The organism is Massilia frigida (genome assembly GCF_011682175.1).
Taxonomy (GTDB): Bacteria; Pseudomonadota; Gammaproteobacteria; order Burkholderiales; family Burkholderiaceae_D; genus Telluria_A; species Telluria_A frigida.
The window spans coordinates 57,672-115,342 of the sequence record NZ_WHJG01000021.1 but is presented as its reverse complement, the minus strand read 5'-3'; the positions used below and the strand labels follow the sequence as shown (position 1 = coordinate 115,342).

15 protein-coding genes (2 of these 15 cut by a window edge) are annotated in these 57,671 nt (G+C 68.9%); 14 read left to right on the top strand and 1 reads right to left on the bottom strand.

All coding sequences use genetic code 11. The features are described 5' to 3' along the window. From F2P44_RS19745 to F2P44_RS19695, 12 genes are all read left to right on the top strand, one after another. Positions 1 to 884, top strand: partial view of an AarF/UbiB family protein gene (locus F2P44_RS19745; protein WP_167088762.1) — the final stretch only. Its footprint begins 967 nt before the window's first position; the window shows 884 of its 1,851 coding nt (coding positions 968–1,851); the start codon falls outside the window, past its left edge; its stop codon occupies positions 882 to 884. Then, positions 881 to 2,641, top strand: a complete 1,761-nt coding sequence (locus F2P44_RS19740) for an ABC1 kinase family protein (RefSeq protein WP_167088761.1) — start codon at positions 881 to 883, stop codon at positions 2,639 to 2,641. The genes F2P44_RS19745 and F2P44_RS19740 overlap by 4 nt, the downstream gene beginning before the upstream one ends. A 282-nt stretch (positions 2,642 to 2,923) precedes the next feature. After that, entirely contained in the window at positions 2,924 to 6,856 is a 3,933-nt protein-coding gene (locus F2P44_RS19735; RefSeq protein ID WP_167088760.1) for a non-ribosomal peptide synthetase, read from the top strand. A gap of 12 nt (positions 6,857 to 6,868) precedes the next feature. Continuing rightward, positions 6,869 to 32,464, top strand: a complete 25,596-nt coding sequence (locus F2P44_RS19730) for an L-histidine N(alpha)-methyltransferase (protein WP_167088759.1) — start codon at positions 6,869 to 6,871, stop codon at positions 32,462 to 32,464. A 7-nt stretch (positions 32,465 to 32,471) separates the two neighbouring features. Next, a complete protein-coding gene (locus F2P44_RS19725; RefSeq protein WP_167088758.1) occupies positions 32,472 to 48,182 on the top strand; it encodes an SDR family NAD(P)-dependent oxidoreductase in 15,711 nt (5,236 codons plus the stop codon). Continuing rightward, positions 48,179 to 49,375, top strand: a complete 1,197-nt coding sequence (locus F2P44_RS19720; RefSeq protein ID WP_167088757.1) for a beta-ketoacyl synthase N-terminal-like domain-containing protein — start codon at positions 48,179 to 48,181, stop codon at positions 49,373 to 49,375. The genes F2P44_RS19725 and F2P44_RS19720 overlap by 4 nt, the downstream gene beginning before the upstream one ends. Next, positions 49,372 to 50,589: a hydroxymethylglutaryl-CoA synthase family protein gene (locus F2P44_RS19715; protein WP_167088756.1), complete on the top strand. Its 1,218-nt coding sequence runs from the start codon at positions 49,372 to 49,374 to the stop codon at positions 50,587 to 50,589. The genes F2P44_RS19720 and F2P44_RS19715 overlap by 4 nt, the downstream gene beginning before the upstream one ends. Next, complete coding sequence (locus F2P44_RS19710; RefSeq protein ID WP_167088755.1) at positions 50,580 to 51,329, top strand: enoyl-CoA hydratase-related protein; 750 nt, start codon at positions 50,580 to 50,582, stop codon at positions 51,327 to 51,329. The genes F2P44_RS19715 and F2P44_RS19710 overlap by 10 nt, the downstream gene beginning before the upstream one ends. Next, a complete protein-coding gene (locus tag F2P44_RS19705) occupies positions 51,326 to 52,072 on the top strand; it encodes a polyketide synthase (RefSeq protein WP_167088754.1) in 747 nt (248 codons plus the stop codon). The genes F2P44_RS19710 and F2P44_RS19705 overlap by 4 nt, the downstream gene beginning before the upstream one ends. Next, positions 52,073 to 52,912, top strand: coding sequence for an ACP S-malonyltransferase (gene fabD / locus F2P44_RS35130; RefSeq protein WP_223165064.1), 840 nt, complete (start codon positions 52,073 to 52,075; stop codon positions 52,910 to 52,912). Further along, positions 52,912 to 54,306, top strand: a complete 1,395-nt coding sequence (locus tag F2P44_RS35125) for a PfaD family polyunsaturated fatty acid/polyketide biosynthesis protein (RefSeq protein WP_223165063.1) — start codon at positions 52,912 to 52,914, stop codon at positions 54,304 to 54,306. Before fabD ends, F2P44_RS35125 begins: the two co-directional genes overlap by 1 nt. Next, complete coding sequence (locus tag F2P44_RS19695) at positions 54,299 to 55,123, top strand: crotonase/enoyl-CoA hydratase family protein (RefSeq protein ID WP_167088753.1); 825 nt, start codon at positions 54,299 to 54,301, stop codon at positions 55,121 to 55,123. The genes F2P44_RS35125 and F2P44_RS19695 overlap by 8 nt, the downstream gene beginning before the upstream one ends. On the opposite strand, the gene F2P44_RS19690 is transcribed toward F2P44_RS19695, so the two are convergent. Next, a complete protein-coding gene (locus F2P44_RS19690) occupies positions 55,110 to 55,838 on the bottom strand; it encodes a thioesterase II family protein (RefSeq protein WP_167088752.1) in 729 nt (242 codons plus the stop codon). The genes F2P44_RS19695 and F2P44_RS19690 overlap by 14 nt on opposite strands. Here F2P44_RS19690 and F2P44_RS19685 point away from each other — a divergent pair. Both F2P44_RS19685 and F2P44_RS19680 read left to right on the top strand, forming a co-directional pair. Next, positions 55,822 to 56,079, top strand: coding sequence for a hypothetical protein (locus F2P44_RS19685; RefSeq protein WP_167088751.1), 258 nt, complete (start codon positions 55,822 to 55,824; stop codon positions 56,077 to 56,079). The two genes, F2P44_RS19690 and F2P44_RS19685, sit on opposite strands and share 17 nt — an antisense overlap. Before the next feature lie 201 nt (positions 56,080 to 56,280). Then, positions 56,281 to 57,671: the 5' portion of a sensor domain-containing diguanylate cyclase gene (locus tag F2P44_RS19680; RefSeq protein WP_167088750.1), read on the top strand. It continues 151 nt past the right edge of the window; the window shows 1,391 of its 1,542 coding nt (coding positions 1–1,391); the start codon lies at positions 56,281 to 56,283; the stop codon falls past the right edge of the window.

Sequence of the window (57,671 nt, the reverse complement as noted above, 5' to 3'; positions counted from 1 at the left end):
TTTTCAACCAGAACATGGTGCCGTCGAATATTCTGTTACTGCGCAACAGCCGCTTCGCCATCCTCAGTTGCGACGCCAGCGCCTCGGTCGACAAGCGTTTCCTCACCATCTTCAACCTGGCCATGGCCGCCTTGGCCAACGAGGCGTACGACAAGTTCGCCGACATGCTGTTCCTGCTGTGCGATTCGCTGCCGGCCAGTAACCTGGCGAACGTGCGTGCCGAGTTGATCCGCACCGTCCGCAATTACGCCGCGCGCGCCGTGCTCGACACCCTCGGCCACGAGGAAAAGTCCTTGTTCGTCCTGACCCGCGACGTCTCCGCCATCCTCGACCGCAACGGCATCGTGCTGGACGCGCAAATGTTCAAGCTGATGGACGCCATGGGCAGCGCCGACGCCCTCGTCGCGCAGTGCTGCCCGCGCATGAACCACCGCACCGAACTGGAACGCTTCGCCAAGAAGGCGGCGGCGCGCCAGATGCGCTCGGTATTCGCCGGCGGCGTCAGGAAGGCCGTGGCCGGCATCGTCGGTCCGATCAGCGAACTGGTGCGCTTTGAAACGGCATCGGTGCGGAAAAAAGCGCAAAACTTCCGCGCGAGCACGGGCAAACTGGCTTATGTCGGGGCAACCCTGGCCAAGTGGGTTGGCCGCGCCGTGCTGACCGGCGGCGTGTATGCGGTCTGGATCTACCTGCACCAGCATCACGCCAGCGTGGTCGCGCCGCTGCGCCATACGGTTGCCGCCGCGCATGCGCAGAACGTCGAACATTTCCCGGTCGGCACATGGATTGCGGTGATCGCCGGCGCCATGCTGGTCTACAGCACCATACGCAGCATTCGCCGCCGCCTCGAACAGGAAGACCGTGTAGTCCGGGGCGCCGCTTGAAAACGCTGGACCCGCGCCTGATCCCATCGACGCTGCTGTCGCGCGGGCAACAGGCGCCAGTGGAGGTGCGGCCCCTTGAAACAGCCTCGCTCGCCAGGACGCTGGGCCTGGTGGCGCGCCTGCTCGGGTGGATTTGCAGCCTCATTCTGTACCGCGTGCGCGGCCGCCCGCTGGGTTTGGCCATGGCGGTGGAAATCCGCTCGATCATCGAGGACATGGGCGGGCTGTGGGTCAAGACCGGCCAGCTGCTGTCGCTGCGCACCGACTTGCTCAGCCCGGAATTCAGCCGCGAACTGTCGCGCTTGCAATATGCGGCTGTCGGCTTCCCCTTTGCCATCGCGCGCCGCTGCATTGAAGACGAGCTCGGGCAGCCGCTGGAAGTGGTGTTCAGCCATTTCGACGAGCATCCCGTGGCCGCCGCCTCGATCTGCCAGGTGCACCGCGCCACCTTGCGCTCGACCGGCCAGAGCGTGGCGGTGAAGGTGCAGCGTCCGGGCATCGACAAGCGCTTTGCGCGTGACCTGTTCCTGTTGCGCATCCTGCTTAAATCCATGCGCTACATGCCGGGCATGGGCTTTTTCACCTGGGATGAAATGCTCTGGGAAACCACCCAGATCTTCCGTGAAGAAGTCGATTACCGCTACGAAGCCTCGAATACCCTGCGCCTGCGCAAGTCGCTGCGCGCGCACAAGGTGTACGTGCCCCAGGTGTTCGATTGCAGCACGCGCCGCTTGCTGGTGCTCGAATGGGTGCCGGGCGTGCTGATGTCGAGCTTTCTGGAAATGGGCCGCGAGGACCCGGAAGCCCTGAACCTGTGGTGCCGGGAGAATCATGTCGACGCGGGCAAGGTCGGAGAAAAGCTGTTCCTGACCTTTTTTCGCCAGTTATTCGAGGACAACCTGTTCCACGGCGACCTGCATCCGGGCAACATCCTGCTCTTGCGCGACAGCCGCCTGGCGTTGATCGACTTCGGCAGTGCCGGCACCAATGACGCCACCTTGCTGGAGTATTACAAGATGTCGATGAAGGGCGTCGGCGAGCAAGATTTTCCGATGGCTGTCGACTATCTGTTCCTGCTGTCGGACCGGTTGCCGCCGATCGATATCGAAGCGGTCAAGGCGAAAGTGGTGCGGACCTACCAGGCCTGGTCCGAACGGGCCGAACATTCCGAGTTGCCCTACTACGAAAAGTCGATCGGCAATATGGGACTCGAAGCGGGCAATGTGCTGATCGAAAACCAGATCGTGCTGAGCTGGTCGTTCATGAAGATCAGCCGCACCTGGGCCACGCTCGATGCCTCGCTGGCGGCGCTGCTGCCCGAGGTCAATTACATGAAACTCGTGTCGACATACTTCAAGGGCGCCCAAAAGCGCGCCGTCGGCCATCTGTGCGAACGCGGCGTGCTCACCCTGGTGGAAAAAATGCACGCCGCCAGCGCGGAAGCGCAAATGCAGCTTGAAGAAATGGGAAGCAAGATGTTCCGTTTGCGCGCCCAGATGTCCAGGGGCGAATACTTTGTCGACAAAATAGTCGGTCTGGTAACCCGTACTGCGCAAGTCATCACGGCCGCCGTCCTGTTCGCCTTTGGCGTGATCGAATACGAATTCGAATACGCGGGCAACGCGACGATGGCGCACCTGATCGATGTCATTCCCGACGTCGTCCATGAGAACCGCGCTTTTACCCTGGCCGCGCTGGCGCTGCTGATGTATTGCGGGTCGCGCCTGCGCGCCGCCCTGAGAGGGCCGGGCAGGTGAGCGGGGCAGTCCACGGCGCCGCTGCGCAGCCAGGGTTGTTTAATCATCTTAATTGTTGTTTACGTAACTTGTTTTTTGAGCCATAGTCCGCTTAGGAGTCGTTGACAAGGCGCATCACTACGGCGACGCACGCCACCCGTATCGGAACATGGATGAGAACACATTAACTCAAGGGGATTGCATGCACTTGGAGGAAATCGTGAACGTCGAAACGAGGAATGAATGGCTTGTTCGAGCAGGTGCCGCCATCAAGCTGCGCGCCGCTCCGCAAGGGATGGGCGGGTGAGCGGGGCCGCCCCCGACCCGGCCGTCCACGACGACGCCATCCAGGCAGGCTTCCCTGCACTGACCGAACTGCAGCTGGCCTATCTGGTTGGCCCCGAACTGCCTGAACTGGGCGGCACCGGGTGCTGGCTGTGCTGGGAGCTGGAGCGCCCCGAATGGGACCTGGCGCGCCTGGAAGCCGCCTGGAATACGCTGATCGCCCGTCACGAGAACCTGCGCACCGTGTTCGACGGCGCCGGCCAGCATGTGCTGGCCACGGTGCCGCACTACGCGGTCGATTGCCTCGACCTGCGCGGCACGGGCGCGGTGCCAGCGACGCAGCAACTGGAGCGCCTGCGCGCGCAGATGTTCGACACGCGCAGCGATCCGGCGCGCTGGCCGCTGTTCCGGGTTACGGCGGCGCGTACCGATGCCGGCATGCGGCTCTGGCTCGGCTTCGACATGATCATGATCGACGCCGCCAGCATCTTTCGCCTGCTGGGCGAACTGGGGCGGCTCCACGACGATCCGCTCACGCCGCTGGCACCGTTGGCGGGGCATTACCGCGATGTCTTCGCCGCGCGCCACCTGGAAAAACTGCGGCGCCACCATGCGTGCGCAGGCTACTGGAGCGCGCGGCTCGACGATTTCCCACGTGCGCCCGAGTTGCCAGTCAACCCCGTGGTGCCGCCCTGCGGGCGTTTCGTGCGCCATGAGCAGCGCCTCGATGGCGCGCAATGGAAAGCGTTCCAGGGCCACGCCGCCGCGCGCGGGCTGGGACGCGTGCCGGCCATCGTCGCCGTCTTCGCCCAGGTGCTGGCGCGCTGGGCGACGCAGCCGCGTTTCGCGCTCAACCTCACCGTCGGCAAGCACCTGGCCGACGCCATTCCGGACGGCGTGCTGGGTGAATTCAGCAGCAATGTGCTGCTTGCGGTCGACTGCGACCGATCCGCGCCGTTGGCCGCCGGGGCGGGCGCCATCGCCGCCCAACTGGCCAGCGACCTGGCCCATGCCGACATGAGCGGCATCGCGTTCGCCGCGCAACTGGGGCAGCGCCACGGCGTGCGCGCGCTCATGCCGGTGGTCTTTACCAGCCTGCTGCACCGGCACGCCACCGGTTCCCCGCTGGGACGCTTCGTCACCGGCATGACGCGCACCCCGCAAGTGGCGCTGGACTGCCAGATCATGGACGACGAAGGGCGCCTGTACCTGAGCTGGGACGTGCGCGAGGATTATTTTCCCGACGGCCTGGCCGAGGCCATGTTCGAGACCTGGACCGCGGCGATTGGACAACTGGCCGCCAGCGACGCCGCCTGGGACGCACCGCTGTCGCTGCCGCTGCCGGCCGCCCAGCGCGAGCGGCGCACCCAGGCCAACGCCAGCGCCACGCCATGGCCGGCGCAGACGCTGCACGGCCGCGTGCTTGAACAGGCCGCCCTCACGCCCGAGCGCATCGCGCTGATCGCCCCGGACGCCACGCTCAGCTACCGCGAGCTGGCCGTGCGCGCCGCCGGCCTTGCGCACGCATTGCGCCAGGCCGGCGCGCAAGCCAATGAACTGGTGGCGGTCGCGCTGCCGCGCGGCTGGGCCCAGGTGGTGGCGGTACTGGGCGTGCAGATGGCGGGCGCCGCCTACTTGCCGATCGACCATGCGGCCCCGCCGGCCCGCGTCGCCGAACTGCTGCGCCTTGGCCGCTGCCGTCACGCGGTGGCGGCCGACGACGTGGCACTGCTTGACGGCGTGCAGCGCATCGCCGCCGCGCCGGAGCCGACGTCACCCATGGATTACGACCCCGGACCGGCCACGCCGGACGACCTGGCGTATGTGATCTTCACCTCCGGCTCGACCGGCACGCCCAAGGGGGTGATGATCCGCCACAGCGCCGCCGCCAACACCGTGCGCGACATCAATGAGCGCTATCAGGTCGGTGCCCTGGACCGGGTACTTGGCCTGTCCGCGCTCAACTTCGACCTGTCGGTCTGGGACATCTTCGGCACCCTGTCGGCCGGCGGCGCGCTGGTGATCCCGCAGGCCGACGGCCTGCTCGATCCGGCCTACCTGAAAGAGCTGGTCAACACGCACCGGGTCACGCTGTGGAATTCGGTGCCCAGCCACCTGCACATGCTGACCCAGGACAGCGCCGGGCTGCACCTGCCCACCCTGCGCCTGGGCATGCTCAGCGGAGACTGGATACCGCTCAGCCTGCCGGGCAGGGTGTCCTTTCCCCTGGTCAGCCTTGGCGGCGCCACCGAAGCGTCGATCTGGTCGATCGCTTACCCCATCGGGGACGTGTCGCCGGCCTGGAAGAGTATTCCTTATGGCAAGCCGTTGGCCAACCAGCGCTTCCACGTGCTCGACGAACGCATGGACGATTGCCCGGACGGCGTGGTCGGCCAGTTGTACATCGGCGGGGTCGGGCTGGCCGACGGCTACTGGGGCAGCCCGGAACTGACCGCCGCCAGTTTCGTGCACCATCCGGCCACGGGCGAGCGCCTGTACCGCAGCGGCGATTGGGGGCGCTATTACGCTGACGGGAATATCGAATTCCTGGGGCGCACCGATGGCCAGGTCAAGATTTCCGGGCACCGGGTGGAACTGGGCGAAGTCGAGGTGGCGCTTGAGCGCTGCCCCGGCGTGAGCGGTTCGGTGGCGCTGACCTTCACCGACGCCCATGGCCAGCAGCGCCTGGCGGCATTCATCACCGGCGCGGCCGGCGTGGGCGAGGTACGCGAGCGGCTCAAGGCCACGCTGCCGGCCTACATGGTGCCATCGCGCCTGCTCTCGCTGGACACGCTGCCGCTGACGGCCAACGGCAAAATCGACCGCAAGCTGCTCGCCGCGCGCGCCGGCGCCGCCCCGGTCCACAGCGTGGCCGACACCGCGCCGCCCCGGCCCGCGCTCGAACGCCTGTTCGGAGCCGACTCGCTGGTGGCTGCGGGCGCGGCGCGGCGCGCGCTGGTGGCACCGGGCGCCGGCCTGCGTGCCGACCTGGCTGGTGCCGCCGCGATCGCACTGCCATGCGCGCCGACGGCGCCGCCGTTGCGATCAGTGCGCGACTTCGCCGGCGCCGTCACGCTGGCGCAACTGGCCGCGCTGCTGGGCGGCCTGGGCGCCAGCGAGGCCGGCGCGCGCCTGCAGCGCCGCTATCCGTCGGCGGGCGACAGCTACAGCGTGCAAACCTATGTGCAGCTTGGCGCGGCGGCCGGCGAACTGGCCGCCGGCATGTACTACTACCACCCGGCGCGCAACGCGCTGCTGTTTATCGGGCCGGGCGAGGGCGTCGATTCCGGTTGCCAGGTGCCGGCCAACCAGCGCATGGCGGGGGAGGCGGCGTTCACCGTGTTCTTCTTCGCCCGGCTCGATGCCCTGCGCGCGCTATATGGCGACATGGCCGAGCCGTTCGCCTGGATGGAAGCGGGCCACATGGCGCAGATCTTGCGCCAGTCGGCCGCCGAACTGGGACTGGGCCTGTGCCTGGTGGGCGCCTACGACGCCGCCCCGGTGCTGGCCGCGCTCGGGCTGGACCCGCACAGCGTGGCGCTGGCGGCAATGCTCGGTGGCGTGCCGGCCACCCTGGCGCAGGCATTGCCTGCGCCCGACCCGGTCGCCCCTGCCGGCACCGGTGGCGAGCTGGCGGGGCAGATCGCCGCCATCTGGCGCGACCTGCTTGGCCTCGCATCGGTCGGTCACGATGAGCGCTTCAACGAAGTGGGCGGCACCTCGTTTTCGATGATCGCCCTGCGCCGCGAACTTGCCGCGCGCCTCGGCGTGCACGTGTCGATCACCGACCTGTTTCGATATACAACGATTTCCCAGCTCGTCGCCCATCTCGGCGAGCGCGCGGGAACCGCCGTGGCGGCAGCGCCAGTGCCGGCGCCGCCATCCGACGGCAGCGACGACGCCCTGAGCGCCAAGCGGCAACTGCGACGCGCCTTGCGCCGCGCCTCATAGAAAGCATTTTCCATGACATCGAAAAACGACATCGCCATCATCGCCGTTGCCTGCCGCCTGCCGGGCGCCGTCAATCCGGACGCTTACTGGCGCAACCTGTGCGATGGCGTCGAATCGGTGCGCCAGGTCGACCACGCCACCTTGCGCCAGTGGGGCGTGCCCGAAGCCGATCTGGCGCAGCCCGGCTTCGTCGGCGCCGGCGGCGTGCTCGATGACGTCGACATGTTCGATCCCGGCTTCTTCAACATCATTCCGCGCCACGCAGAAATGCTCGATCCCCAGCAACGCCTGCTGCTTGAATGCGGCTGGGAAGTGCTCGAAAGCGCCGGCTACGATCCCAAGGGCGTGCCCGGCGCGACCGGCGTCTACGTGGCGGTCGCGCGCAGCGGCTTCCGCCAGGCCGAACCGCGCACGCCGATCGAACGCATGGTGGCCTACACCTCGGAAGAGAAAGACTACGCCGCGTCGCGCCTGTCGTACAAACTCAATCTGACCGGGCCCAGCGTGACGGTGCAGACCGCCAGTTCCAGCTCGCTGGTGGCGGTGCACATGGCTTGCCAGAGCCTGCTGCATGGCGAGTGCGACCTGGCCATCGCCGGCGGCGCCTGCGTGGTGCTGCCGCAGGCCGGCTACGTGTACGACCCGGCCATGATGTTTTCACCGGACGGCCACTGCCGCGCCTTCGATGCCGGTGCGCGCGGCACGGTGCAGGGCAGCGGTGCCGGCCTGGTTGCCCTCAAGTGCCTGGAAGACGCGCTGGCCGACGGCGACCCGGTACTGGCCGTGATCAAGGGTTCGGCCGTCAACAACGACGGCGCCGACAAGGCCGACTTCATGGCGCCGAGCAGCCAGGGCCAGATGCGGGTGATCCGCGAAGCGCTGCTGCTGGCCGGCGTGACGCCGGGTAGCATCGGCTATATCGAAGCGCACGGCACCGGCACCGCCCTGGGCGACCCGATCGAAGTGGACGGACTGGCGCGCGGCTATGCCGGGGCGGCCCCCGGCTCGTGCGTGATTGGCTCGGTCAAGACCAATATCGGGCACCTGCATACAGCCGCAGGCATCGCCGGCTTGATCAAGGCAACGCTGATGCTGCGGCACCGTAAAATGCCGCCGACCCTGCATTATCGCCAACCCAATCCTGCAATCGATTTCAACAGCACGCCGTTCCGGGTCGGCACCACGCTCACCGACTGGGAGCAGGGCGCCGGTCCGCGCCGGGCCGCAGTCAGCGCGTTCGGCTTCGGCGGCACGAATGCCCATGTCATACTGGAAGAAGCGCCGCTGCGCGCCCCGAGCCCGGCCAGCGCCGGCGCGCTGCCGCTGCGCCTGTCCGCGCGCAGCCAGGCCGCCGTCGATGCCAGCGCCAGGCAGTTGGCGGCGTTTCTGCGCGCCCATCCGGACACGCCGCTGGTCGACGTGGCCCATACGCTGGCGCATGGACGCAGCCGCTTTGCGGTCAGCGCCACGGTGGTGGCGCACTCGCTCGACGAGGCGGTGCGCAAGCTCGACGCGCTCGACTTCACCGACACCGACCTGACGGCCGACGGCGGACAACGCATCGCCTTGCCGACCTATCCCTTCGAGCGCACCCGCTGCTGGCCCGAGGCCCCGGCCGGTTCGCTCGACGACTATGCGCGCCACGCCGTGCACAACGCGCTGCGCCAGGATGGCCGGCTCGACGTTTCGCTATGGCGCCCGCTCGAACAACAGCGCCCGCTGTGCGACGCGCTGGTGCGCATGCTCGCGCGCGGCGCACCGGTGGCGTGTGCGCCGCCGCCATCGGTCTGGGTGGCGCTGATCGACCTGTGCGCCGCGCGCCTGCTCGACGTCATCGAAGGGCGCGTCACCGGGCGCGATGTGCTGTTCCCGCACGGCTCCACCGCACTGGTCGACCCGATTTACCGCGATGCGCCTGAAACGAGCGCCATCAACGACACCATCGCCGCGCGCGTTGTCGCACTGGCCGCCGCGCGCCCCGCGCCGCTGCGCATCCTCGAAGTGGGCGCCGGCACCGGCGCCACCGCCGAATGCGTGCTGGCGGCGCTGGCGGCGGCGGGGCAGAACTGCGACTACTGCTTCACCGACGTGTCGGCGTCGCTGCTGGCCAAGAGCCGCGAGCGGCTTGCGGCGCGCTATCCGCAGGTGCGCTTCGTCCTGCTCGACCTGGACCAGCCGCCGCCACGCCGCGAGCCGGCCGACGTGGTGATCGGCGCCCATGTGCTGCACGTGGTCCGCGACTTGCGGCGCGCCCTCGCGTGGCTCGACGCGGGCGTGCTGCTGATCGCCGAAACGACCCAGGTCAACGATTACCTGACCATCACCTTCGGCCTGCTCGATGGCTGGTGGCGCGCCGCCGACGGCCTGCGCCTGCCGGACAGCCCGCTGCTGTCGCCGGCCGGCTGGAACGCCGTGCTGGGCGAGTGCGGCTACGCGCCGCGCCAGCTCGCCAACGGCCTGTTCGAAGCGGCCAGGCTGGCACAGGCCGCTGGCGTCGCCAACGCCGCCGGTACGCAGGATGACGTCGTGGCGCGCATTTGCGCCAGTACCGCCGCCGTGCTCGGGGTGGCATCGGTGTCGGCGCAGCGCACCTTTTCCGAGGCCGGGGTCGACTCGCTGGTCTCGTCCACCCTGGCCATCGAGCTGTCCGAAGCGCTCGGCGTGACCGTGCAGGCGACCGACTTCTACAACCATCCCACTGCGGCGGCGCTGGCGCGCCATCTGAACCTGGCCGCCGCTGGTCCGGCCGCTGCGCCGGCGGCGGCGCCACTGTCCGGCGACAGCATCGCGGTGGTTGGCATGGCCGGGCGCTTTCCCGGCGCGCCCGATCTGGAGGCATTCTGGGCGCTGCTGGCCGAAGGGCGCGACAGCGTGCGCGAACTGGTGCCGGGGCGTTTCGGCGCGGCGCTGGAGCAGCGCGACTGCTTCGATTCGGAGTTTTTCAACTTCACCCCGCTCGAAGCGGCGCAGATGGATCCGCAGCAGCGCCTCTTTCTCGAAGCGGCCTGGCATGCGATCGAGGAGGCGGGCTACGATCCGGCCACGCTCAAGGGCAGCGCGACCGGGGTGTTCGCTGGCGTGCAGCCGAACCAGTACGGCGGCGATGACGCGACCAGCCTGTCGATGATCGGCAATTCGCTGGCGATCCTGCCGGCGCGCGTGTCCTACCATCTCGACCTGAAAGGCCCGACCCTGGCCGTCGACACGGCCTGTTCCTCGTCGCTGGTGGCGATTCACCTGGCTTGCCAGAGCATCCACGCCGGCGAATGCGCGATGGCGCTTGCCGGCGGGGTGTCGGTGTCGCTGTTCGACGAGCGCAGCACGCGCTTTTTCGCCGATAGCGGCATGGCCTCGGCCAACGGCAAATGCCGTACCTTCGACGGCGCCGCCGACGGCTTCGTGCCGGGCGAAGGGGTAGGGGTGCTGCTGCTCAAGCCGCTCGCGCGCGCCCTGGCCGACGGCGACAGTATTCACGCGGTCATTCGCGGAAGCGGTACCAACCAGGATGGCCGCTCGAACGGCATCACCGCGCCCAGCGGCCCGGCCCAGACCGCGCTCGAAGTGGGGGTGTACCAGCGCTGCGGGGTCGATCCGTCCTCGATCCAGTATGTCGAGGCGCATGGCACCGGCACCCGCCTGGGCGACCCGATCGAAGTGCAGGCGCTGAGCGCGGCGTTTCGCCAGTTCACCGACCGCAGCCGGTTTTGCGCGATCGGCTCGGTCAAGACCAACATTGGCCACCTGCTCACCGGCGCTGGCGCGGCCGGCTTCATCAAGCTGCTGCTGGCCCTGCGCCACCGCAGTATTCCGCCGTCGCTGCACTTCGACGCGCCCAACCCGCTGATCGATTTCGAGCACAGTCCATTTTTCGTCAACAGTGCGCTGCTGCCGTGGGCCGGTGCGCCGCGCCGCGCCGCCCTGAGCGCTTTTGGCTTCAGCGGCACCAATGCGCACTTCGTCATCGAGGAAGGCCCCGTTGCGCCGCCGGCCCCGCCGGGCGGGGAACCGTGGCAGCTCATCGTGCTGTCGGCGTTGAGCGCAGCGGCGCTGCAACGCAAGATCGCCCAGATGCAGGGCTGGCAAAGCGATGCCGCGCTGGCCGATATCGCCTTCACGCTGGCAGTCGGACGCACCCATTTCGAACACCGCGCCGCGTTCGTGGCGCGCGACCACGCCGATCTGGCCGCGCAACTTGGCGGCGCCGCCATGCCGTCGGACGCGCCGTCCGAGCTGGTCGCGCTGGCCCGCCGCTACGTCGCCGGCGAGAACATCGACTGGTCGGCGCTGAATGCGCAGCAGGCACGGCGCCGTGTGGCGCTGCCGCTGTACCCGTTCGCGCGCGAGCGCCACTGGCGCGCCGCTTCGCCAGCCGGCGCCGCGCAAGGCCAGACCCACGCGCACGACTGGAACGGCGACGAATGGTTCTTCGCCCAGCATGTCATCGATGGTGAACGCGTGCTCCCGGCAGTCATGTACCTCGAATTGGCGCGCCAGGCCAGCGGCGCCGGCGCCTTGCACGACGTCAGCTGGCAGCGCGCCCTGGTGGCCGGCGCCGCACCGTTGCGGGTCGAGGTCGAGATCGCGGGTGACCGCTTCGTGATGCGCAGCGGGGCCCAGGTGTTGTGCGAAGGCGGCTTCGGCGCGGCCCCGGCCACGCCCGCCCGGGTCGATCTGGATGCCATTGCCCGGCGCTGCACCGGCCGCATCGACGCCGACGCGTTTTACGGCGCGCTCGCGGCAGCCGGCTTTGCGTACGGCGACGCGTTCCGTGGCTTGGTCGGCGCCGTCAGCAACGAGCGCGAAGTGCTGGCCGAAATCGCCCCGCGCAGCGGCGAACTGGCCCCCACGTCGCTGGAGGCGGGCTTGCAGGCGTTGGCGGCCATCGGTGGCGCGGTCGGCGCCGACCTGCCGCTGCCGTTCGCGCTGGCCAAGATCAGCTGGCACGGCGCGGGCGTTCCGCGCTGGGTCCATGCCGAACTGACGGCGCCCGACAGCTATAGCCTGAATTTACTGGACCAGCATGGCGACGTGCTGCTGGCAGTGCGCCACTACTGTGTGCGCGTAACCGAAACCGTGCTGGCGGCGCCGTGCTGGCAGGCGGGCGAGGCCCCGGCCGCCGCGCCGGTGCGTGCATCGCTGTACATCTTGTGCGACGTGCACGCGCAATCGCCGTCCGACGCGCCGGCCGTGCGCCACGCGGCGCAGTGGCGCGACACCTTTCAATACAGCTGGGAGTTTCCATTCGATGACGATGCCAGCTTTGAACGCTTGCTGAGCGAATTCGACCTGCGCCATCTGCCGCTTGAGCGGGTGGTGATCGTGCCCGGTGGCGACGGCTTGCGCAATTTGCAGGCGCTGCTCGGCGCGGCCAGGAGCCTGATGCGGGCCGGCCGCAGCGTGGAGCTGGTGGTCGAGGCGAGCGAGGACGTGCCTGCGCAAACCGCCCTGGCTGCGGCGGTGCGCACGATCGCGCTGGAAAGCGCGCGCCTGCGGCCCATCTTCCGCCTGGGCGGGCGCGAACTGGCGCTGCAACTGCCGGCTGTGGACAGCGCTCCGAAGGCGGCGGTGCTGCGCCACGGCGGGGTGTATCTGATCAGTGGTGGCGCCGGCGCGGTCGGCATGCATCTGGCGCGGTCACTGGCGCGCGAGTACCAGGCCAAGGTCGTGCTGATCGGGCGCAGCGCCCGCGAGGCCGGCGACTACACCTATATCCAGGCCGATGTGACCGATGCCGCCCAGGTGCGCGCGGCCATCGCCCAGGTGATACAGCAATTCGGCCGCATTGACGGCATCGTCCACGCGGCCGGGGTGATTCGCGACGTGCTGCTGGTCAACCACGACCCTGCATCGTGCGCACAGGTGTGGCAAACCAAGGTGGCCGGCGCCATCAACCTGGACGAAGCGACCAGCCACCTGCCGCTCGACTGGTTCCTGTGCGGTTCCTCGATCGCCGCCTTGTACGGCCACGCGGGGCAGGCCGCCTACGCTGCGGCGAATGGCTTCCTGGACGCCTTCGCCCAGGCCCGTGAAGCGCTGCGCGCCGCCGGCCGACGCCAGGGACGCAGCGTCTCGGTGGCGTGGCCGATCTGGCAGCACGGCGGCATGGCCGGCGCGCTGGCGGCCGATCCGCTGCACGTGGCCATGGCACCGGCGCGCGCCGTTGCCGCCACCTGGCGCGCACTGGCCGCCGGACCGGTCAACGTCGCCATCTTGCATCGGCGCCGCGCGCCGGCCATGCCAGCCACGCCGGCCCCGCCGGCAGCCGAGGCGCCGGCGGCGCTGCTCGACTGGCTGCGCGCGCTGTTCGCCACCGAACTGCAACTGCCCGCCGAGCGGGTCCAGCCCGACACGCCGTTCGAACGCTTCGGGCTCGACTCGGTGCTGGTGGTGCAGATCAACCGCGCGCTGGAGCGCCGCTTCGGCACGCTGCCCAAAACCCTGCTGTTCGAATACCGCAACCTGCGTGAAGTGGCCAGCTACCTGGCCCCGAAAGCGGCGCCCGTCAGCGACCACTCCGAACCCGCCACGGCGCCCCCGGCATCGTCGGCGGTGGCCGTCATCGGCATCGCGGGGCGCTTCCCCGGCGCCGACGACCTGGCCGCGCTGTGGCGCAACCTGAGCGAGGGGCGCGACAGCATCGTCGAGATTCCGGCCGAGCGCTGGCCGCTGTCCGGTTTTTACGACGAGCGCAAACAGCCCGGCTACAGCTACGCCAAATGGGGCGGCTTCCTGTCCGATATCGACTGCTTCGACCCCTTGTTTTTCCAAATCGCTCCGGTCGACGCCGAGGCCATGGACCCGCAGGAGCGGCTGTTCCTCGAAAGCGCCTGGCATGCGCTGGAAAACGCCGGCTACACGCCGGCCCGGCTGGGCGCTCGCACCGCCGTTTTTGCAGGTGTCATGTACGGCGAATACCAGCTGCTGGCCGCCACCGCCCGCGCCGAGGGCCGCTTCCTGCCCGCCTACTCGCCGTACTGGTCGATTCCGAACCGCGTGTCATACACGATGAACTTGCGCGGCCCGAGCATGGCGGTCGACACGGCCTGCTCGTCGTCCCTGAGCGCCATTCACCTTGCCTGCGAGAGCCTGCGGCGGGGCGAATGCGAGGCCGCGCTGGCCGGGGCGGTCAACCTGAACCTGCATCCGCAAAAATATCTTGGCCTGAGCCACGGCCAGTTTGCCTCGACGGACGGGCGCTGCCGCAGCTTCGGCGCCGGCGGCGATGGCTACGTGCCGGGCGAGGGCGTGGGCGTGGTGGTCCTGAAGATGCTCGACAAGGCGATCGCCGATGGTGACCACATTCACGGCGTGATCCGCGCCTGCGCCGTCAACCACGGCGCCCGCACCAACGGCTACACGGTGCCCAGCCCCGCGCTACAGGGCGAATTGATCGCCAGCGCGATGCGCAGCGCCGGCGTGGCGCCGGACAGCATCGGCTACATCGAGGCGCACGGCACTGGTACCGCGCTGGGCGACCCGATTGAGCTGGCCGGCCTAGCCAGCGCGTTCGCGGGCACGCGCCGCCAGCGCCTGCTCGGCTCCATCAAATCGAATATCGGCCATCTGGAAGCCGCATCCGGCATCGCGTCCCTCGCAAAGGTCTTACTACAAATGAAACATGGAAAAATCGCACCGACCCTGCATGCGGCCGAACCGAATCCGGCGCTCGACCTTGATGGCGCCGGCGTGCGCCTGGCGCAAACGCTGACCGACTGGGATGACGCCCCGCGCCGCGCCGGCATCAGTTCCTTCGGCGCCGGCGGCGCCAACGCCCACCTGATCGTCGAAGAGCATGTGGCCGTGCCGCGCGCCGCCACGGCCGTCGAGCCGCACCTGTTCGTGCTGTCGGCGCGCACTGAGGAACGGTTGCGCGTCTACAGCGGCGTGCTGGCCGACGCGCTGCGCCAGTCCGAGGCCGCGCCGGCCGATGTGGCCTTTACCCTGGCCGCCGGGCGCGAGCCGCTGCCGTGGCGCCTGGCGCTGAACGCGTCCACCCTGGCCGAGCTGGTCGAACGGCTCGATCGCGGCGACTACACCGTGGCCAAGGCACCCTGGGAAGCGCTCGACCGGGCGCAGGCCGCAGGCGGCCGCACGCTGGACGAACTGGCCGCCGAATGGCTGGCCGGCGCAACGCTGCCGCAACCGCGCCAGGGCCGCGTGACACCGCTGCCGGGCTATCCGTTCGAGCGCAAGCGCATCTGGGCCGAGCCGCTGCCCGTATCGGCGGCGGCGCCGGCGCGCGAGGCGACCCAATGCAGTATCGGCGCGGACGACATATTGATACGCGAGCACCGGCCGCAGGGCAGGGGCGTGCTGCCGGCGTCTGCGTACCTGCAACTGGTGCTGGCGGCACACGGCTGCACGCGCGGCACCTTCCGCGATGTGGTCTGGCTGCAGCCTTTGGTGGTCGACGGCGCGGCGCGTGAGCTGCACATCAGCTTTGCCGATGCCGCCTTCAAGGTCCACTGCGACGACGTGCTGTATTGCAGCGGTTCGTTCGAGCCGGCGCCGGGTGTGCCAGGCGCCAGCGTTCCTCCGGCCGCCGCCGCGCATGTTCAGGAGCGCCTTAGCCACCAGCAGATCTATGCCCGCTTCGACGCGCTCGGCATGCATTACGGGCCCTCATTCCGTCTGTTGCAGGCGCTCCAGGTTGGCGCCGATCAGGTTTGGGCGACGCTGAGCGCCGGCGGCGCGCTGGCCCAAGTGCTTGACGCGGCATGGCAGGCGGCGCTGCCGCTGGCCGACAGCGTCGCGGCGGCACCGTTCGCAGCCGACCGGATCGACGTGTGCGGGGCCACCGGGCAGGCCGCCACGGTCCATGTGCGCAAGAGCGATTTTGGCTTCGACGTGACGGTCATGGACGCCGGCGGCGCCACGCTGGCGCGGGTGGAGGCATTGGCGGTTCGCCCGCTGCCGGCCGCGCAGCCTGTCGATACGCTGCAGCCGGTGTGGCGCCCGGAGACGGCGCCGGCCAGGAGCGCACGCGCCGGCACGGTGGGGATCGTCCACTCCGAGCATGCGCGCGAACTGGCGCAAGCGCTGGCGCGGCGCTTGCCCGGTGCGCGGGTGTTGTCTTGCGCCGATGCGGCGCATGCCCCGCTCGATAACCTGGCAGGGTTATTCTTCCTCGGTTCCGTACAGCCCGAGGGCGTTTCGCTCGAGCGCGCGGAACGCGATGGCGTGTACACGCTGCTGCAACTGGCGCGGCGCTGGCGCGGGCCGCTGCTGGTTGTCACCAACGGCGTGTTTGCGGTGCTGGGCGGGGATCGCCCGCAACCCTGGTCGGCCGCCACCAGCGGCCTGGCCAGGACCATCGGCAATGAGATGGGCGTGGCGGTGGGCGTGCTGGACTTGCCGCTGGCGTTCGAGCCGGAAGCGGCGGCGGCGGCCATTGCTGCCGAGGCGGAAGGCGAGGGCCTGGAAGTGGCCTGGCGCGCCGGACGGCGCTACCGCCGCCATCTGCGCGCCGTGCGGCTCGACGCGCCGGCCGCGCTGCCGCTGCGCGAGAACGGCGTGTACGTGATCGCCGGCGGCGCCGGCGGCCTGGGGATGACCACTGCGCGCTGGCTGGCCGGCAGCGGGCGCGCCCGCATCGCCCTGCTGGGACGTAGCGCGGCGCAGGAGCGCCAGGTCGAGGAACTGCGTGCGCTGGGGGCCGAGGTGATGTACTGTAGCGCCGCGCTGGAGCAGCGCGACCAGGTGCGCGCCGCGTTCGAGCAGGTACGCAGCGCCTGGGGCCCAATCAACGGCGTCATTCATTCGGCGCTGGTGCTGGCCGATACCAGCATCGCCCAGATGACCGAGGCGCGCTTTGCCACGGCGCTGCAACCGAAGTCGCTGGGGACTATCCATCTGGCCGACGCGGTGGGCACCGACACGCTCGACTTTTTCCTGTTCTATTCCTCGGCCAACTCGTTTTCAGCCAATGCCGGACAATCGAACTACGTGGCCGGCTGCACCTTCAAGGATGCCTATGCCGAGTGGCTGCGCTGCGAGCGTGGCTGGAATGCGCGCGTCATCAACTGGGGTTACTGGGGCGAGACCGGGAGCGTGGCGAACCAGGTGGTGCGCGAGCGCCTGGAGCGGGTCGGCATCCTGTCCATCACCCCGGCCGAAGGCATGGACGCGCTGCGCCGCACACTCGGCTCGCCGCTGGCCCAGGTAGTCGCCATCAAGGCTACCCCGCAAGCGCTGCTGCGCCTGCACATGCTGCCCGACGTGACAGCGGCCATCGCCCGCCCGGGCGCCGTGACACTGATTCCCGCCGCGCCGCTAGCGCCGGATGCCGCCGCGCGCCGTCTGGTGACCGGCTTCGCGCAGCTTGAACGCTATGCGCACGCCGCCCTGAAGACGCTGACCCTGCCGGTCCAGGTGGTGGCGCGCCACCAGCGGCTGGCGGCGGCACTGAGCATGTGGCAAGGCCAGAGCGCCATGCCGGCGCGGCAGCGCGCCGATCTGGAACGGGAATACCCGGAACTGACACCCTACGTGCGCCTGCTCGACGTGTCCCTTGCCAGCTACGGCGAGGTGCTGGCTGGACGCAAGGATGCGATGGAAGTCCTGTTCCCCGGCGGTACGCTCGACCTGGTCGAGCCGATCTACCAGGGCAATGCGCTGACCGGCTACTACAACGGCGTGCTGGCCGGTGTGGCCGCCGATCTGGTGCGCCGCGCCTCAGGGCCGGTGCGCATCATCGAAATCGGTGGCGGCACCGGTGGCACCACCGAGGCGGTCTTGCGGGCGCTGGCGGCAACCGGCAAGCCGGTCGACTACCTGTTTACCGATGTGTCGCCGGTATTCCTGCGGCGCGGCCAGCAGCGCTGGCAGGAAGCGTATCCGTTCGTGCGTTTCCGCCTGCTCGATATCGACACGCTGGACCCGTCGATCGTCGAGGCGGACGGCGGCGCCGACATCGTCATCGCCGCCAACGTGCTGCATGCAACCGCTGACTTGCGCACCGCGCTCACCAACGCCAAGCGCCTGCAGTCGCGCGGCGGCGTGCTGCTGCTGAACGAAATCAGCAGCTTGCAGATGTTCGCTACGCTCACCTTCGGCATGACGCCGGGCTGGTGGCTGTTCAAGGATGCCGGCGAACGGCTGGATCACGGCCCGGCGGCCGCTCCATCGAGCTGGCTGCGTTTGCTGGACGAATGCGGCTACCGTCAGGGCGCTGTGCTGTGCACCGAAACGTCTATCCAGGCCGTCATTGCCGCCGTCAGCGACGGGCAGATCGAAAGGGGCGGCCCGGCCACGCCCGCCATGCCCGCGCGGGTGGCGCCGGCGAGCGCCCGGACCAGCGCCGCCGTGGCGCCGTCCGGCGCCGTCGACTGGCTCAAGTCGGTGTTCGCCGAGGTGCTCAAGCTGAGCGTGGCCGATATCGAAGCGGGCGAACCGTTCGACCGCTATGGTCTCGATTCGCTCGCCGCGCTCGAAATCATCGAACGCATCGAGGAGCGTACCGGCCGCCTGTCGAAAACGCTGCTCTTCGAATTTAACACCATCGCCCGGCTGGAGCAGCACCTCGGCGCCAGGCTGGCGCAGGGCGATAGCACCACGCCGAACGCGCAAGCCAGCGCCGCCGAAGGCGCCGCGACCAGCGCGGCCGACACCGACGCGATCGCCATTGTCGGCCTGGCCGGACGTTATCCGGGCGCCCCCACGATCGAGGCGTTTGCCGGCTTGCTGGCCGAAGGGCGCAGTGCGATCGGCTCCCTTCCAGCCGGCCGTTGGGACAGCGCCGCCCATTACGACCAGCGCCCCGGCACGCCCGGGCGCAGCTACAGCCGAAGCGGCGGCTATCTCGACGATATTCGCGGTTTCGACGCCGCGCTGTTCCATCTCAGTCCACGCGAAGCGCGCCTGATCGATCCGCAGGAACGCCTGTTCCTCGAAACCGTCTGGCACTGCCTCGAAGACGCCGGCCAGTCGGCCGACACGCTCAATGCGCGTGGACCGGTGGGCGTGTTCGCCGGCGTGATGTACGCGGCCTACCAGTGGAATGCCACGGAGGCGTGGGCGCGCGGCGCCAGCGCCGCCACGGCCGGCTCGGCCCACTGGTCGGTGGCCAACCGCTCGTCCTTCTATTTCGGTTTCACCGGCCCGAGCCTGGCCATCGACAGTGCCTGCTCGTCGTCCCTATCCGCGATCCACCTGGCCTGCCAGGCGATTCGCAATGGCGATTGCAGCGCCGCCATCGCCGGCGGCGTCAACCTGATCACCCACCCGCTGCACGATATCCAGCTGAGCGAAATGCAGATGCTCTCGCCAACCGGGTCCTCGGCGCCGTTCGGCCAGGATGCCGATGGCTTCGTGGCTGGCGAAGGCGTGGGCGCGGTGCTGCTGCGCCGTCTGGACGACGCCCTGCGCGACGGCGACCGGATTCATGGCGTCATTCGCGCCAGTGCGCTCAACGCCAGCGGGCGTACCGCCGGCTACACCGTTCCCGACCCGGCCGCACAGGGCGCCGTGGTGGCGCAGGCCATGCAGCGCGCCGGCGTGAGCGGGGCCGATATCAGCTACGTCGAGGCGCACGGCACCGGCACCCGTCTGGGCGACCCGATCGAAATCGGCGGCCTGCAAAAAGCCTTTGGCGGCGCCGCCCCTGGTGCCTGCGCAATCGGCTCGGTGAAGTTCAATATCGGCCACTGCGAGTCGGCGGCCGGCATCGCGGCGCTGACCAAGGTGCTGCTGCAGATGCGTCATCGCACCATTTACGCCGGCGCCGCCGCGCGTGCGCTCAATCCACACATCGACTTCGCCAATTCGGCCTTCAGCGTCGCGCGCGATGCCACGCCGTGGCGCGCCGCGCACCCGATTGCCGGAATCAGTTCGTTCGGCGCCGGGGGCGCGAATGCGCACATGGTGGTCGAGGCGGCGCCGCAGCGGACGCCATCTGCCGCCGCCGACGCCGGACCCCAGCTGATCGTGGTGTCGGCCAAGACGCCGGAAACGCTGCGCCGCGTTCTGGAGCGGCTCCATACCGCCCTGGCCGACGCGCCGGTGCTGGCCGATCTGGCCTACACGCTGCAAACCGGCCGCGCCGCGCTCGAATACCGCTGGGCCACGGTGGTGTCGACGCTGGCGCAACTGGGCAGCCAGATCGCGCACGGCGACGCCGTCAGCCAGGGCCGGGCGCGCCGCGAAGGCACCGTCGCCAACACCAGCGACCTGCATGCGCTTGCCGGCGAGTGGTGCGCGGGAGCCCAGGTCGACTGGGAGCGCCTGCATCCGCAGCCGCGCCGCCGCCTCGCATTGCCGCTCTATCCGTTCGACCGCAAGCCGTACTGGCTGGACGACGGCGCGCCCGTGCCGGCCGCGAATGCGGCGGCAAGCTACTACGACCAGACCGTGGTGGCGCCCGACCTGCGCTTCAAGGAGCAATATCTGTCGCTGGCGCCGTTCGACAGCGTGGTGCCGGGCTTTTCCTGGACCGAAGCGTTTTTCGCGCCGGAGCGCAACCAGGCCGGCTACGACCGCATGCTCGAAGCGCAGCGCGAACTGCGCCGCCGGCTGTTTCGGTCGGTCGATTTCGCCAGCCTGCGCCGGGTGCTCGACATCGGCTGCGGGGTCGGTACTGACTTGATCATGCTGGCGCTGCGCTATCCGCATCTGGAACTGGTCGGGTTCACCGTCTCGTTCGAGCAGGCCAGGGTAGGCGCCGCGCGCGCCCTCGATGCCGGCGTCGGCGCGCGGGTCACCATTCTGCATCGCGACAGCAGTTGCGACGCCTTCCCCGGTGTGTTCGACCTGGCGTTCGGTGTCGAAGTGGCGCACCACATCGACAACAAGGATGGCTTGCTGAGCAACCTGACGGCGCACCTGTCGCCATCAGGACGCATCGTGCTGGCCGACTGCGTTTCGGCGTCGAGTGCCGTGAACTCGCGCCAGACCGGGTCTTACACGCTCGACGCCGAACGCTATGCGCAGCTGTTCGAGCGCCATCGGATCGGCATAGACAGCTGCATGGACCTGTCCGCGCAGGTGGGTAACTTCCTGGTCGACCCGCACCTGCACGCGACGCTGCGGCAGGCCGATTCGGCCCTGGTGGCCGAGGTTCATGGGGCGTGGGATAACTTCGGCGAAGCGCTGCGCACCGGTTTGATGCGCTACGTGCTGGTCGAGGCACGGCTGGCGGCGGACGGACCGGGGCTGGCCGGCGCCAACCTGGCCGCGCTCGGGGCGGCGCCGCCACGGGCTGTGGCAGCGGCACCAGCGGCTGAAACGGTCGAAGCGAGCGTGCGCCGTCACGCCGCCGCCACGCTCGGCGCGGTAGCGGGCGAACTCGATATCGATGCCAGCTTTTCCGAACTGGGAGTCGATTCGCTCAGCGGCCTGCGCCTGCTCGATGCGCTCAACCAGCAGTACGCGATGAGCATGGCGGCCGACGTTATTTACGATCACAGTACCATCCGCGACCTGGCGCGCCATATCGCGGCGCGCGCGCCGGCGCCCGCGCCTGTCGCCAGCGCCGTGCCGGCAGCGGTGAACGCGCCGGCCACGCGCCAGGTGGCCGTGGTCGGCATGTCGGTACGCTTCGCCGGTGCCGCCAACGCCGACGCCCTGTGGGACCTGCTGCGCGTGGGCGCCGACGCCATCGGCGAAGTCCCCGCCACGCGCTGGGATAGTGCCGCCCTGTGGTCGAGCGACCCTGAACGCTCCGACCGCACCTACGGCAAGTGGGGCGGCTTCCTGGACCAGCACGACTGCTTCGATCCGCTGTTCTTCCGGATTTCGCCGCGCGAGGCCGAGTTGATGGACCCGCAGCACCGCATCTTCCTGGAGCAGTGCTGGAAGGCCATCGAGGATGCAGGCTTTGCTCCATCGGCCGTGCAAGGGCGGCGCTGCGGCGTTTACGCGGGAGTGCTCGGCAACGAGTACGACGGCTTGATCAGCGCCAGCGGCGCCGCCGCCGACGTCTACCAGATGCTGGGCAACGCGCCGTCGATCCTGGCCGCGCGCATCGCCTATATTCTCGACCTGCGCGGGCCGGCCCTGAGCATCGATACCGCCTGCTCGTCGTCGCTGGTGGCGATCGACTTGGCCTGCAAGGCGATTGCGCAGGGCGACATCGACATGGCGCTGGCTGGCGGCGTCACGCTGCACCTGACGGAAAAACCGTATCTGCTGATGTCGCGCGCCGGCATGCTCTCGCCGCGCGGCATGTGCAGCGCCTTCGATGCCGATGCCGACGGCATCGTCCCCGGCGAAGGCGCCGGGGTAGTGCTGCTCAAGGCGCTGGACCAGGCACTGGCCGACGGCGACCATATTTATGGCGTCATCGCGGCGTCCGGCACCAACCAGGATGGACGCACCAACGGCATCACGGCGCCCAGTGCCGCGTCGCAGGCCGAACTGCTCGCCGAAGTGCTTGGCAATGGCCAGATCGATCCGGCCAGCATCGACGTCATCGAGGGCCATGGCACCGGTACGTCCCTGGGCGACCCGATCGAGGCGGCCTCCCTGACCCAGGTGTTTGGCGGCCTGCCGGCGGCCAGTTGCGCGCTGGCGTCGGTCAAGTCATCGATCGGCCATACCGCCGCCGCCGCCGGCGTGGCCGGGCTGGCAAAACTGCTGTTATGCCTGGAGCATGGCGAAATTCCGCCTTCGGCCCACTTTGCCCGGATTAATCCGCGCATCCGCCTCGATGGCACGCCGTTCTATATCCCGACCGGTGTGCGCGCCTGGCCGGGCCAGCCTCAGCGGCGCCGTCGCGCTGTCCTGAGCGCGTTCGGCTTTAGCGGCACCAATGCCCATCTGGTGCTGGAGGAAGCGCCGCCGGTCGCACGGCCGGCGCAGGCCGCGCGCCCGTGGCTGGTCTGCCTGTCGGCACGTACCGCCGAAGCGTTGTCCGCCATGCGCGTCAATCTGGCGGCGGCCCTGCGCCGTCGTCCGGGCCTGCGCCTGGGCGATGTCAGCTTTACGCTTGCCACGGGGCGGCGCCAGTTCGAGCACCGCGCTGCCTTCGTCGCCGACAGCGTGGCTGGTGCCGTCGACCAGCTTCTCGCCGTGCAGGCCGATGGCGCCGGGGCGGGAGCGCTGGAACAGCAGCGCCTCCAATACCTCGACGGCGGTGAACTCGACATCGCGGCGCTGTTCGCCGGTGAACAGGTGCGGCGCGTGCCGTTGCCGACGTATCCGTTTGCGCGCGAGCGCTACTGGTGCACGCCCGCACCGGTGGTGGCCGCGCCCCTGCTGTTTGTGCCGCATTTGGAGCATCGCGCGCACCAAGACGCGGCTGCGGCGCCGTCCCTGGCGCGGGTGGTATTCGGCGACGATGCGCGCGCTGCGGTGCGGGTGGTTCCTGGCTGGAGCTACGGCTGGAAGGATGACGCGACGCTGTCGATCCGGCCACTGGAGCAGGGCGACTATGTGCGCATGCTGGAAGACCTTAAGGAGCGCGCCATCGGGCCATGCGAATTTTGCTGGCACTGGTCGGACGGCGAGGCTCCGCGTGATGGCGCTGAACTGGCCCAGCGCGGTCCGGTGGCGCTGTTGCTGCTGGCGCAAGCGCTGGCTCGGGGGACGGCAAAAACGCTGGCGCCGATCAGCGTCCGCGTAAGTGCCGGCGAGCCGGCGTTTGCCGCGCTCGACGCGCTCGCCACATCGCTGCGCCAGGCCGATCGGCGCCTGGCGTTGACCGTCGCCCTGCACGATGAGCAGGGCAGGCCGGTGGAGCGCCAGGTGCGCGAGGTTAGCCCGGCGTCCTCCGATATCGCTTTCCCGCACAACGGGGTACTGGTCATCAGCGGCGGCATGGGCGGCGTGGGCATGGCACTGGCGCGCCATTTCGCGCGGCGCCACGGCGCCCGCCTGGCCCTGCTGGGAAGGCGTCCTGCCGATCCGGCGCTGCTGCGCGAGCTGACCGGGCTTGGCGCCGAGGTCGAGTACCACCAGGTCGATGTGAGCAACGAGGCCGCGCTTGGCGTCGTGCTGGGGCAGGTACGTGCGCGCTTCGGCCGCATCGACGGCATCTTGCATGCGGCCGGCACCATGGGCAGCGGGACGCTGGCCGGACGCAGCGCCGCCGCCATGCGCGAGGTGTTGGCCGCCAAGGTGGACGGAACCATGCTGCTGGACCGGCTTACCCGCGCCGACCGCCCCGCGCTGTTCGTGCTGTTTTCGTCGCTGGCCTCGACCGTCGGCGATTTCGGCCATGGCGATTATGCCTACGCCAATCGCTTCCAGAGCGACTACGCGGCGCGCAGCGATGGCCGCATCGTCGCCATCGAATGGCCCTTGCTCGCCTGTGGCGGGATTGCTTTTCCCGCGCAGGGCCTGGCCCTGTTCGAGCAGGCCAGCGGCGTGCGCGCCCTGAGCGCCGACGCCATGCTGCAAGCCATGGGCAGCGCACTGTCGCTGGGCGTGCCGGTGGTGCTGGTCGCCAGCGGCGCGCCCGAACGCCTGCGCGCGCACCTGCTGTCGCAGGCCCCGGCGGCGGTGCCATCCGCGCCGCGCGCGGCCGCCGCTCCGTCCGCAGCGCCGCTGGCCGAGGTGATACGCGATGAAATGGCCGCCTTGCTGCGCATGGACCCGGCCCAGATCCGCTCCTCGCTCAGCTTCCACGAGTACGGCTTCGACTCCATCTCGCTCAAGGAACTGGCCGCGCGCCTGACCGAACGCCTGGGAACCGTGGTGACGCCGGCGATCTTCTTTTCGCAAAATACCCCGGCTGCGTTGGCCGAACACCTCGCGCCGCTGGCCGCAACGCCGGCAGCGGCAGCGCCGGCCGCCCCCGACGCGCGTCCCGACGACGCCATCGCCATCATCGGCATGCACGCGCAGTTGCCGGGAGCCCCCGACATTGCCACATTCTGGCGTCATCTCGACGCCGGGACCGACCTGGTACGCGCCATTCCGGCCGAGCGGGCCGCACTCGGCGGCCATCTGCCGGACGCGGGTTTCATCGATGGGGTCGACCGCTTCGACGCGGCCTTCTTCCAGATCGCCCCGAGCGAAGCAGCGCTGATGGATCCCCAGCAGCGCCTGTTCCTCCAAAGCGCATGGAACGCGCTGGAGGATGCCGCCATCGCGCCGCTGTCGTGCGGCGGCACCCGCACCGGCGTGTTCGTCGGCGTGCAGGCCAACGACTATGCCTCGCTGATCGATGCCAGCGAGCCCCAGGCTGCCACCGGCACCGCGCACGCGATGATTGCCAACCGCCTGTCCTACCTGCTCGACCTGAGGGGACCGAGCGAAGCGCTCGATACCGCCTGTTCGAGCGCGCTGGTGGCCTTGCACCGGGCCGTGCAAAGCCTGCGCAGCGGCGAATGCGAGCTGGCCATCGCCGGCGGCGTCAACCTGCTGCTGGCGCCAGCCACCGGCGCGGCCGTGGCGGCCATGGGCGTGCTCGCCGCCGACAGCCGCTGCAAGGTATTCGCGCAGGGCGCCGATGGCTATGTGCGCGGCGAAGGCGTGGGCACGGTCGTACTCAAGCCGCTCGCGCGTGCCCTGGCCGATGGCGATCCGGTCCGCGCGATCGTGCTTGGCACCGGGGTGGCGCACGGCGGCCGTTCGAGTTCCCTGACTGCTCCGAGTTCCCAGTCCCAGGCCACGCTGCTGGCCGACGTCTGGGAGCGCGCCGGCGTGCTGCCGGAGGCGCTGACCTATATCGAAGCCCACGGCACCGGCACCGAACTGGGCGACCCGGTCGAAGCCGAGGGCATGGCCGCCGCCTTCCGCGAGCTTGCGCGGCGTCAGGCGCGCACGCTCCCGGCGCAGGCCTTCTGTGGCATCGGCTCGCTCAAGTCGAATATCGGCCATCTGGAGCCGGCCAGCGGCATTGCCAGCGTGATCAAGGTGGTGCTGGCGATGGAACACGGCGTCCTTCCCAAAAGCCTGCATTGCGAAACGCTCAATCCGCACCTGCGCCTGGACGGCGGCGTGCTGGAAGTGGTGCGCGAGCGGCGTCTGTGGGAGCCTGGCGCGGACGGTGCGCCGCTGACGGCCGGCGTGAGCAGTTTCGGCTTTGGCGGCGTCAATGCGCATGTGCTGTTGCGCGCCGCGCCGCCGGCTACGGCGCCGGCGCCGTCCAGCGGGGCGGCGCAGCTGTTCCCGGTGTCGGCACGCAGTGCCGCCGCCCTTGGCCGCAGCGTCGCCGCCTTGCTTGACGTGGAGGCACCGCTGGCATGGATCGCCGCGACCCTGCAGGGTGGCCGTGATTGTTTCGAGCACCGGCTGGTGGTCATCGCCGCCTCGATCGACGAGCTGCACCAGGGCTTGCGCGACTGGCGCAGCGGAACCTTCAACGATCGTCTTTACACCGGCGTGGCGCCGGTGCGCGCGCTACGCGAATTGTCTGCCTGCGAGCGTGTGCCTGTCAGCGGCGACCTGCGCAAGCTGGCGCAACGCTGGGTTGCCGGCGAACCGATTGCATTTAGTACCTCTGGAGTCCGCATGCATTTACCTGTTTATCCGTTCGCCACCGATTCGCACTGGCACGGCCAGCCGGCGCCGCGCGCCACGCTGGCGCTGTCGGCGCACGACTGGCACCTGCGCGACCATCTGCTGGGCGGCAAGCCGACCCTGTCGGCAGCGGCGCAACTGGCCATCGTGCATGCCAGCGCGCCAGGACGGCGTATCACGTCGGTGGAGTGGCGCCGGGCGCTCCAGGTGGACGATCACGCCACCATCGAAGTGCGCCGCAGCGGCGAGGGCTTCGAGCTGGTGAGCGATGCTGGCATCCATGCGGCCGGCACCTTTGCGCCGCCATGCGCCGCGCCGCTACGGCGGGTGCCCGGCGCACCCGCGCAGCGCATGGACGCGCACGATTTTTACCAGCACTGCGCCGCCGCCGGCATCGCGTACGGCAGCAGCTATCGCATGCTGCGGACAATCGCCTTTGACCAGGCAGAGGCCATCGGAACGCTGGAACCATCGGCGCCGAGCGAATGGGCCGCACATCCGGCGCTGCTGGACGCGGCGTTTCAAACCGCGGCGCTGCTGATCGATGGCCAGGGCGCGGTACTGGTGCCGTTTGCGCTGGCCTCCCTGGATATTTTTGCCGACCTTGGCGCGGCCACGCACACGCATGTCCGGCGCAGCGGGACTGGGTTCGACCTGGCGCTGCTGGACGCGAACGGTGAGGTGCTGGCCGAGATGCGCGGCTTCGAGCCACGCGCCGTGACCCCGGCGGTGGCGGCGCCACTGCAGTATTTCGAGCCGGTCTGGGAGGACGCACCGGCGCCATCCGCCGCCGCGCCATCCGGCCGCACCCTGATCGTGCGCCAGATGGCCGACGCAGGCCTGGGTGCACAAATCCGCAGCGCGCTGCCGGGCGAGTGCGTCGAGGCGGTCATGGGACGCAGTTTCCGCGCCATCGGCAGCGGCGTCCATGAGATTGCCAGTGCCGCCGACTGCGCCGCCCTGGGCGCGTTCGATACGCTGTATTACGTGTGCGCGTTCGGAACTGCGGATGCGGACCTGGGCGTCATCGACGGTGCGATCGAATCGGAACTGATGCCGTTTTTTGCGCTTGCGCGCAGCGGCATTGCCACCCGCGCGGTGCGGGTGATCGCGCCGGCGGGCGGAAGCTGCGTGCTCGGTGCTTTCGCGCCGCTGTGCCGCTCGCTGGCCGTGGAGATTCCCGGCATGGCGTTTTGCACCATTGAAGTCGAGGCGGCCGGGGCGCCCGATGCCGCCGCGCGCATCGTCGGCGAAAGCGGGGCCGATGTGCACCATGTGGTGCACGGGCGCGACGGTACGCGCCGCGTCGCCGCGCTGCGCGCGAGCGCGCTGGCGCCGGTGCAACCGGTGCCGCTGCGTAAAGGTGGGGTGTACCTGATCGTTGGCGGCGCCGGCGGGCTGGGTGCCACGTTTGCGCGCCACCTTGCGCAGCATTGGCAAGCCCGCCTCATTCTGACCGGCCGCCGCGAAGCCGATGCCGCGATCGATGCGCTGCTCGCGGAACTCGCCCGCGCCGGCGGCCAGGCCATCTACCGCGCGGTCGATGCGGCCGATGGCGCCGCTATGCACGCCCTGGTGGAGGAAGTCGAGGGCCTGTGGGCCGGTATCAACGGGGTCATTCATTCGGCCATCGTGCTGGCCAATGCGCCGATCCAGACCATGAGCGACAGCGCGATCGCCACGGCCCTGCGGCCCAAGGCGCAAGGCACCGGCGCGGTGCTGGCGGCGGTGGGCGACCAGCCGCTCGACTTCGTCGCCGTCTTTTCGTCGGCGATTTCGTTCAGCGGTGGCGCCGGCCAGGGCAATTACGCGGCGGCGTGCGGCATCCAGGATGCACTGGCCGCGCGCTGGCGTACCGCCTTCGCCTGTCCGGTAGTGACGATGCATTGGGGTTACTGGGGTGACGTCGGCATCGTGGCGTCGGCGCAGGCGCGCCGCCAGGCGCTGCGGCGCGGCGCCGAGTCGATTGGCGCGGACGAAGGTGTCGCCGCGTTTCTGCGCATTCTCGCGGCCGGGGTCAGCGCGGCCGTGCCGATCAAGCTGTCGGCGCCGCCCGACGGCACCACGGCGACGCCGCCAGCCGCACCCGTTGCCGGCGGTGCCGGCGACCAGCGCTTGCCATTCCTGCGCCGCATCGTGGCCGAGGTGCTGCGCCTCGATTCCGCCCAGGTGCAGCCGGAGCAGGCCCACGAAACGCTGGGCATCGATTCGGTGGTGATGATGCAGATCACAGCGCGCCTGGAGCAGGAACTCGGACCCTTGTCCAAGACGCTGTTCTTCGAAACGCGCAACCTGGCGCAACTGGCGCTCAAATTGCCGGCGCCGGCCGCCGCGCCGGTGCCGGTGCCGATGCCCGAGCAGACGGATGTGCGCGCCATACCGGCCGACGATGCCATCGCCATCATCGGCATGAGCGGGCGCTTCCCCGGCGCGCCCGATGCCGACGCCTTGTGGGAGACGCTCAGCAAGGGCGTCGACAGCATCACGGAGGTCAATCGCTGGGAGCACGACGCCTTTTTCGACACCGGCGCGGCGCGCGACAAGACCTACAGCCGCTGGGGCGGTTTTATCGACGGCGTGGATAATTTCGATGCGCAGTTCTTCGGCATTTCGGCCCGCGAAGCGAACGCGATGGATCCGCAGGAGCGCCTGTTCCTGGAAACCGTCTGGGCCACGTTTGAGGATGCGGGCCACACCCGCGCCGCGCTGGCCGGCCAGCAGGTCGGGGTGTTTGCCGGTGTCATGCACGGCAACTACCAGCTGTTCAGCGCCGGCCAGTGGGACGGTGGCCAGCCCGCCGGCGCCAACTCGCCGTATTGGTCGATCGCCAACCGGGTGTCCTTCCAGATGGATTTTCACGGCCCGAGCATGGCGGTGGACACGGCCTGCTCCTCGGCCCTGTCGGCCGTGCACCTGGCCTGCGAAAGCATCCGCCGTGGCGAGTGCAGCATGGCCGTGGCAGGGGCGGTGAGCCTGTTGCTGCACCCGCGTCAATACGTCGTGCTCAGTCAGATGAAGATGCTCTCGCGCGGAGCGCATTGCAGTCCTTTCGGCAGCGGCGCCGATGGCCTGGTGGTGGGCGAGGGCGTCGGCGCGGTGCTTCTGCGCCCCATGGCCGACGCGCTGCGCGATGGCGACCGTATCCTCGGCGTGATTCGCTCCAGCGCGATGAATTCGGGCGGGCGCACCAGCGGCTTTACGGTACCCAATCCGCAAGCCCAGGCCGACCTGATCGCCACCGCCATCGCCCGCGCAGGTGTCCCGGCGGAGAGCATCACTTACCTGGAGGCGCATGGTACCGGCACCGCACTGGGCGACCCGGTCGAGCTGTCGGGACTGACCCAGGCGTTTCGCCGCTTCACCGGCCAGAGCGGGTTTTGCGCGCTCGGATCGGTCAAGTCGAACGTCGGTCACCTGGAAGCGGCGGCGGGCATGGTGGCGCTGCACAAGGTGCTGCTGCAACTGCGCGAGCGGACCATTGCCCCTAGCCTGCACTGCACCCCGCACAATCCCGCCCTGGCGCTGGAACAGTCGCCGTTCCATCTCGCTACCCGCGCGCATCCGTGGACCAGCAATGGGGCGCCGCGCCGCGCGGGCATCAGTTCGTTCGGCGCGGGCGGCACCAATGTCCACCTGATTGTCGAAGAACACGTGGACACGCGCGCCGCCCCGCGTGCCGGCATGCTGGACATCGTGCCGCTGTCGGCTCGTACAAGCGAGCGTTTGCAGGCGCTGTGCGCCGAACTGGCGCTGTTCATCGAGCGCCATCCGGCCATCGAACTGGGCGACCTGGCGCTTACCCTGGAGACCGGTCGCGAGCCGATGGCCGTACGCACAGCCTTTGCAGCGGCCAGCAGCGCAGCATTGCTGGCGCAGTTGCGCGGCGGCGCCACCGAGCCGGCCGACCCACTTGCTGCGCAGCTGGTGCAGGCTTGGCGCGACGGCGAGCGGGTCGACTGGAGCGCCTGGCGCGCCGCGCGCGGCGGGCGCCGCATCGCCTTGCCGACCTATCCGTTCGAGCGCACCCGCCACTGGATCGCCGAGCCGGCGCGCGCGCGCGCCGCGCCAGGAACTTCCCATGCCCGTCATTTCAGTGGCGACGAATGGTTCTTCGCCGGGCACCAGGTGGACGGCAGGCGCGTCATGCCCGCCAGCGCGCAGCTGGCCGAAGTGCTGGCGCTCGCGCCCGTCGCGCTGGCCAACATCGTCTGGCTGGCGCCCGTGGTGGCAGCGGAGCAGGGCGTCACGATCGAGATCAGTTTCGACGCGGACGGCGCATTCCAGGTACGGGCCGACGGCAACGTTTGCAGCCGTGGCAGGACCGGTGGCGCAGTCCTGGCCCCGCGCACGCTGCCGATCGAGCAGATTCGCGCGCGCTGCCAGCCGCGCATGACGCACGAGGGCATCTATACGGCCTCGCGCAGCGCCGGGATTTTCTACGGCGAGCGCCTGCGCAAGCTGCAATCGCTGTCGGTGGGACCGAACGAGGTGCTCGCCGAACTGCGCCCCGGAGGTGACTTTATCAGCACGGTCGATTGCGCCATGCAGGCCCTGATGGGCTTCCTGATCGACGCACCGGACGCCCAGGCCAAGCTGCCGTATGCGGTCGGCACGCTGTCCGGCACGACCGAGCTGGCCGGCGCCGCCTGGATTCACCTCGACGGCGCCAACATCGCCATCGCCGACAGCGCGGGCCGCGTGTTGCTGGCCCTGGACGGCGTGGAACTGAGGGCGATGCGCCAACCCGCGCGCGCCGCCGTGGCCGAACCGGACGACGAGCAGGCGTTCCAGTCGCTGGAGCGCTACGCGGCGGTGCGGGTGCGCCAGGTACTCGAATCGATGGGTTGGCGCGCCGCTGGCGGCGTCGCCGCGCCGGACCTGCCGGGCGTGGTGGCGCGCTATCGGCCGTTGCTGACGGCGCTGGAGGCCATGGTGCTGCGTACCGGCGACGCCATCGCCGACGAGCCGGTTCACCCTGCGCTGGCGGCCCACCGCACGCTGCTGGCGCGCTGCCTGGATGCCTATCCGGCGATCCTGCGCGGGGGCGCCGCGCCGACCGAGGCATTCTTCCCGCAAGGTAGCACGGATTTGATGGAACGGGTCTACCGCGGTTCGCCCAAGGCCGACGAGTTCCATGCGGCGCTGGCGGGGGCCGTTTGCCAGCACGTGCAGGCCGCACACGTCGGCGCACGCCCCGTGAGGGTACTGGAAATAGGCGCCGGCACCGGTGGCGCCAGTGCCGAGCTGCTCAAGCGACTGGCCGCGCTGGGGTTGGGCGTGGAGTACGTCTACACCGATATCTCGCCAGCCTTCCTGGCGCATGGCGAGCGCGTATTCGGCGCAAGCTATCCCTTTGTCCGTTTCGCGCTGCTCGATATCGAACGCGAACCGCAGACCCAGGGTTTCGAGCTGGCTTCGTTCGACATCGTCCTGGCTGCCAATTGCCTTCACGCGTGCAAGCAGATCGCGCGCACCGTGCGCCATGCGGCATCGCTGCTTGCGCCGCAAGGGCTGTTACTGGTCAATGAGATGAGCGCGGTGAGCGATTTCGCCACCGTCACGTTTGGTCTGCTCGATGGCTGGTGGCTGGCCGAAGACCCGCACGCGCGCCTGCCCGATACGCCGTTGCTGTCGCAGCAGCAGTGGTTGCATGTGTTCGAGGGCGCGGGGCTCGATGCGCGCCTGGTGCACGGCGGCGGCGCACAGAGCGTGCTTGCGGCCGGGAAGCGCGCGGTGCAAGCTGCGGCACCGGTAGCGCAGCCGCCCGCGCCGGCAGCGGCGGCCCTGTCGCTCGACGCAGTCACCGAGGTGGTGGCCGAAGCCGTGGCCGGGGTTTTCGAAATGTCGGTCGAGCAGGTACGTAACGGCGGCGTGATGTCGTTCTCCGATTTCGGCGCCGATTCGATCCTCAGCGCCGAGCTGGTACAGCGCATCAACGACAGGTTGTCGCTGGCACTTCAAACGACGGTAATTTTCAACTATCCCACACTGTCGCAACTGGCCAGGCATGTACACGAATCGATGCCGGCCGCCGTGACGGCGCCCATTGATACGCCCCGTTTGGCGCCGGTCCACGTGGCCCCGGTTGCGCAAGCGACCGCCGACAGCGACGAAGCATTGCGCAAGGTACTCGAACAGCTCGAGTCAGGCGCGGTTGATTATGAGGCCGCGCTGGCGGCCGTGGACCACCATCCGATCTGGAATTGAGGCAGACATGACTACATTTAAAGAAACCGTCCTGCGCATGGTGGCGCGCAAGGAACTGAGCGCCGCGCAGGCCATGAACCTGATCGGCAACGTGCACGCCTCCGCCTCCGCCACGGCTCCGGCACCGGCACCGGCGGGGCGCCAGCCGGTGGCCATCATCGGCATGTCGGGCCGCTTCCCCGGCGCGAACGACGCCGAAGCGTACTGGCAAAACCTGCGCAGTGGCGTTTCCAGCGTGGGACCGATCCCGCCGTCGCGCTGGGACCTCGCGCAGCTGTACGAGGCCGATCCTCAGACGCGCGGCAAGGATTTCTGCCAGCGCGGCGGCCTGGTCGACGGCATCGATGAATTCGACTGTGCGTTCTTCAACATCTCCGCTAAGGAAGCGCAACTGATCGACCCGCAACAGCGCCTGTTCCTGGAAGAGGCCAGCGGCGCGCTGGAACACGCCGGCATGACGTCAGCCAGGCTCGATGGCGTGCGCTGCGGCGTTTTCGCGGGCGTAGCCGGCGGCGACTTCATTCACCAAATATCCGATGAAGGCATCAAGCCCGACGCCTACGCTTTCATGGGCAACGCCAGTTCGATCCTGGCGGCGCGCATTTCCTACCACCTGAACCTGAAAGGCCCCAGCGTGGCCATCGATACGGCCTGTTCGTCGTCGCTGGTGGCAATTCACCTGGCCTGCGAGAGCCTGGCCCTTGGCACCAGCGACCTGGCGTTGGCCGGCGGCGTGTGCGTGCTGAACACGCCCAATTTCTACATGGCGGGCTCCAAGGCGGGAATGCTGTCGAAGAAGGGCGCCTGCAGCACTTTCGACCGCAGTGCCGATGGTTTCGTCCCGGCCGAAGGCGTGGGCGTGATCGTGCTCAAGCCGCTCGACCTGGCGCTGGCCGATGGCGACAATATCCTGTGCGTCATCGAAGGCTCGGCGATCAACCAGGATGGCCGCACCAACGGCATCACGGCGCCGAGCGCGCCATCGCAAACGGCCCTGGCGCTCGAAGTGTACGAGAAGTTTGGCATCGACCCGGCGACGATCGGGTATGTCGAGGCGCACGGCACCGGTACCGCGCTGGGCGACCCGATCGAAATCGAAGCGCTCACCGCGGCGTTTCGCAAATTTACCGCTGCCCGTGGCTTTTGCGCCATCGGTTCGTCGAAAACAAACATCGGGCACGCGATGAGCGCCAGCGGCATGGCCGGCATGATCAAGGTGCTCAAGGCGCTGGAGGCGGCCGAGCTGCCGCCGTCGCTCAATTTCGAGCATGAGAACCCGGCCATCGGTTTCGCCGCGACGCCGTTCCACGTCAATACAACGCTCGCGCCCTGGCCCACGACCGCCGGCGCGCCGCGTCGCGCGGCAATCAGTTCGTTCGGCTTTAGCGGCACCAACGCGCACCTGGTCATCGCCCAGGCACCGGCACGCGCGCGCGCCGAGGCACGCCACCAGACGCTGCCGTTTGTGGTGTCGGCCAAAACCCGTACGGCACTGGAGCACAATTGCCTTGCGCTGGCGCGTTGGCTCGAACAGCGGCCCGAGGCACCCCTCGATTCGGTGAGCTGGACCTTGCTCACCGGGCGCGATCATCATGCGCACCGAGTGGTTCTGCACGCGGCCACCCGCGCGGCGCTGATCGATTTGCTGCGCGCGCCCATCGGCGGCACCGATGCCGCGCTGCCACGCGCCGACGAGCAGTTCGGCACCCAGACGCCGCCGCGCATCGGCCTGCCGACCTACTGCTTCGAACGCCGCAAGCACGCGCTGGGCGTGTCGACCAAGCCCAAACTGACGAGCGCACCGCATCCGCTGCTGGACCACGCGGGGGCGGATGGCTTTCACAGCCTGTGGGACGCCAGCCTGCCATTCGTGCGCGACCATCGGGTTCTCGGCCGCCACATCGTGCCCGGCGCCTGTTTTCTGGAACTGGCGCTGGCCGCCACTGGCGCACGCGCGCTCGCCGACGTAGTCTTGCGCAGCCCGCTGCACATCGATGCGCAGGCCGCCGGCGTCGAACTGCGCCTGCAACCCGATGGCGCCTTTTCCATCCTCGGCGCGGGCGTCACGGTCGCCAGCGGCCGGACCGTGGCCGCGAGCGGCGCACCGGGGGCGGCGCTTGATCTGGACAAGTGGCTCAACGGCGCCGGCGTCGATGTCGATGCGCTGCTTGCGCGCTTCGACAGCGCCGGCGTCGTGCTGGGGCCTTACTGCCGCGGCTTGCAGCGGCTCTGGCTGGGCGAGGGCGAGGCCCTGGCCCAGTTGCAGCTGGCGCCGGGAGAAGCGCGCAGCATCGGCTACTACACGCTGCACCCCACGCTGGTCGATGGCGCCTTCCAGGCGGCCATGGCGTTGCTGGCGCAAACCTCGCAAGCGGTGCTGGTGCCCGCGTCGATCGGCGCGGTCGCGGTACATTCGCCCCTTCCGGCCATCTGCTACGCGCACGTACGCCTGACCGGCGCGCGCAGTTTCGAGATGACGCTTGTCGATGAAGCCGGCGCGGTGCTGGCTAGCTTGACCCAATTCGGCGTGGCGGAGCTGCACCCGGCACCCGCGCCGCAGCGCTCTGGCGAGCCGGCCTTGCGCTACTACCGGCCGGAATGGATCGCCGCCCCGGCGCCAGCGGGCGACGCGACTGTGCCTGGCTTGACGCTGCTGGTGCGCGCGCCCGACGTGATCTTCGATGCGGCGCCCGCCGGGCAGCTGCTTGACGTGGTCCTGGGTGAGCACAGCATGTCGGTCGGACCCGGGCAGTGGCAGGTGGATGCGACGCTGCCGGCGGCCTTTGCGCAATTGGTGGCGCAGCTCAAACCGATCGAACGGGTTATTTTCCTCGGTGGACGCGCGGACCCGCAGCGCGACCTGGTCGGCTTGCTGCACCTGCTGCAAGCCTTGCCGCAGGATGGCGCGCGAGCTTTGCCGGTGGTTGTGTGCGCGCCGCCGCAGGGCGCCGCGCTGCTGGGGTTTGCGCAGACGGTTTCGCGCGAGGAGCCGCACCTGCGGGTGTGCGCAATGGAGTCGGATGATCCGGGCGCGGCGTGGAACGAAGCGCCGGCCACCCAAGCCGGCGAGGTGCTGGCCGTGCGCGCCGGCCAGCGCTACCGCCGCACGCTGATTGAGCATGTGCCGGCGGCGCACGCGGCCAGCCGCCTGCGGCGCGGCGGCGTGTACCTGATCGCTGGCGGCGCCGGCGGCATCGGCCTGGTGCTGGCCCGCTACCTGGCCAGCCAGTACGACGCGCGCGTGGTGCTGGTGGGACGACGTGCCCTGACGCTGGCGCTGCCCGAGGCGATTGTCTATCGCCAGGCCGACATCACCGACGCGGAGGCGCTGGCCGCCATCGTCGCCGACACCCGGGCGCGCTGCGGCGCGATCAATGGCGTGTTCCATGCAGCGATGGTGCTGCGTGACGTGCGCATGAAAAACATGGATGCCGCCACGCTGCGGGCGGTGCTGGCACCAAAGCTGGCCGGCAGCACCAATCTGGCGCTACTGTTCGCCGGACAGGCGCTCGACTTCATGGCTTTTTTTTCGTCGGCCAATTCGTTCTTCGGCAACGCTGGCCAGGCCAACTACGCGGCCGCGTCGATGGCGCAGGATGCCATCGCCCTCGATCTGCGGGAGCGCGCTTCGTTTCCGGTACGGGGCGTCAACTGGGGATTCTGGGGCGACGTCGGCGCGGTGGCCACGCCGCTGCATCGCCAGCGCGCGCTCGAACACGGGATCGGCGCAATCGGCGTGGAGGAGGGCCTGGCCGCGCTGGAAGCGTGTCTGTCCAGCGACCAGCCGCAGCTGATGCCGATGAAGGTCGATCCTGCCACGCTGGCGCGCATGGGCCTCCTGGTGCCGACCGGGGACGACGATATTGCGGCCGCCTTTGCCGCGGTCGAAAACCATGGACGCGCCGCGCTGCGCCGCTTTTTCGGCCCCGACGGCCGTCTCAATCTGAAGGTGGCGCCCAAGTATGCACGCTTAGGCGCGGCGCTGGAAGCCATGGCGGCAAAGCCGGTCGAAGCGCACGGCGGGCCGATCACGGGCTGGGGCGCACCGTTCGCCACGCTGATCGACCAGTGCCTGGCGCACTACCCGGCCGTGCTGGCGGGCGAGAAAAACCCGGCCGAAGTGCTGTTCCCGGGCGGCTCGACCGAGTTGGTGGCGCCGCTGTACCGCGACAATCCGATCGTCGACCGCTATAACGGGCGCGTGGTGGAGGCACTGCTCTCGCGGGTCCGGGAAATCCTGGCACAACGCGAGCGTGTTCGCATTTTCGAGGTGGGCGCCGGTACCGGTGGCACCACGCGGGCGGTGCTGGCGGCACTGGCAGCCGATGCCGGCCGGGTCGATTTTGTCTTCAGCGATCTGTCCGCCGGCCTGGTTCACAAGGCCAAGACGGAGCTCGGGCCGCAGTATCCGTTTGCCCGCTTCACCACCTACGACGTCGAACGCGCGCCTTCAACCCAGGGCATCGACGAGAACAGCTTCGACCTGGCGCTGGCCTCGAATGTGCTGCACGCGACGCGCAACATCGGCAGCAGTCTGCGCAATGTGCGCAGCCTGCTGCGCGAGGGCGGCGAACTGCTGCTCAACGAAAGCATCCAGGTGTTCGATTTCTCGACCCTCACTTTCGGCCTGACCGACGGCTGGTGGCTGTACGACGACGTCGCGGCGCGCCTGCCGCATTCGCCCCTGCTCGACGAGGCTCGCTGGCGCGCCGCGCTGGCGGAGTGTTTCGGCCGGGTGGAACTGGCTCGGGCCGAGCCTGACGCGCCCCAGGCGGTGTTTATCGCCACCGCGCGCGCGCCTGAAAGCCGCTTGGCGCCAGCGCCGGTTGCGGTCAGCGCGCCCGTGCAGCCTGTCGCCGCCGTTGCGCCGGCCAGCGCCGACGTGGCGCAGTTCGAGCGCGTGATCGCACGCCATCTGGCGGCGGTACTGTGCGTGGGCGCCGCCGATATCGATCCGGAGCGCCGTTTCTCCGAGCTGGGTGTTGATTCCATTTCCGGGCTCGACCTCGTCAAGCGCGTCAACGCCAGTTGTGCGACCGACCTGACGGTCACCGTGCTGTATGACTACAGCAACGTCAAACAACTGGCGCGGCATATCGCCGCCGCCGCGCCGGCTGCTATTGTTCCGGCGAGTGCGGAGCCGGCGCGCGCGTCCGCCGCCATCGCCGTGGTTGGCCTGGCGGGACGCTTTCCCGGCGCGCGCAATGCCGACGCGTTCTGGCGCGATCTGCGCGACGGCGTTTGCCGCACCGGCGAAGTCCCGGCCGAACGCTGGGACGTCAACAGCTACTACGACGCCGACCCGTCCAAACCGGGCAAGAGTCCGTGCAAGTGGGGCGGTTTTCTCGACGATATCGATAAATTCGACCCGGCCTTTTTCCACATGTCGGGCGCCGAGGCGGAGTTCACCGATCCGCAGCAGCGGCTGTTCATCGAAGAAGCGTGGCACGCGCTGGAAGACGCCGGCTACTCTCCCTCATGGCTCGACGACAGGCGCTGCGGCGTGTTCGTCGGCGCCGGGGCGGGCGACTATATTCACCAGATGGACCCGCAAAACCTCCAGCCGCAGGCCTTCCTGGGCAACGGGGTCTCCATGCTGGCCGCACGCATTTCGTATTTCCTCAACCTGCGCGGGCCTGCGCTGTCGGTCGACACGGCCTGCTCGTCGTCGCTGCTGGCGGTGCACCTGGCGTGCCAGAGTATCCGCAGCGGGGAGTGCGACATGGCGCTCGCCGGCGGCGTTTTCGTCAGCACCACGCCAAGCTTTCATCACCTGACCGGCCGCCTCGGCATGCTCACGCCGAACGGCCTTTGCCGCGCCTTCGACGACGGCGCCGACGGCTTCGTTCCCGGCGAAGCGGTGGGCGCCGTGGTATTGCGTCCGCTGGATGCGGCGCTACGCGATGGTGACTATATATATGGTGTGATAGCCGCATCCGGGGCCAACCAGGATGGACACAGCAACGGCATCACCGCACCAAGCGCGCGCTCGCAGGCCGAGCTGGAGACCGAGGTGTACCAGCGCGCCGGAATCGACCCGCGCAGCATCGGCTACGTGGAAGCGCACGGCACCGGTACCCGGGTGGGCGATCCGCTTGAGATTGAAGGCTTGACGCGCGCCTTCCGGCACTCGACCCAGGACCGCCAGTTCTGCGCCATCGGCTCGGCCAAGACCAACATCGGCCACGCCGGCCCGGCCGCCGGCATCGCCGGATTGATCAAGGTATTGCTGGCGATGCGGCACGGCGAAATTCCTCCATCGCTGCATTTCGAGCGCGCCAACGGCGCCATCGACTTTGCCAACAGTCCGTTTTTCGTCGCAACCGCGCGTCAGGCCTGGCCGGCCGCGCCGCTGCGGGCCGCCGTGAGCGCGTTTGGCCTGAGCGGCACCAATGTGCATGTGGTGATCGAGCAGGCGCCGGCCCGCGCGCCGCTGCCGGCGCGCAGCAGCGATGCGTCCCTGCTGGTCGTCTCGGCCATGAGCGAGAGCGCGCTGCGCGAGCAGGTGGAACAGATGCAAGCCTGGCTGGCCGGCGAAGGCCAGCGTCACGATCCGCACGATATCGCTTACACGCTCGGGGCCTGCCGCAAGCACCACGCCCATCGCGCCGTGCTGGGCGCCCCGGCCAACCATGCGCTGGCCGCGCGCTACCTGGCCGGCGAGCAGCTCGACTGGGAGTCGCTGTACCCGGCGGCGGCGCACCGCCGCGTGCCGCTGCCCGGCTATCCGTTCAGCCGCGAGCGCTATTGGGTCGATTCGGCGCCCGCTACCAAACCTGCGGCGCTTGAGCGCGTGCACGTCTTTGGCCGGCGCTGGATCGCGCAGGAGGGCACACCGGCGGCGCCGCCAGCGTCGCTGTGCCTGATCGGCGGCAGCGACGCCGACCTGACGCGGCTTGGCGCGCTGCTGGCCGTGCCGGTCGGGCGCGACTGGCATTCGGCGAGCGCGATCGCCATGATGCCCGGCTGCTTCGATCGCCTCGACACGTATCTGGAAGTGGCACGCGCTGCGCCACAGGCCCGGCGCGTCCTGGTACTGCACCGCGACGGCGAGCATGCCGCCGTAGCCAGCGCGGCGCTGCATCACTCGCTGCGGACGGTGCATCCGCATATGCTGTGGCAAACCCTGGAGGTTGACGGCGATGCGCTGGCGGCCATCGCCCGTGAACTGCAAACCGGCGTCGATGGCGCCGAGCTGCGTCATGTCGACGGCGCGCGCTCGCTGCACGCGGTCGTGCCCATGACCCTGCCGCGCGGCGAAGCGCCGCTGCGCCGTGACGGCGTGTGGTGGATCACCGGCGGGGCGGGTCGCATCGGCATGCAGGTAGCACGCTGGCTGGTCGATCAGTGCAATGCGCGCGTGATCGTCACCAGCCGCCATGCGCCGCCGGAAACGCCGGGACGCAATATCGAATTCATCGGCGCCGACGTCACCGACCGCGCCGCGATGCAGCAGGTATTCGATGCGATCCGGCTGCGCCACGGTGCTGTGCATGGGATCGTGCACGCCGCCGGCGCCATCGAACCAGCGTTGTTGACCGACAAAAGCGCGCTGGGCGCAGTACTGGCGCCGAAAATCGAGGGTGCCCGCATTCTCGACGAACTCACGCGCGACACGCCACTCGACGCTTTTGTGATGTTTTCATCGCTGTCGGCTTTGATCGGCGATTTCGGCCAGTGCGATTACGCCAGTGCTAACCGCTACCTGGAGTCGTTTGCCGAATGGCGGGCGCTGCGCCGTCCCGGGCGCAGCGTGGCGATCCACTGGCCGCTCTGGGCCGATGGCGGCATGGGGCTGGCCGGTAGCGACCAGGAACGCTATGTCGCCAGCAGCGGCTTCGACCTGCTGCGCAGCGACAGCGCCTTGCGCCTCCTGGGGCAAGCGCTGGCCCCGGGGGCGCCGGTGCTCGCCGTGGCATGCGGCGACATCGGGCGCATCGAGGCGGCGCTGGCGCCACGCCAGGCTGCTGCCATGCCGGCCTTGCAGGTCGACGCCGGGATCGATGCGCTCGAACAGATCGTACTTCAGTGTACGGCGCGCATTGTGCGCTTGCCGGCCGAAAAACTCACGCGCGCGTCGCGCTTCTCGGAGGTGGGTCTGGATTCACTGAATATGAAGGACCTGGCTTCGGCGCTGGGGCAGGAACTCGGCGTGCCGATCCTGCCGACGGCGTTTTTCCAGCACCAGAGCGTGGCCGCCCTGGCCGCGCATCTGGAGCCTTCGTGGGCCGCCGCACGCACCGCGGCCACGCCGCCGGCGCAGCCTGCGCTTGAACCCGCGCCGGCCGCCAAGCGCGCTGCCGGTAAGCCCGAGCCGGTGGCGGTGGTCGGCATCAGCGGCTGCTTCCCGCAGTCGGCCGATATCGCCGCGCTGTGGGAACACCTGGCTGCCGGCGACGACTGCGTGACCGAAGTGCCGGCGCAACGCTGGGACTGGCGCGCCTACCACGCCAGCACGGGGCGCGCACATGACAAGTCGGTATCGCGCTGGGGCGGCTTCATGCCGGACATCGGCCACTTCGACAGCGCATTTTTCGGCATGTCGCCGCGCGAAGCGGTGTTCATGGATCCCCAGCACCGGCTGTTCCTGCAGCATGCCTGGTCGGCGCTGGAGGATGCCGGGATTCGCCCGTCCACACTGGCCGGACAGGCGGTGGGGGTGTGGGCGGGAGCGCAGCCCAACGAATACATGCGTCTCATCGGCGACGCCGGCGAGGCCAGGGCGCAGGCCGCCCTCGGCAATACCCAGACCATGCTGGCCAACCGGGTGTCGTACTGGTTCGACCTGCGTGGCCCGAGCCAGACCGTGGACACGGCCTGTTCCAGCTCGCTGGTGGCGGTGCACCGTGCGGTGCAGTCGCTCCAGCAGGGCGAATGCGAACTGGCGCTCGCCGGCGCGGTGAGCGCGATCCTGTCGCCCGATACCTACGTGCTGGCCTCCCAACTGGGCATGCTCTCGGCGGACGGGCGCTGCAAAACCTTCGACAGCGCGGCCAATGGTTATGTGAAGGGCGAAGGCGTGGGCGTGCTGGTGCTGAAAACCCTGGCGCGGGCGCAAGCTGACGGCGACCATGTCTACGGCATCATTCGCGCCAGCGCCGAGGGACATGGCGGCAAGGCCAGCTCGCTCACCGCGCCCAACCCGCAGGCGCAGGCGGAACTGGTGTTCAGTGCCTGGAAGCGCGCCGGCGTGCCGATCGACAGTGTCAGCTATGTCGAAGCGCATGGCACCGGCACCGAGTTGGGCGATCCGCTCGAAGTCGAAGCGCTCACCACCGCGTTTCATGCGCTGGCGCGCGAGCAGGGTGTTACGCTTGCGCCAGGCGCGTGCGGACTCGGTTCGATCAAATCGAATATCGGCCACCTCGAACCGGCCGCCGGCGTCGCTGGCATGATCAAGGTGCTGATGGCGATGCGGCACCGGCGCTTGCCGGCGACCCTGCATGTCAAGCAGGTCAACCCCTACCTGAAACTGGACGGCTCGCCATTCCGCCTGATGACCGAAGGCAGCGACTGGAGCGGCACCGTGCTGCGCGCCGGTGTGAGCGCATTTGGCTTTGGTGGCTCGAACGCCCATGTGGCGCTCGAATCGGTGCCGCCGGTGCCGGTCGAAGCGGGGGCCGATTTCGCGGCCGCCGTGCCGCTGTCGGCCAAGACCGCCGCCGCCTTGCGCGCCACCGTGGTGCGGCTGTGCGAGCACCTCGAAAAGGCGCCAGTCCGCTGGCGCGACCTGGTATTCACGCTGCAGAACGGGCGTGAACAGTTCGAGCACCGGATCACGCTGCAAGCCAGTTCCACCATGGACCTGCTGAACCAGTGCCGCGCATGGCTGGGCGGGGCGGGCCTGGCGGCGCACGCCGACCTGCCTCCGATCTCCCACGGCAGGCGCATATCGCTGCCCACGTATCCATTCGAGCGCAAACACGTCTGGTTCGACCAGGGACACCAGCGGCCTTCCGTGCCGGCTGCTGAAACGGCCGCACCCGTCGAGACCATCGCGATCAGCGCAGCTCCGGCGGCCGCCGTGCCGGCCGGCCCCGGCCCGCTGGAGGAGGTGCGTGCCATCCTGGCCGAGCTGCTGTACCTGGAGCCGCAGGAGATCGCCGGCGATGCCCGCTTCGTCGACCTGGGGCTCGATTCGATCCTGTCGGTCGAATTTGCCAAGAAGCTGCAGGACCGCTTCAGCATCGACCTGCGCGCGAGCCGCCTGTACGACCATTCGAGCGTGGCGGAACTGGCCGCCCATATCGGTATCCCGGGCGTGCCTGATCCGCAGCCGGTGACGCCCGTGCCACCGCCGGCTCCGGCGCCCGCCGTACCTTCCCGCAGCCTCGATGATATCCGTGCCATGCTCGCGGAGCTGCTTTACCTTGAGCGCGACGACATCGCCGACGACGCACCCTTCGTCGAACTGGGACTCGATTCGATCCTGGCCGTCGAATTTGCCAAGAAGCTGCAAGACCGCTTCAGCATCGACCTGCGCGCCACGCGCCTGTACGATTATTCGCGGCTGAGTGAACTTGCCGGCTGGGTCGACAGCATGACGGCGGCAGCGCCGCTCCCCGCCGCCGCCGCGCCGCAAGTGGCCGCCGTGCCCACGCCGGAGGTGCGCCCGACCGACATTGCCATCGTCGGCATGGCGGGGCGCTTCCCCGGCGCCGACAACCTGGACGCGTTCTGGCGCAATCTCGCGGCGGGTGTCGATTCGGTCACCGACGTGCCGCGCGAACGCTGGTCGGTGGACGAGCTGTATCCGCACAAGACCTACTGCCGCAAAGGTGGCTTTATCGATGGCGTCGACCAGTTCGATCCCTTGTTCTTCAAGATCTCGCCGCAGGAAGCCGAGTGGATGGACCCGCAGCAGCGCCTGTTCCTGGAACAGGCATGGCTTGCCCTGGAAGACGCCGGCATGCCTGACAGTGCGCTCTCGGGCATGCGCTGCGCGGTGTTCGCCGGGGCCGGGCAGGGCGACTACTTCCGCCTGATGGACCCCGATTCCGAGGCTGGCGCGCAGTTCGGCATGGGTAATGTGAGTTCCATTCTCGCCGCCCGCCTGGCCTACTTCCTGAACCTGAAGGGGCCTGCCGTGTCGCTCGACACGGCATGTTCGTCGTCGCTCGTGGCGACCCATCTGGCCGCGCAGGCGCTGGTCAACGGCGAATGCGACCTGGCGCTGGCCGGCGGCGTGTCGTTGATGATCACGCCGCAGATGCACCTGTTGACGTGCCAGACGCGCATGCTCTCACCCGAAGGACACTGCAAGACTTTCGACACCGGCGCCAATGGCTTCGTGCCGGGAGAGGGAGTCGGCGTGGTGGTCCTCAAGCGCCTGGGCGATGCGCTGGCGCAGGGTGACCGGGTCTACGCCGTCATTCGCGGCAGCGGCATCAACCAGGATGGCCGCACCAATGGCATGACGGCGCCCAGCGCGCTGTCGCAAACCGCGCTGGCCATGAGCGTGTATGAGCGCTACGGCATCGATCCGTCGACCATTACCTGTGCCGAAGCGCATGGCACCGGCACCCAGCTGGGCGACCCCATCGAAGTCGATGCGCTCACCGATGCGTTCCGCAACTACACGGCAAACCGGCAGTTCTGCGCTATCGGCAGCGTCAAGACCAATATCGGACACCTGTTGCCGGCTTCCGGTGTAGCAGGGCTGATCAAGAGCGTCCTGATGCTGCGGGCGCGCAAGCTGGCCCCGACGCTGCATTGCCAGAACGAGAACGAGAAGATCGACTTCGCGACTTCTCCGTTCTATGTGAACCAGGTCTTGCGCGACTGGGTGCCGCCGGCCGGCGTGGCGCGCCGCGTTGCCGTGAGCAGCTTCGGTTTCAGCGGCACCAATGCACACCTGGTGCTGGAAGAGTGGCCGGTCCCGCCGGCGACGCCAACGCCGGCCGGACCGCTTAGTTTCGTGGTCTCGGCGCGCACGCCGCAGGCACTGCGGCGCAGCTGCGCCGCCCTGGCCGACTGGCTGGAGGATGGCGGCAGCGATGTGGCACTGGCCGACACTGCCCATACCCTGGCGCAGCGGCGCACGCGCCACACGCACCAGCGCGTGGTCAATGCCGCCGATCGCGCCGCCCTGATCGTGGCGCTGCGCGCCAGCGGCGCCGCGAGCGACACGATGCTCGCGCCAGGCGCCGGCCAGGTGGTGTCGCTGCCGGCCTATCCGTTCGAGCGCAGGCGCTTCTGGGTCCCGGAAAAAGCGGTGCATCCGCTGATCGACAGCTTGGAGCACAGTTTTTCCACGGCCACCGCGCGCAAGCAGTTCAGCGCGCACCACGAACTGCTGGCGCAGCACGTCATCGCCGGCACCCCGACCCTGCCGGGGGCGACCTATGTCGAGATCGCACTGGCCTGTGCGGCGCGGCTGCTCACGCCGGGTGCGCGCATCATCGCGCTGCGCAAGGTGGTCTGGACGCGGCCATTCGTCGCGCCGGCCGAGGCCACGAATATGCGCTTCCGGCCCGACGCCGACGACATTGTCTTCGACAGTGAATATTGCCGTGGCCGGGTAGTCGTGATCGACCGGCCCGCCGCCCGCCGTATCGACTTGCAGCTCGACCACGCGGAAGAATTCAGCGGCGAAGCGGTGTACGCCGCCTTCCACAGCCTGGGCCTGGAATATGGCGGCGCCTTGCGCGGAATTACCTCGCTGCGGCGCGACCGCCAGCGGGTCATCGCGCGCCTGGAAGTGCCGGCCGACTTTGCGCGCTACACGCTCGACCCGCGCGTGCTCGACGCGGCGTTGCAGACGCCAATCGGCTTCGCACTGGGCCAGGACAGCGCGGCCGACGCCATGCTGCCCTACCTGCTCGACAGCCTGATTCAGCATGGGCCGCTGGTGCCGGGCTGCCTTGCCATCGCCACGCTGCGCCAGGGCGAGGCACCCAGCTTCGACATTGCCATCGTCACGCCGGAGGGCGAATTGCTGGTCGAGATCAGCGGTTTCAGCTCGCTGCCGCCGCGCCGCGACGCCGGCGCCGACGCCGCCTCCTACTTCGGCCCGCAGTGGCGCGCCGCCGCGGCGCCGCCGGCACGCGCCGCGACAGCCGGGCATACCCTGGTCCTGCACGCCGGGATCGAGCTTGGCCTTGGCGCGCACCTCGCCGGGGCAGGGCCGGTCACCGAGGTCTTGCTCGGTTCAAGCTGGCGCCCCGGCGCGGAGGGAGTAAGCCCGCTCGAAATCGATCACCGTTCGCTGTCCCACTGGTCGCAACTGGCCGCCGCGCTGCCCGACCTGGGCCGGGTGGTCTTCATGGCCGGACTGGCCGGCGAGCCGCTCACCGAGGGCGTGGCGCTCGACCAGTTCCAGGACATGGCCACGCTGTCGCTGGTGCGCTTTGTCCGTGCCTGGGTGCTGGCCGAACGCATGCTGCCCGAACTGGTGGTGCTCACCAACGGCATCTACCGGGTGCTCGACGGCGACGCGATCATGCCGCAGGCGGCCGCCCTGGCCGGCCTGGCCGGTGTGCTCGGCAAGGAGTTTCCCGCTGTTGGCGTGGCCCACCTGGATCTGCCGGGACAGGACGGCCCGACCGGCGCGGCGGTGGCGGCTCTCGTGAACGAGGCTGCTCCCGGCAGCGCCGCCTGGCGCGCCGGCCAGTATTACGCCCAGCATCTCGACCCGCTGGCGCTGAAAGCGGCCGGTCAGCCGGCGTTCCGCCGCGCCGGCGTGTATGTGATCGTCGGCGGTGGCGGTGGCATCGGCGGTGCGCTGGCGCGCCACCTGGCGCAAGTCCATCAGGCGCGCATCGCCCTGGTCGGGCGGCGCCCGGCCGATGCGGCCATCGACGCCAGCATCGCCGCCATCACGGCGGCCGGAGGCGAAGCGATCTACCTGCGCGCGGACCTGGGCGACCTGGCCGCGCTGGAACAGGCGCGCGACGCCGCATTGGCGCGCTGGGGCGTGGTGCACGGGGTGATTCACTCGGCGCTGGCCCTGCAGGACCAGACCCTGGCGCGCCTGGACGACGATGCCTTCAGCGCCACCCTGCGCGCCAAGGGGCGCGGCACCTGCATGCTGGCGCAGGCGTTCGATGCCGTGGCGCTCGACTGGCTGCTGGTGTTTTCGTCGACCATTTCGTTCACCCGCAACGCGGGCCAGGCCAGTTACACGGCCGCCAGCACGCTGCAGGACGCCACTGCGGCGGCGCTGGCGCTGCGCCGGCGCTGGCCGGTGAAGATCATCAACTGGGGTTTCTGGGGTGATGTGGGCGTGGTCGCGACCGACCGCCATCGCGCGCTGGCGCGCCGCCACGGCGTCGGTTCGGTCACGCTGGCCGACGCGGTCGAGGCGATCGAACGGATCGTCGCCTCGCACCAGCAACAGGTGGCGGTGATCCGCCTGCTCGCGCCGCAGCCTGAGGCGGCGCCGGCACCGGCAGTGGCGCCGCCCGCGCAGGCGGCGCTCGGTGGCGCCGACCTGGACGCGGTGCGCGCGGTCGTCGCCGGCGTGCTGCGCACGCTCGACGACGAACTCGATAATGACGCCCCGTTCGACGTGTATGGCGTCGATTCGCTGGTCGCCATCGATATCCTGCACAAGCTCGAACCGCGTTTCGGCGCCTTGCCGGCCACGCTGCTGCATCGGTATAACAGCATCGCGCTGCTGGCCGCCGAACTGTCGGCGCGCGGCGCCCGCGCGCCGGCCGCGCCACGGCAGGCGCCGGCCAGTTCGATCGCCATCAATGGCGCCGGTGCCGGGCCGCGCAGCTTCTGGGTCCACAGCGTGCTCGGTGAAACCGACTGGGTCACGCGCCTGGGCGTGCACTTGCCGGCCTCGTGGCCGCTGCATGCGCTGCGCGCACCCGCGTGCGACTCCGGTGAAACGCCGTTCGCCACGCTCGAAGCGATGGCCAGCGCCTATCTGGCGGAAGTGCGGCGCATCCAGCCGCGCGGTCCGTACATCCTGGGCGGCTACTCGTTCGGCGGCGCGGTCGCCTTCGAGATGGGGCGCCAACTGGTGCAGGCCGGAGAGCAGGTCAGGGCGCTGATCCTGCTCGACGCCTTTGCCCCCGGTTCGGCCGCGCTGGCCTCGCTGCGCGCCGCTTCGTGGGATGGCTTCCTCAACACCGTGGTCGGCGCGCTGCTCGAACGCACGCGCGACGTGCGCCTGTCCGAACGCGAGCTGGCCGCGCTCACCGCACCCCTGCTGGCAACGGCGAACCAGTGCGCGCCCTTGCTCGATCATTACAACCCGGAACCCTGTGCCATGCATACCATCATGATCCGCAATCGCCACAGTTTCATCGGACCCGATAGTCCGCTCGGCCTGGCGGCGGTCAAAATCGACGACGACCAGCCCGATCACGGCTGGAGCACCTGGCTGGGCGAGGCGCCGCAGATCGCGGCGATCGATACCGACCACTTTTGCCTTGGGCTGGAACCGGCCATCGGCGCGGTGGCGCAGCAGGTCATCGGCTTCATCGAGCCGCAGGCGCAGGCGGTGTTCAGCAAGGTGCGCGAACATGTGCGGCGCATCTTGCCACACGTCGACGGCGCGCGCATCACCATGGGCGCCAGCCTGCACGAGCTGGGCGCCAATTCGCTGGACCGGGTGGAAGTGGCGATCTGCACGATGGAGGACTTGCAGCTGACGTTCGCGCCGACCGAACTGGCCGGGGTGCAGGACATCGCCTCATTGGTCGAGGTATTTTTGATACACCTGCGCCGGCGTGCCGGCGCGGTGCTGGTGGAGGGGCAGGCATGAAGGTGATTGTGACAGGCATGGGGTTCCAGGGCGCGCTGGCGCCCGACGTGGCGCTCTTCGGCGCGGCACTGCGCAGCGGGCAGGGCGTGTTCGGCTGGACCCGGCTGGCGCGCTCGGGGCGCAGTTTTCCGGCCGCGCTGTACCAGGGCGACGTCGCGCCGCTTGACGAGCGCGCACGCCAGGTCTTGCGCGGCCGTCCGGCGGCGCTGCAGGCCAGTTGCGCCGCCGCGCTCGAAGCGCTGCAATCGGGGCGCTGGAGCGGCCCCGATTGCGCCATCGTGGTGGCGGGCAGTAATCTGCACCAGGCGCAATTTGCCGATGCCTACGAACGCTTCATGGAACGCCCGGCGTACGTCAATCCGCGCTACGCCGCCAGTTTCCTCGACAGCACGGTGGTGGCGGCGGTGAGCGAGATCGCCGGCCTGGGCGGGATCGGGTTTACCACCGGCGCCGGCATGGCCAGCGGGAACGCCGCCCTGTTCCAGGGCTGGACCCTGATCCGCTCCGGCGCCGCGCGCGCCTGCCTGGTGGTCGGTGCCATGAGCGATTTTTCCGAACTGGAGATGCTCGCCTTTGCCAACCTGGGCGCGCTGGCCGCGCCGCCCGAGGGCAGCGACCCGGCGCGCGCGTCGATCCCCTTCGACAGCGCCAGCCTGGGCTTCGTCTACGGCCAGGCCGCCGCCGCGGTCCTGCTCGAAAGCGCCGACAGCGCCGGCGCACGCGGCGCGCTGCCGCTGGCGCGCCTGGCCGGGGCGTCGATTGTCCTTGATGGCAATGCCGGCACCGAGGCCAATGCCGACGGCGAAGCGGCGGCGATGCGCGCGGCGCTGGCCGCCGCCGGCCTCGAAGGCAGCCAGATCGACTACATCAATACGCACGGCACCGGCACGCCGATGGGCGACCGCGCCGAATGCGCCGCCATTACCCAAGCCGTGGGGACCGGGGCCGTGCTCAACTCCACCAAGGCTATCACCGGGCACACCATCGGCGCGGCCGGCGTGGTGGAACTGGTGGCCACCGTGATCCAGATGCGGGACAACTTCGTCCATCCGAATCCGCGCCTGAGTGAGGCGATCGACCCGCGCCTGCGCTTTGCCGGGCGCGAAAGCGCGCCGTTGACGATCAATGCGGCGCTGTCGAATGGTTTCAGTATCGGCGGCTTCAACACCTGCGTCGCGGTGAGCCGCGCATGAGGGCCGGGATCGAAGACATGGGCGTGTACGTCGGCCGCGCCGCGCTCGACGTGAACGTGCTGGCGGCGGCGCGCGGGCTGGACGTGCAGCGCATGCACAACCTGCTGATGCGCGAGAAAACCGTGGCGCTGCCGTTTGAAGACGCGGTGACCTTCGCCGTCAACGCGGCCAAGCCGGTGATCGACCGCCTCGGGCCGCAGCAGCGCGAGCGCATCGAACAGTTGATCGTGGCCAGCGAATCGGGCGTCGACTTCGGCAAGCCCTTGTCCACCTACGTGCACCAGGCGCTGGGGCTGAGCCGCAACTGCCGCACCTTCGAGGTCAAGCACGCCTGCTACGGCGGCACGGCGGCCCTGCAAAGCGCGCTGGCGCATGCGCACGCCGGCCTGTCGCCGGGGGCCAAGTCGCTGGTCATCACCACCGACATGGCGCGCCCGATTCCGCATACCTACGCCGAGCCGTCGCAGGGCGCCGCCGGCGTGGCCATGCTGATCGGCGACCAGCCGCTGCTGGTGGAGATCGAAAAAGGACTGAGCGGCTGTTACGGCTTCGAAGTGATGGATTCCTGCCGTCCGACCCCGGACATCGAAACCGGCGACGCCGACCTGTCGCTGCTGACCTACCTGGAATGCATGGAAAACAGCTTCCTGGCGTATCAGCGCAAGGCGCCCGGCACCAGCTTCGGCAGTTTCGACTACCTGGCCGTGCACACGCCGTTCGGCGGCATGGCCAAGGGTGCGCACCGCACCATGATGCGCAAATTCGAACGGGTGGCGCCGGCCCTGGTCGAGCAGGATTTCCTGCGCCGGCTGGAACCGTCGCTGCGCTTTTGCGCACGGGTCGGCAATATCTATTCGGGCACGGTGTTCCTGGCGCTGGCCGGGATCCTGGCGCTTGGGCGCTTCGACGACGCGCCCAAGCGCGTGGGCTTGTTTTCCTACGGCTCCGGATGCTGTTCGGAGTTCTACAGCGCCGTGGCCACGGCCGCCTCGCAGCGCGCCATCGCCCGGCTCGACATCGGCGCCCATCTCGATGCGCGCCATGCCCTGTCGATGGCCGAGTACGAGCGCCTGCTGGAAACCCAGCAGCGCCTGCGCTTCGGCGTGCGCGACGCCGAGCCGGAATCGCTCGACTGGGAACGCCTGATGCGCGGACGCGGCTTGCTGGTGCTGGACCGTATCAAGGATTACCACCGGGAGTACCGATGGGCGTAAAACTCCAGAAGCAGGGCCGGCTGCTGACCATCACGCTCGACAAGCCGGACGCCAACAATACCCTCGACGCCGCCTTGCTCGGCCAGATTAGCGCGGCGCTCGACCAGGCCGAGGCCGATCCGCTGGTGCGCGTGGTGGCGCTGTGCGCCAATGGCCCGGTGTTTTGCAGCGGGGCCGACCTGGGCGGCAGCGCCAGCTGCGCGCCGGCCGAGGCGGCGCAGCAGTATTTCAGGCTGCTGCGCCGGTTTGCCAGCAGCCCGTGCATCATCGTCGCCCTGGTCGAAGGCGCCGTGCAGGCCGGCGGCGTGGGCCTGGTCGCGGCCAGCGACTACGTGATCTGCACCGAGGCGGCCAGCTTCCGGCTGCCGGAAGTGCTGCTCGGCTTGATACCGGCGTGCGTGCTGCCGTTCCTGATCCGCCGCCTGGGCGCGCACAACAGCCAGATGCTGGCCCTGACGGCGCACAAGATCGATGCGCGCCGCGCCGTCGAACTGCACCTGGCCGACCAGCTGGCGCCGCAGGGACATGAAGCGCTGCGCCGGCTGGTGCTGTCGGTCGAGCGCATTCCCGAGACGGCGGTGGCTACGCTCAAGCACTACATGGGGCAGCTCGCACCGATTACCGACCGCGACGAGCAGCTGGCCGTGGCCAGCATCGCCGCGCTCATGCAACAACCTGGCAGCCTCGACCGTACGCGAGAGCTGATCGAACACGGCCTTTGGGGAGGAAAAACAGCATGAGTTCCGTGGTTCACCTGCATTTTCCCGCGCCGCATATCGCGCTCATCGAACTGGCCGACCGCGCCAACAGCAACCAGTTCACACACGAGCTGGTCGTTGGCCTGGCGCACGCGCTCGACCAGGCCCAGGCCGATCCGGCCATCCATGTCATCGTGCTGCACGGGGTCGACAATGTGTTTTGCACCGGCGGCACCCGTGACGAGCTGATCGGCATTGTGGAGCAGCGCATCCGCTTCGACGACATGCCGCTGTACCGCCTGCTGCTCGATTGCGAGATCCCGGTGGTGGCGGCCATGCAGGGCCACGCCCTTGGCGGCGGCCTCGTAATGGGCTTGTTTGCGGACGTGATCGTGCTCGCCGAGGAAGCCGTCTACAGCGCCAACTTCATGAAATACGGCTTTACGCCGGGGATGGGGGCGACCCTGATCCTGCCTGAAAAATTCGGCAGCGCGCTGGCCGCCGAAATGCTGCTCACGGCCGGCGGCTACCAGGGGGGCGAGCTGGCGCGGCGCGGCGTCGGCGTGCACGTGTCCAGGCGCAAGGACGTGGTCGCGCTGGCGCTGCGCCTGGCGCGCGAGATCGCCGACAAGCCGCGCGCATCGCTGGTGCTGCTCAAGCGGCACCTGACGGAGCGTATTCGCGCAGCACTGCCGGGCACGGTGGCGGCGGAACGGCGCATGCACGAGACGACCTTCGCCGGCAGCGAAGTACGCGAACGTATCGACACCAGATTTGGAACCTAAATGACGATTATCTTTCCGGGACAAGGCTCCCAACACGTGGGCATGGGTGCGGCGCTGTTTGCCCAATTTCCGCAGGAAACGGCGCAAGCCTCGGCCATCCTCGGCTACGACCTGGCCGCGCTGTGCCGCGACAATCCCGACGGCAAGCTGTCGCAGACCCAGTACACCCAGCCGGCGCTGTTCGTGGTCAGCGCGCTGGCGTGGCTGGCGCGTGGCGCGCCGCCGACAGCGTTCTTCGCCGGCCACAGCCTGGGCGAAATCACCGCCTTGTGGGCCGCCGGCGCGATCGACTTCGCCACGGGGGTGAGGCTGGTGCAAAAACGCGGTGAACTGATGGCGCGCGTAGGCGGCGGCGGCATGGCTGCCGTGATCGGACTGACGCCGGCGCAGGTGCGCCGCGCCGTCGAAGGCAGCGCGCTCGACGTGGCCAACTACAATGCCTACGACCAGACCGTCATCGCCGGTCCCAAGGCCGAGCTGGCCGCGGCCGGCGCGCGCCTGCGCGGGGCCGGCGCCAGGCACATCGTCGAGCTCGACGTGAGCGCGCCGTTTCACTCGCGCTACATGAAACCGACCGAAGATGAGCTGGCGCGCTTCCTGGACACACTGGCGTTTTCCCCGCCGCACACGCCGGTGGTCGCCAACGCCACCGCCTTGCCCTACGCCGCCGACGCGCTGCGCGAAACCCTGCTGCGCCAGGTCAGCGGCAGCGTGCGCTGGATCGAGAGCGTGGAGTACCTGATCCGGCGCGGCGAGCGCGAGTTCGTCGAGGTGGGGCCGGGCGCGGTGCTGACCCGGCTGATCCAGAACATCCGCCAGAACACGGCGTTCGCGAATTGATGAATACCGCGACGATCCATCCCGCCAGCCTGGGCAGCCCGGCATTCCTGCGCGATCATGGCGTGCGCTATGCCTATGTGTGCGGCGCCATGGTCAAGGGCATCGCTTCCGTGGCGCTGGTGGCGCGCATGGCCAGGGCCGGCCTGCTCAGCTTTTACGGTTCCGGCGGCCAGCGCCTCGAAGCGATCGATGCCGCGCTCACCGCGATCCGCGCCAGCATTCCGGCCGGCGCCCCGTTCGGGGTCAATTTTTTGCACAATATGCTGATGCCGTCGCTGGAAGATGAGCTGGTCGACCTCTTGCTCCGGCACCAGGTGCGCGTGATCGAGGCGGCCGCCTTCATCGACATCACCCCGGCCCTGGTGCGCTACCGCTGCAGCGGCCTGAGCGAAGACGCCGACGGGCGCGTGCGCGCACGCCATCACATCCTCGGCAAGGCGTCGCGCATCGAGGTGGCCGAGCGCTTCCTGGCGCCGCCCCCGCCCGCGCTGGTGGCCGCGCTGCTCGCCGAGGGGCGCCTGACCGCGCAGGAAGCAGCGCTGGCCGCGCGCATTCCGCTGGCCAGCGATTTGTGCGGCGAGGCCGATTCGGCCGGCCACACCGACAAGCGGGTCGCCTCGGTGCTGATCCCGGAGCTGCTGCGCCTGCGCGACGCCGCGCAGGAGCGGCATGGCTACCTGGCGCGCCCGCGCGTGGGGCTGGCCGGCGGCATGGGCACGCCGGCCGCGCTGGCCGCCGGCTTCGTGCTGGGGGCCGAGTTCGTGCTGACCGGGTCGATCAATCAATGCACGATCGAGGCCGACACCAGCGACGCCGTCAAGGATTTGCTGGCCGCCGCCGGCTCGCAGGACTGCGACATGGCTCCCGCCGGCGACATGTTCGAGATCGGCGCGCGCATCCAGGTGCTGCGCAAAGGCGTGTTGTTCGCCGCCCGCGCCAACCGCTTGTATGAGCTTTACCGGCAACTGGCATCGATCGACGAACTCGATGCGGGCACGCGCCGCACCATCGAACAGACTTATTTCCACGGCCGCAGTTTCGAGGCGGTGTGGGAGGAAACCAAGACCCATTACGCGCGCGCGGCGCCGGCCGAAATCGCGCGCGCCGAAGCCTATCCCAAGCAAAAGATGGCGATGATCTTCCGCTGGTACTACGTGCACAGCAACCGGCTGGCCATGTCCGGCACGCCCGCCGGCCGGGTCGATTACCAGATCCACTGCGGTCCGGCGATGGGTGCGTTCAACGCCTGGGTGCGCGGCACGCCGCTGGAACCGTGGCGCGGGCGCCATGTCGATGCGGTGGCCGAGGCGCTGATGGGCGCCGCCGCCGCGCACCTGCAACAGATCGTCGGGCGCATCGCCCTGAGTCAACCAGAAAGAGGTCACCATGTCTGAATCCTACCGCCTGATCCGGCTGGAGCGCCACGGGGCGGTCGCCGAGATCGTCCTGAATAATCCGGGCAGCCTCAATGCCATGCAGCCGCTGTTCTTTGCCGAACTGGCGCGCGCCTTCGCCGCCGTCAGCGATGACGATGGCGTGTCGGTGGTGCTGATCTGGGCCGAAGGGCGGGTGTTCAGCGTCGGCCTCGACCTGAAAGAGGCGATGGGGCTGATCCCGGAACTCGGCGCCAGCACCAGCACGGCCGCGCGCAACCGCGTGCTGTACCGGATCATCCGCGATTTCCAGGCGTGTTTCACGGCGGTGCGGCGCTGCCCCAAGCCGGTCATCGCCGCCATCCACGGCATGTGCCTGGGCGGCGGACTCGATCTGGCCAGCGCCTGCGATATCCGTCTGGCCGCGGCCGACGCCATGCTGGCGATCCAGGAAACCAAGATGGCGATGGTGGCCGACCTGGGCACCTTGCAGCGCATCGGCCGGCTGTGCGGCAGCGGTTTTGTGCGCGAGATGGCGTTTACCGGCAATATGATCGGCGCCCAGCGGGCGCAGGCGGTCGGCCTGGTCAACGAGGTGTTCGCCGACCGCGTCGCGCTGATGGAGGCGGCGCGCCGCATGGCTGGCACCATCGCCGCCAATTCATCGCTGGCCGTGCAGGGGGTCAAGCAGGTGCTCGACCACGCGGACGAGCACAGCGAGGAAGACGGCCTCGAATACGTGGCGCAGTGGAATACCAACTTTTTCCTCAGCCGCGACCTGAACGAGGCGCTGCAGGCATTCCGCGACAAGCGCGAACCGCGCTTCAGCGGCGATTGAGGCGGAACTGGCCCAGGTCGGTCGCGAGCCGGTCGAGGAAGACGGCGCGGCGGGTCTGGTAAAAGAAATGGTCGCCGGGCAGCATGTGCAGGCGGAACGGCCCGCTGGTCACGGCCGCCCATTCGGCCAGGCCGTCGCGCCCGACCGAACGGTCTTCCAGGCCGCCATAGACGATCAGCGGCCAATCCTGCACCGGTCCCGGATGGTGGCGGTAGGTTTCCACCAGGCGCAGGTCGTTGCGCAGGATGGGCAGGTAGAAGGCCATCAATTCCGGATCGTCCAGCAAGACTTGCGGGACGCCGCCGTAACGTTCGTTCAGCTTGTCGATAAATTGCGCGTCCGGCAGCGTGTGCAGCGCTTCGCCCGTGCCGGACTGGCGCTGCGGCGCCGGGCGGCCCGAAACAATCACCAGGTCGGGCGCGAGCGAGCGTGCGCCGAGCGCGCGCGCCAGCTCGTAGGCCAGGGTCGCACCCATGCTGTGGCCGTAGATGACCAGCGACTCGGCGCGCGGCGCGCGCACCAGCTGCCCGGCGATTTCCTCGACCATGGCGAGCACGTCGGTACGCAGCGGTTCGTGATAGCGCGAATCGCGTCCCGGCAGCTGGACCGGGCACACTTCCATATCGGCCGGCAAGTCCTTTTTCCACGGATGAAATAGCGCCACGCCACCGCCCGCGTGGGGCAGGCACACCAGGCGCATGCGCGTGCTGGACATGGGAAGATGCGACGAGAACCAGGCGTTGTGTGTCATCGGTGAGGAAGAGAAGGTGAACGGGCGGGCGCTGTCGCGCTCAAGGGGCGGCGCGCAAGAATGCGTGCTTGCCATTGTTGCCTCTATTGTATCGCAGCATTCATCGCGCCACCTTCCGCAGCCCCGCCATGCTACGAACCTGTTGCCTGACCGTGCGCCGCATGCCTGGTGCCAAGAAAACAATCTTTCGCTCCATGGCGATTAATGCTCTTTAGTTTTATGGCATCATGTGACATATGGATGCTGAATTGATAATCTTCAATAGAATCGCGTTCGACGATGCAGCACTCCAGAAGATGGCCGTGTGGATGGTGTGGGCGCGGGTGCCACCCGGGGGCCATGGTGTCAAGTACCATCAGGATGTTGAGATCCTGGCGCCAGAGGACCCGTCATTCGGCCCCGCACCATGAAGAGCCCGGGCATTCGCGCTCGCCTGGTCACCTTGGCGTTGGGTTGCGTGTTGCCCATCGCTGGAGTCGCAGCGCTCCTGCTGTTTGAATTTTATGAGCGCGAGCAAACGCGGCTCATCAGCAACGCGATCAGCCAGGCGCGCGCGATGGTGTCCACGATCGACCGGGATTTTGCCCGCACCCAGGCCGCGCTGGAAGCACTTGCCACCTCGCGTCGACTGGCGACTGGCGACCTCCAGGGCTTCCACTCAAGGGTGCAGGATGCAGTGAAGAATATGCAAGCTGACAGCATCGTGGTGGTGGATGCTAGCGGGCCATTGCTACTGTCTACACGGCGACCATTTGGCGCACCATTACCCAAGCTTGCTACTGCACCGTTGCTGAAACGCGTCATGGAAACCGGTAAGCCCGGTGTTTCCGATCTTTACATAGGTCCGGTGGTCGGTCGCTTCATCTATACGGTTGCCGTTCCCGTCAAACGCGACGGCGCGTTCCTGTATCTGCTCAGTGCCACGGCGTCGCCGACCCAGCTCGCCTCGGTGTTGACGGAGCAAAAGATGTCCTCAACGTGGCGCGCTTCCATCGTGGACAGTACCGGCACGGTCGTGGCGCGTACGCATGATCTGGTGAAGTTCCTGGGGGGGAAAGTCAACCCGGACCTGTTGCAACGCATGGCACATGCCGACGAAGATGGTTTTAAAACCAGGACGCTGGATGGCGTTCCCGTGATTACGGTATATAGCCGCTCGCAGGTAAGCCGATGGTCGGTTGTGCTGGGCATGCCATTGGAGGAACTCACCATGGGGCTGCGCCAAACCTTGACCCAGTTGATCGTGGCGACCTTTGCCGCCTTGGGCGTGGGGATCGCTCTGGCATGGTTTATCGGCGGGCGCGTGGCCACGTCCATCGCTGCGCTGACCAAACCCGCCATCGCACTGGCGCTCGGTGAAACTGCCATCGCCATTGCGCCCTTGTACTTTGAAGAAGCGAACGCGATGGGGCATGCCCTGCAAGACACGGCGAAGTCGCTACAGCATGCCAAGCATGAAGCGCAGCACGATGGATTGACCGGTTTGGCCAATCGTTCGTCATTCCATCTCGTGGTCAGCCAGCACTTGGCGCGCTGCCTGCGAAACAAGACAGGATTGGCGGTACTATTTATCGATCTGGATGGTTTTAAGGCCGTGAATGATACCTATGGTCATGCTGTGGGAGACCAGTTGTTGAAGACGGTGTCCATCAGGATCACCGGTGCCGTGCGCGATTCCGATTTCTGCGCGCGGCTGGGCGGAGACGAATTTGCGATTGCCTTGCTGGAATCCGATCTGGAAAAAGGTGCTGCGTTTGCACAGGGGCTGATAGAAGTTATTTCGGAACCGTATCTCAT

Bases quoted from the DNA above. Each gene is read 5' to 3' on its own strand.
- fabD (WP_223165064.1), top strand. From the start codon at position 52,073: ATGACGATTATCTTTCCGGGACAAGGCTCCCAACACGTGGGCATGGGT.
- F2P44_RS35125 (WP_223165063.1), top strand. From the start codon at position 52,912: ATGAATACCGCGACGATCCATCCCGCCAGCCTGGGCAGCCCGGCATTC.
- F2P44_RS19720 (WP_167088757.1), top strand. From the start codon at position 48,179: ATGAAGGTGATTGTGACAGGCATGGGGTTCCAGGGCGCGCTGGCGCCC.
- F2P44_RS19705 (WP_167088754.1), top strand. From the start codon at position 51,326: ATGAGTTCCGTGGTTCACCTGCATTTTCCCGCGCCGCATATCGCGCTC.
- F2P44_RS19715 (WP_167088756.1), top strand. From the start codon at position 49,372: ATGAGGGCCGGGATCGAAGACATGGGCGTGTACGTCGGCCGCGCCGCG.
- F2P44_RS19730 (WP_167088759.1), top strand. From the start codon at position 6,869: ATGACATCGAAAAACGACATCGCCATCATCGCCGTTGCCTGCCGCCTG.
- F2P44_RS19725 (WP_167088758.1), top strand. From the start codon at position 32,472: ATGACTACATTTAAAGAAACCGTCCTGCGCATGGTGGCGCGCAAGGAA.
- F2P44_RS19710 (WP_167088755.1), top strand. From the start codon at position 50,580: ATGGGCGTAAAACTCCAGAAGCAGGGCCGGCTGCTGACCATCACGCTC.
- F2P44_RS19695 (WP_167088753.1), top strand. From the start codon at position 54,299: ATGTCTGAATCCTACCGCCTGATCCGGCTGGAGCGCCACGGGGCGGTC.
- F2P44_RS19690 (WP_167088752.1), bottom strand. From the start codon at position 55,838: ATGTCCAGCACGCGCATGCGCCTGGTGTGCCTGCCCCACGCGGGCGGT.
- F2P44_RS19685 (WP_167088751.1), top strand. From the start codon at position 55,822: ATGCGCGTGCTGGACATGGGAAGATGCGACGAGAACCAGGCGTTGTGT.